This is a genomic window from Commensalibacter sp. ESL0382, assembly GCF_009725775.1.
GTDB lineage: Bacteria > Pseudomonadota > Alphaproteobacteria > Acetobacterales > Acetobacteraceae > Commensalibacter > Commensalibacter melissae.
Genome location: NZ_WNII01000004.1, coordinates 1 through 57,671, shown reverse-complemented (window position 1 = coordinate 57,671; position 57,671 = coordinate 1). Strand labels below are relative to the sequence as shown.

39 protein-coding genes and 3 tRNA genes are annotated in these 57,671 nt (G+C 38.0%); 9 read left to right on the top strand and 33 right to left on the bottom strand.

Features of this window, described 5'->3' with window-relative positions; translation table 11 throughout:
• Positions 1–1,206: 1,206 nt before the first annotated feature.
• Positions 1,207–2,274, bottom strand: coding sequence for an acyltransferase (locus GM552_RS00990; protein ID WP_155564891.1), 1,068 nt, complete (start codon positions 2,272–2,274; stop codon positions 1,207–1,209).
• Between the two features lie 93 nt (positions 2,275–2,367).
• Positions 2,368–3,954, bottom strand: a complete 1,587-nt coding sequence (locus GM552_RS00985; RefSeq protein WP_230882718.1) for an efflux transporter outer membrane subunit — start codon at positions 3,952–3,954, stop codon at positions 2,368–2,370.
• Positions 3,955–4,171: 217 nt separating this feature from the next.
• Between GM552_RS00985 and GM552_RS00980 the strand changes: the two genes are divergently transcribed.
• Positions 4,172–4,246 (top strand) — tRNA-Thr (locus GM552_RS00980).
• 291 nt (positions 4,247–4,537) lie between these two features.
• On the opposite strand, the gene GM552_RS00975 is transcribed toward GM552_RS00980, so the two are convergent.
• The 9 genes from GM552_RS00975 to GM552_RS00935 form a co-directional block, all read right to left on the bottom strand.
• Positions 4,538–4,612 (bottom strand) — tRNA-Met (locus GM552_RS00975).
• Between the two features lie 82 nt (positions 4,613–4,694).
• Positions 4,695–5,213 carry a DUF4167 domain-containing protein gene (locus GM552_RS00970; RefSeq protein WP_110439539.1) on the bottom strand — a complete coding sequence of 173 codons (519 nt, stop codon included), beginning with the start codon at positions 5,211–5,213 and terminating at the stop codon, positions 4,695–4,697.
• A 205-nt stretch (positions 5,214–5,418) separates the two neighbouring features.
• Positions 5,419–6,282, bottom strand: coding sequence for a peptide chain release factor N(5)-glutamine methyltransferase (gene prmC, locus GM552_RS00965; protein WP_155564890.1), 864 nt, complete (start codon positions 6,280–6,282; stop codon positions 5,419–5,421).
• Positions 6,283–6,392: 110 nt separating this feature from the next.
• Positions 6,393–7,475, bottom strand: coding sequence for a peptide chain release factor 1 (gene prfA, locus GM552_RS00960; RefSeq protein WP_155564889.1), 1,083 nt, complete (start codon positions 7,473–7,475; stop codon positions 6,393–6,395).
• Between the two features lie 3 nt (positions 7,476–7,478).
• Complete coding sequence (gene hisS, locus GM552_RS00955) at positions 7,479–8,729, bottom strand: histidine--tRNA ligase (protein ID WP_370533574.1); 1,251 nt, start codon at positions 8,727–8,729, stop codon at positions 7,479–7,481.
• 36 nt (positions 8,730–8,765) lie between these two features.
• Positions 8,766–9,890 carry a flavodoxin-dependent (E)-4-hydroxy-3-methylbut-2-enyl-diphosphate synthase gene (gene ispG, locus GM552_RS00950; RefSeq protein WP_110439535.1) on the bottom strand — a complete coding sequence of 375 codons (1,125 nt, stop codon included), beginning with the start codon at positions 9,888–9,890 and terminating at the stop codon, positions 8,766–8,768.
• Between the two features lie 144 nt (positions 9,891–10,034).
• Complete coding sequence (locus GM552_RS00945) at positions 10,035–11,234, bottom strand: helix-turn-helix domain-containing protein (protein ID WP_196424820.1); 1,200 nt, start codon at positions 11,232–11,234, stop codon at positions 10,035–10,037.
• A 27-nt stretch (positions 11,235–11,261) separates the two neighbouring features.
• The gene (locus GM552_RS00940) at positions 11,262–12,326 is read right to left on the bottom strand and encodes a nitronate monooxygenase family protein (RefSeq protein WP_110439533.1); all 1,065 of its coding nucleotides are present in this window, start codon (positions 12,324–12,326) and stop codon (positions 11,262–11,264) included.
• Complete coding sequence (locus GM552_RS00935; protein ID WP_155564887.1) at positions 12,319–13,578, bottom strand: aspartate kinase; 1,260 nt, start codon at positions 13,576–13,578, stop codon at positions 12,319–12,321. Before GM552_RS00935 ends, GM552_RS00940 begins: the two co-directional genes overlap by 8 nt.
• A 158-nt stretch (positions 13,579–13,736) precedes the next feature.
• Between GM552_RS00935 and ubiG the strand changes: the two genes are divergently transcribed.
• Positions 13,737–14,489, top strand: coding sequence for a bifunctional 2-polyprenyl-6-hydroxyphenol methylase/3-demethylubiquinol 3-O-methyltransferase UbiG (gene ubiG, locus GM552_RS00930; RefSeq protein WP_155564886.1), 753 nt, complete (start codon positions 13,737–13,739; stop codon positions 14,487–14,489).
• A 142-nt stretch (positions 14,490–14,631) separates the two neighbouring features.
• On the opposite strand, the gene GM552_RS00925 is transcribed toward ubiG, so the two are convergent.
• The 16 genes from GM552_RS00925 to galU form a co-directional block, all read right to left on the bottom strand.
• A complete protein-coding gene (locus GM552_RS00925; RefSeq protein ID WP_370533575.1) occupies positions 14,632–15,924 on the bottom strand; it encodes an autotransporter strand-loop-strand O-heptosyltransferase in 1,293 nt (430 codons plus the stop codon).
• A gap of 230 nt (positions 15,925–16,154) precedes the next feature.
• Entirely contained in the window at positions 16,155–18,200 is a 2,046-nt protein-coding gene (locus GM552_RS00920; protein ID WP_155564884.1) for an AMP-binding protein, read from the bottom strand.
• Between the two features lie 60 nt (positions 18,201–18,260).
• A complete protein-coding gene (locus tag GM552_RS00915) occupies positions 18,261–24,803 on the bottom strand; it encodes a type I polyketide synthase (RefSeq protein WP_155564883.1) in 6,543 nt (2,180 codons plus the stop codon).
• A gap of 75 nt (positions 24,804–24,878) precedes the next feature.
• Positions 24,879–26,351 (bottom strand): class I adenylate-forming enzyme family protein, encoded by a 1,473-nt coding sequence (locus GM552_RS08915; protein ID WP_155564882.1) that lies wholly within the window; start codon positions 26,349–26,351, stop codon positions 24,879–24,881.
• A gap of 93 nt (positions 26,352–26,444) precedes the next feature.
• Positions 26,445–31,778 (bottom strand): Hint domain-containing protein, encoded by a 5,334-nt coding sequence (locus GM552_RS00905; protein WP_196424819.1) that lies wholly within the window; start codon positions 31,776–31,778, stop codon positions 26,445–26,447.
• Between the two features lie 83 nt (positions 31,779–31,861).
• Positions 31,862–32,203, bottom strand: a complete 342-nt coding sequence (locus GM552_RS00900) for a DUF6616 family protein (RefSeq protein ID WP_155564880.1) — start codon at positions 32,201–32,203, stop codon at positions 31,862–31,864.
• 355 nt (positions 32,204–32,558) lie between these two features.
• Positions 32,559–33,053 (bottom strand): DUF2147 domain-containing protein, encoded by a 495-nt coding sequence (locus GM552_RS00895; RefSeq protein ID WP_196424817.1) that lies wholly within the window; start codon positions 33,051–33,053, stop codon positions 32,559–32,561.
• A gap of 36 nt (positions 33,054–33,089) precedes the next feature.
• On the bottom strand, positions 33,090–33,344 hold the full coding sequence (grxC, locus tag GM552_RS00890) for a glutaredoxin 3 (RefSeq protein WP_155564878.1): 255 nt from the start codon (positions 33,342–33,344) through the stop codon (positions 33,090–33,092).
• 90 nt (positions 33,345–33,434) lie between these two features.
• Entirely contained in the window at positions 33,435–34,166 is a 732-nt protein-coding gene (locus tag GM552_RS00885; RefSeq protein WP_155564877.1) for a ComF family protein, read from the bottom strand.
• A 20-nt stretch (positions 34,167–34,186) separates the two neighbouring features.
• On the bottom strand, positions 34,187–34,603 hold the full coding sequence (locus GM552_RS00880; protein ID WP_122122895.1) for a secondary thiamine-phosphate synthase enzyme YjbQ: 417 nt from the start codon (positions 34,601–34,603) through the stop codon (positions 34,187–34,189).
• 3 nt (positions 34,604–34,606) lie between these two features.
• Complete coding sequence (gene trpS / locus GM552_RS00875; protein ID WP_155564876.1) at positions 34,607–35,620, bottom strand: tryptophan--tRNA ligase; 1,014 nt, start codon at positions 35,618–35,620, stop codon at positions 34,607–34,609.
• A 23-nt stretch (positions 35,621–35,643) separates the two neighbouring features.
• Complete coding sequence (locus GM552_RS00870; RefSeq protein ID WP_155564875.1) at positions 35,644–36,126, bottom strand: FKBP-type peptidyl-prolyl cis-trans isomerase; 483 nt, start codon at positions 36,124–36,126, stop codon at positions 35,644–35,646.
• Positions 36,127–36,150: 24 nt separating this feature from the next.
• Complete coding sequence (locus tag GM552_RS00865; RefSeq protein WP_155564874.1) at positions 36,151–37,380, bottom strand: argininosuccinate synthase; 1,230 nt, start codon at positions 37,378–37,380, stop codon at positions 36,151–36,153.
• Between the two features lie 327 nt (positions 37,381–37,707).
• The gene (locus GM552_RS00860; RefSeq protein WP_155564873.1) at positions 37,708–38,556 is read right to left on the bottom strand and encodes a methyltransferase domain-containing protein; all 849 of its coding nucleotides are present in this window, start codon (positions 38,554–38,556) and stop codon (positions 37,708–37,710) included.
• A 96-nt stretch (positions 38,557–38,652) separates the two neighbouring features.
• The gene (gene pgmG, locus GM552_RS00855) at positions 38,653–40,041 is read right to left on the bottom strand and encodes a phosphoglucomutase/phosphomannomutase PgmG (protein WP_155564872.1); all 1,389 of its coding nucleotides are present in this window, start codon (positions 40,039–40,041) and stop codon (positions 38,653–38,655) included.
• Complete coding sequence (galU, locus tag GM552_RS00850) at positions 40,041–40,925, bottom strand: UTP--glucose-1-phosphate uridylyltransferase GalU (RefSeq protein WP_370533573.1); 885 nt, start codon at positions 40,923–40,925, stop codon at positions 40,041–40,043. Before galU ends, pgmG begins: the two co-directional genes overlap by 1 nt.
• 733 nt (positions 40,926–41,658) lie before the next feature.
• Between galU and GM552_RS00845 the strand changes: the two genes are divergently transcribed.
• Positions 41,659–42,477 (top strand): toll/interleukin-1 receptor domain-containing protein, encoded by an 819-nt coding sequence (locus GM552_RS00845; protein WP_155564871.1) that lies wholly within the window; start codon positions 41,659–41,661, stop codon positions 42,475–42,477.
• 169 nt (positions 42,478–42,646) lie between these two features.
• Here the strand turns inward: GM552_RS00845 and GM552_RS00840 are convergent, their stop codons facing one another.
• Together GM552_RS00840 and GM552_RS00835 are read right to left on the bottom strand one after the other, a co-directional pair.
• A complete protein-coding gene (locus GM552_RS00840) occupies positions 42,647–44,929 on the bottom strand; it encodes an NADP-dependent malic enzyme (RefSeq protein ID WP_155564870.1) in 2,283 nt (760 codons plus the stop codon).
• 121 nt (positions 44,930–45,050) lie between these two features.
• Positions 45,051–45,137, bottom strand: a tRNA-Leu gene (locus GM552_RS00835).
• A 66-nt stretch (positions 45,138–45,203) separates the two neighbouring features.
• On the opposite strand from GM552_RS00835, the gene lipB reads away from it, so the two are divergent.
• Positions 45,204–45,911, top strand: coding sequence for a lipoyl(octanoyl) transferase LipB (gene lipB / locus GM552_RS00830; RefSeq protein ID WP_110439513.1), 708 nt, complete (start codon positions 45,204–45,206; stop codon positions 45,909–45,911).
• Here the strand turns inward: lipB and GM552_RS00825 are convergent.
• Entirely contained in the window at positions 45,889–46,515 is a 627-nt protein-coding gene (locus GM552_RS00825) for an outer membrane lipoprotein carrier protein LolA (RefSeq protein WP_155564869.1), read from the bottom strand. The two genes, lipB and GM552_RS00825, sit on opposite strands and share 23 nt — an antisense overlap.
• Positions 46,516–46,698: 183 nt before the next feature.
• On the opposite strand from GM552_RS00825, the gene GM552_RS00820 reads away from it, so the two are divergent.
• Genes GM552_RS00820 through GM552_RS00810 form a run of 3 tightly spaced genes read left to right on the top strand, consistent with a single transcriptional unit; the run spans position 46,699 to position 50,284 of the window.
• Entirely contained in the window at positions 46,699–47,292 is a 594-nt protein-coding gene (locus tag GM552_RS00820) for a J domain-containing protein (RefSeq protein WP_155564868.1), read from the top strand.
• Positions 47,293–47,340: 48 nt separating this feature from the next.
• Positions 47,341–48,363 (top strand): AAA family ATPase, encoded by a 1,023-nt coding sequence (locus tag GM552_RS00815; protein WP_155564867.1) that lies wholly within the window; start codon positions 47,341–47,343, stop codon positions 48,361–48,363.
• A 37-nt stretch (positions 48,364–48,400) separates the two neighbouring features.
• Positions 48,401–50,284 (top strand): cobaltochelatase CobT-related protein, encoded by a 1,884-nt coding sequence (locus GM552_RS00810; protein ID WP_155564866.1) that lies wholly within the window; start codon positions 48,401–48,403, stop codon positions 50,282–50,284.
• 52 nt (positions 50,285–50,336) lie between these two features.
• Here the strand turns inward: GM552_RS00810 and GM552_RS00805 are convergent, their stop codons facing one another.
• Both GM552_RS00805 and GM552_RS00800 read right to left on the bottom strand, forming a co-directional pair.
• Positions 50,337–51,563: a pyridoxal phosphate-dependent aminotransferase gene (locus tag GM552_RS00805; RefSeq protein ID WP_155564865.1), complete on the bottom strand. Its 1,227-nt coding sequence runs from the start codon at positions 51,561–51,563 to the stop codon at positions 50,337–50,339.
• Positions 51,564–51,578: 15 nt separating this feature from the next.
• Positions 51,579–52,784, bottom strand: a complete 1,206-nt coding sequence (locus tag GM552_RS00800) for a pyridoxal phosphate-dependent aminotransferase (RefSeq protein ID WP_110439508.1) — start codon at positions 52,782–52,784, stop codon at positions 51,579–51,581.
• A 242-nt stretch (positions 52,785–53,026) separates the two neighbouring features.
• Here GM552_RS00800 and GM552_RS00795 point away from each other — a divergent pair, with 242 nt between their 5' ends.
• Both GM552_RS00795 and GM552_RS00790 read left to right on the top strand, forming a co-directional pair.
• Positions 53,027–54,652: a hypothetical protein gene (locus tag GM552_RS00795; protein ID WP_230882717.1), complete on the top strand. Its 1,626-nt coding sequence runs from the start codon at positions 53,027–53,029 to the stop codon at positions 54,650–54,652.
• 56 nt (positions 54,653–54,708) lie between these two features.
• A complete protein-coding gene (locus tag GM552_RS00790; protein ID WP_155564863.1) occupies positions 54,709–55,896 on the top strand; it encodes an aldose 1-epimerase family protein in 1,188 nt (395 codons plus the stop codon).
• A gap of 72 nt (positions 55,897–55,968) precedes the next feature.
• Here the strand turns inward: GM552_RS00790 and GM552_RS08985 are convergent, their stop codons facing one another.
• Positions 55,969–57,351 (bottom strand): glucosyltransferase domain-containing protein, encoded by a 1,383-nt coding sequence (locus GM552_RS08985; protein ID WP_255446309.1) that lies wholly within the window; start codon positions 57,349–57,351, stop codon positions 55,969–55,971.
• Between the last annotated feature and the right edge of the window lie 320 nt (positions 57,352–57,671).

Sequence of the window (57,671 nt, the reverse complement as noted above, 5' to 3'; positions counted from 1 at the left end):
CCGTGAATGTCCTTCTACAGAAATCTCTCATGCCAGTCAACCGATTTCTCTCAAAATTATCCAAAAAAATCTCGCCAATAACAAAAATAATAGGTTATCAATACCTTACACCTTAAATAACCATAACCCAGCCAACAAAACATCCAAATCTCCGATTCCGCAAAAAAACAGAATCCCAATCACAATAAATAAGGTATCCCGTCCATAATCAGCAGAACAGGATACCTTACCAAATATCGGATTCACCCCTGAAAAGAAGTGTCACAAAGCTAAGTTAAATAAAAAATATTAAAATTTAATAAGAAAGAAAAAATTAAGAAAGGTATCAATAGCGATTCACAACTTAAAGACAAGAAACATCCCACCTTCTCGATGCAAACCTTATATGGTGGCAACCAGCACAATTTCAATAACTTAACCAAAATTAATCATTCGCTATATCAACCTCATCAACAGTAAAATAAAAAATGTTTCCAATAGCATCTGGTTTTATCTAAATTAGACTTGATATTTTTTGTACTGATTTAAGATTGGAATTATTATTACATATTCTGATATTTTATTGATCTATATCACTCAATTACAAATTCAAACCACCACCCAAGTATATTCATCTGATCATAAAATGTTTGTTCAATTTCATTTTCAAAAAATTAAAAATAATATTCAAGGAATTACTGTCTAATAACCTAATTTCAAATTTATTTGAAAAATATAATAGGGTAATAAATAAATAGAAAAAATATCCTCTTGTTAAGAAATATAAAATATAGTTTATAAAAATATAGTTAATTTTATTAAAATTTTATTTTCAAAACGTAATTTTGACTATATAATAACAATATGTCTGACAAACTGGGACTTTATTAGGACAATTCTGAAATGACTAAGGTAAACCCGTATCCATAATATTAACTTTTACACTAATGATTACGAATAAAAACCCTATTCAGAAATCTAATTTTCTCCATTTTCTGTATGTCGAAAAAGTAAAAGTGTTAGTTTGTTAGATATTTTATTTTTACTTTATTGTTTTAAGGAGACCGTATAACAACATTAATCATTTTTTAAATTTACTTTATTTTGTTATATTAGTAAAATAATTGAATTTCAGTTTAAAAGGATTAATGCTTCTGCCATGTTAATCCTTTTTTTTTAACCTTATTAATTGCATAATGTTCAATGATAATACCCAAATATTCTATTTTATAACCATTTTCTAACAATTCGATTTGATAAATGAATAAACGGACGTTCAATCCAGTTATAACTGTAAAAGCTTACAATTAAGACAAGTATTAATTCTACAGCAATCTGCAAGAAAGGATGAGTAGCGTTAGAAAAAAATCGTAACTGATAAAATGTGATAAAAATATAAAGGATAGGACAATGCCACAAATAAATGGAATATGACACATCACCTAGTTTTTTTAATAAATTCGCAATTTGGATATGATTGCTCATTTCAAGTCCTATACATCCATATAAAATCAGAGCTGGTGATAATCCATTATAAAATAAATTGGCCCATTCATTAAAATGTAATCCATATAATTTCTTATAAGTGAATATAAAACCTGTACCACCGATCAATATACCTAAACACAAAGCAATATACTTATCCATTACAGTATGTTTTTTTATTTTAAAAAAAATATAAGCAACGCATAACCCGAAAAAAAAGTTGAAAATCTGGTTATCTCCGAGAAAAAATGGAACATGATGAATCCAATGTTCCACATAAGCATATAAAATGATCAAATGTAAAATTGCCCAGATTATAAAAAAAGGAAGCAATGATTTTCTGGGAAACAAACAAATAAAACAGAACATTACAAGATAAAAATACTGTTCGAAGGGTAATGTCCATGCAGCGTTCTGTAATGGCATATCAGTAGTTAAAAGGAAAAAATGTGAAATATTTTCTATTTTATGCAAACCAGCTGTTTTAATACCATTGCAGTGAAAAAGAATGATAATGAAAATCATGGTAATCCAAAATAACGGATAAATCCGAAAAATTCTTTTAATTAAAAATTCCAATCCTTCCTTAAATGATGCTTTTTCATGGTTTTCAAGAACGTTCAACGCAATGACAAAACCACTTATAACAAAAAATAGATCCACCCCATATCGCACGAAAGGTCCAGAAAACGTATATATCGTTGCGAATATGGGTTTAACTTCTATTTTAATCGATAAAAAATGCGCCCAACAAACTGATAAAGCGGCAAGCCCTCTTAACATTTGAAGGGTATAAAATTTCCTTGGCAATAATACGGCTCCAAAATATAAATTATTTATAAGGAAATAAATAATTTGACCGTAATGATCAACTATTCTGATTATGCGCTAGCAATTTTATAATCAACTTTTCTTTTGAAGCGATTCAGTATGTTCGGGAAAGGTTGTTTCCCATCCTCCACCAAGTGCTTTATACAGTTGTACTAAATTGGTTGAAATACGTGTTGTACTTTTTACCAAATCATCCTGAGATTGCAATAGTCGACGTTCTGCATCCAGAACATTGATAAAGGTTTGCAACCCCTCACGATATTGTTCCTGTGCCAAAAAAACAGATTGCTGGTTTGAATTGACAGTTTCCCTTAATTTATCATTTCTTAACTGTTCGGCTTGATAAGCAGACAGAGCGTTATCAACCTCCTGCCAAGCACGCAAAACAGTTTTACGATAAGCAAGAGCCGCTTCTTTCTGCTGCGCCTTTTTTAATTGTAATTGACCCTTTAATTTCCCCCCTTCAAAAATGGGAATTGATATTGTCGGTCCAATATTCCATGCCCGTGCTGACCAAAATCCCAAATCCTTGATCGATAAAGATTGAAAGCCCATTTTTGCATCCACGGTTACTTTTGGATAAAAATCCCCTTCTGCCACACCAACCTCTGCAGTTGCAACATGTAAGGCGGCTTCAGCCTCTCTTACATCTGGACGACGTTGCAGCAATTCAGAGGGCAAACCAACAGGAATCTGCGGGGGAACTGGAGGAATTGGTTTTTGTTGTGACAAAGTTTGATCCAAGGCGCGGGGTGGTTCCCCCATTAACAATGCAAGGGCATTCATATAATTAATGACCTGCTCTTCCAATTGTGGGATCTGTGCATTTGTCTGTTCCAGTTGAGCACGGGCATCGTGAACATCCAATTCTGTTACCAATCCCCCCGTATAACGTTTTTGAGCTAAATCAAGTGAATCCTGAGCAATTTTCGCATTTTTTCGAACAATATCCAGTTGTGTCTGCAATCCACGTAGAGTTATATAATCATTGGCAACTTCAGCCAACTGGAGGGTTAAAATATCTCGTCGCTCCTCTTCGGAAACTTGCCATAAAGCTTTACCAGCCTCGTACTGACGACGAACACGCCCCCAAATATCAGCTTCCCAACTTGAATCCAGAGCATCAGCCCATTCATTAAAAGTGGGAATATCAATATCCTTGGGGTCAACGATTTTACCTAACTCAGGTTTCTGATTCTCGACACGGTTAATAATTCGACGTGCCATTTTACTACTATGTTGTGCTCGGCTGTAACTGCCCATTGCATTCAAGGTGGGAAAACGTGCCGATCCTGTTATGATTAACTGGGCACGACTGGCAATCATTCGCTGTGTAGCCATTTGAATATCAAGGTTATTTACGATAGTGCGACGTTCCAGATCAGATAATATCGGATCATGAAAACATTCCCACCAATTCGGATCCAGTTTATTCTTACTGATTTGACTTGTAACATTACCGTGGATTGAATTATGGTTTGGATACCATTTTGAAGGGTACCAAGGTGTCTGTTTTTTAAAATCAGGTCCAACCGCACAACTGGTCAATGCAATACTCAAAAAGGAAAGTGATAAAAAACAAAAGCTATATTTCATAGTTACAACCTGATATCCTATTTTAATATACAGCATTAAACGGGCGTTTTCATTTCGAACCATGATGGTTCTTTAATACTATTTAAGATACGCTTTGATGAATTTACATAGAAGACAAAAATAATATTAATCGAACTGAATCTTGGATTTGATGTAAATATTTCATCTAACTTTTGAACAATTTATCCTTGATTTGCAAGCCATATAAAAAATATGCAAAAAGATAAATTTTTTTGTTGCATCATTTTGAATGAAAAGCTACTAAATAAAGCAAATCGAAGCTGCTGTAGCTCAGTGGTAGAGCACTCCCTTGGTAAGGGAGAGGTCGCGAGTTCAATCCTCGCCAGCAGCACCATTTCTGATTATGTATGACAATTTAATATATCACATCTAATCTCGTTAAATTATTAAAAAATTTTTACAAGATCGTTCTGTTTTTCCATTCCCAACAAAATATATTTTCATATTCAATGACTCTGATCATTTCAACAATAATCATACCATCAGTCTGATCATAATAAAATTACAATCAAATCACAAAATACCAACTTAAAGACAAAATTAAAAATAAGTTGTTAAGAATTATTCGATTTTAAGGATTTTGAATTTTAACAACCATCTGTAGATTTAAACCAAATTTTAAAGATGGTAGCGACGGGCGGATTTGAACCACCGACCAAGGGATTATGATTCCCCTGCTCTACCACTGAGCTACGCCGCCTTATCAATCATTGAAAGACGAGTTTAATTACCCTTATTTAAATGACAAAGTCAAGTATTTTTCACTCATCTTCTATAATATTTTAACTATTTTCTTCCGAAAGCTTTTTTTTTCCTGCTGACAGCGCTCTAGGAGGCCTTCCTCTACGGGGCACACGAACCGGTGCGGGCTGTTCAGCCTCTATCTCCTGAACAACAGGAGTTTCATTTGCAGTTTCATCAATCTTAATTTCGACAGCCTCGGTTGTTTCCGGTTCATCCTCTATCATTTTTACAGGCTCTGTATTATTTGCCGTTTCCTGAAAATTATTGGGACGATGTCTTTGTTGATTAGACTGGTTAATCATATTAACAATACGAGAATAATGTTCTGCATACTGAAAAAAACTTTCAGCATTGACCCGATCCCCTGAACTTATGGCATCCCGTCCCTGTTGAAGATATTTTTCATGTAATTGTTGAGCAGTTCCACGAATACGTCCATTAGGACCGTTACTTTCAAACACATGATTTCGATTAAAAGAAACCTGTCCGTTTTGATGCCGTGCCCCCCCGTTATTGCCTGACCGGTAATAACGACCTCGCATACGTTTTGTATTCATAAGTTATTGTTATACTTTCCTATTAGTAAATATGAAACTAAGGTTACATTTTGATTGGTTGATAGATAATGATTAATATGAAACAAGTAAACTAAATGAAATAAATAAATTGCAATTTAATACTATAATTTATACAGCTATTAATCATTATATTGAGTTAGTAGCTTCTCTTACTATAATTAAAATAAAATTATATGATAAGCTTTTACAATTTTATATTAGAAAAAACAAGGGCTCTTGTATAACCATTTAAATCCTGTTGTTTTTGCACAACATGCAGCCCTACATCCCTTCCAATCTCTGTAACATGCTCTTCCTGTTCAATTCCTAGTTCTAAAATCAAAACTCCCTGTTCCGTTAATAAATCCGCGGCTTGATAACAGATTAAACGATATGCATCAAGGCCGTCCCTTCCCCCATCCAAAGCTGACATGGGTTCATAGTTTTTGACCTCTGGCATTAAATTTAATAATTCATGTTCACGAATGTAAGGTGGATTGGATAAAATAATATCAAATTCCCCCTTTAAGGCATTACCCCAATAACCCGTATAAAATATAGATCGGTCCGCCAATTTGCATTTTTCCGCATTTTTCCTTGCCAATCTAACAGCCTGTTCTTTATAATCGACCCCAATTCCAAAACTTTTCGTATATTCAGACAAGGCGGCAAGCAACAGGCAACCTGTGCCGGTACCCAGATCCAGAAAATTATAACGAGTTTGGCGTTTCGGGAATAATTTCAACAAAACCTCGATCAAAGTCTCGCTATCAGCGCGAGGAATTAAAGTGGCTTCTGACACTTCCAAATTTAACGACCAAAATCCTTTTTCCCTCACAATATAAGCGAAAGGTTCATGCTGACTTCGTCTATAAAAATATGAACGAATTAGGACAGGATCGATCAATTCTGTTTTATCCATCAAGAATAATTCGGTTCTGCTTTTTTTTAACGCCGCAGCTATTAATAACATTGCCTCTCGTCGCGGTGCTTCAATTCCTGCCTTTTGAAAAAGCATCTCGCCTTCCTGAATTAATGAGGCCAACGGTATTTGTACACTATTATCCATGTAATCCAGTAAAAATCAATTTATCCAAATATAAAAACAACTAATGCTTTTAAACGATAATATAACTAAGGCATTAGACAGAAATAAAAGGCAAAAACAGAATTTTTTTCCTAGGTATTCTCTTCAGAAGCCAATAGTCGGGATTGTTCTTCCTGGATTAAATAATCGATAATCTCATCAAATTCCCCCAACATAACACGATCAATCTTATGCAACGTCAAATTTACCCGATGATCGGTAACACGTCCTTGTGGAAAGTTATATGTACGAATACGTTCAGAACGATCTCCTGTCCCCACCTGAGAACGACGGTCTGCCGCACGATTTTCATGAGCGGCCAACCGCTGTTGTTCATATAAACGTGCACGCAGGATCTTCATGGCTTTCGCCTTATTTTTGTGCTGACTTTTTTCCTCCTGCATCGCCACGACCACACCTGTCGGAATATGAGTGATCCGCACCGCACTTTCCGTTTTGTTAACATGCTGTCCACCAGCCCCAGAAGCACGATAGACATCAATCCGCAGATCACTTTCATCAATTGTGACATCCACTTCCTCTGCCTCAGGCAATACTGCAACGGTTACTGTTGAAGTATGAACACGCCCCTGACTTTCGGTAGCTGGAACACGTTGCACGCGATGAACACCCGATTCATATTTCAAACGTGCAAAAACTCCCGTGCCCGTGATTGAAGCAATCCCTTCTTTAAGACCGCCCAATCCAGTATCACCATATTCCAGAATTTCAAAGCGCCAGCCTCGAGATTCCGCGTAACGTTGATAAGCGGAAAAAAGTTCTGCCGCAAACAGACCCGCCTCATCACCCCCAGCCGCTGGACGTAGCTCTAAAATTGCACTTCGTTCATCAGCCTTGTCCTTTGGTAACATTGCCAAACGAATCTTATGTCTTATTTCCGGAAGTTTTTCATGCAACCCCTGTAACTCGGCCTGCGCCAAATCTTTCATTTCAGGATCATCAAGCATTTCCTGAACAGCCTGATAATCCTTTTCTGCCGTCCTTAAAGATTCAATCAAGGCTACAAGCGGATTCAATTCAGCATATTCACGTGAAGCCTCAATAAATTCATCCCCGGATATCTCAGTGGATAACAAGTGTTGTAATTCTTCTGACCGAGCTATGATTTTATCCAGACGATCATTAAAACTTGCAGAAAATTCTTCAGAAGACATAAATTATTTCGCCAATTTCAAAATAAGCTGAGAAACCAAATCATGCAAGGCAACCTCGACTTGTTCACCAGAATTCAAATCTTTCAACTGAACAACTTGTTTGGTCGCCTCATCCTCACCAATAAGCAATGCAATAGACGCTTTCCTTTTATTAGCCCACTCCATTTGTTTACGGAAATTCCCTTTATAGGTCATTTCAGCGGCAATTTTATGAGTTCGCAATAGCTGTAAAACCGTAAATGCCATTTCATGAACCGCATCAGAAAATACAATGATCGCTACAGATTTAGGTTGGACGGGTATCGAATTCAATAAAAGAGCCAATCTTTCAACCCCAGCCGCCCATCCAATAGCAGGAACAGAAGGTCCACCCATTTCTGCAACCAGCCCCTCATATCGTCCGCCCGCCAGAACGGTACCCTGTGATCCAAGCTTTGTCGTTACAAATTCAAAAACCGTATGACTATAATAATCCAATCCACGAACAATATAATGATTTTCTCTAAATGGAATTTTAAACTGATCCAGTGCTTTTCGTAACCTATCCCAGAATTCCAGTGCTGTCGGAGTCATATAATCTTTCATTAACGGAGCATGATCCAATAACGCTCTATCCTGTGCCGCCTTACTGTCCAAAATACGCAAGGGATTTTTCTCCAACCGATTTTGACTATCTTCTGATAATTCAGATTTAACAGTTTTGAAATAGGCAATTAAAGCTTCTCGCCATGCTTGACGGCTGATCAGATCCCCCAGCGTGTTCAATTCAAGAACAACATTATCTGAAATACCTAGGGCATTAAGAATATGCTGCCCCATTGCAATCATTTCCGCATCTGCAAAAGGGGTTGCCGTACCCAGCAATTCTGCACCAATCTGATAAAACTGCCGATAACGGCCTTTTTGAGGACGCTCATAACGAAACATTGGGCCGGCATAAAAAACCTTTTGAGGAAGGGTTTGGGTCAAAGCATTTGTAACCAAGGCACGGCAAATTCCAGCTGTTCCTTCGGGACGCAGGGTGAGAGAATCCCCACCACGATCCTGGAATGTATACATTTCCTTGGAAACAATATCCGACGTATCCCCTAAAGAGCGCGTAAAAACACCTGTTTCTTCAAAAACCGGTGTTATCCATTCTTCAAACCCATATAATGAAGTAATATTTTTTGCGGTTTGCATGACATATTGATGATTTTTTGCCTCGTCACCAATCAAATCATGGGTTCCACGAACGGGTTTAACCACACTCACTTTAAACTATCCTATATTTGAAATTATATTTTAAAATTAATTCTTTTCTTTTTTTTGAGCAGTTTTTTCCGCTTCAATCTGTGCGGCTTTTTGTTCAACCAATTGCACAATATGGTTAATCATTTCTTCAGCAGGAATCGTATGATCCTGCTTTCCACCAACATAGACCATATGACGTCCTGATCCACCCCCGGTAACACCCACATCCGTCATGGTGGCTTCACCTGGACCATTAACAACGCAACCAATGACAGAAAGCGTAATTGGCGTTTCAATATGAGCCAAACGTTCTTCCAATGTTGCAACCGTTGGAATGACCTTAAAACCTTGACGCGCACAGGAAGGACAGGAAACAACCCTTACCCCCCGATGACGCAAACCAAGCGTTTTCAGTATATCCCAGCCTACAACGACTTCCTCTTCAGGTTCAGCCGACAAGGAAACGCGCATTGTATCCCCAATACCTGCCCATAAAAGTGAACCTAATCCAATGGAGGATTTTACAGTCCCCGCTCTTTTCCCGCCCGCTTCAGTAATACCGATATGCAATGGATAGTCACAAGCTTCAGATAATAAACGATAAGCTTCAACCGCCAAAAAAACATCTGAAGCCTTAACACTAATTTTGAATTCGCGAAAATCATTATCTTCTAGGATTTTCGCGTGCTCCATCGCACTTTCCAATAAAGCCTCAGGATTAGGCTCTCCGTATTTTTCCAAAAGATGTTTTTCAAGAGAACCCGCATTAACCCCGATACGAATTGAACAGTTATAATCTTTTGCCGCCTTAATTACATCCCGAACACGATCCGCATTACCAATATTTCCTGGATTAATCCTTAAACAAGCAGCGCCTGCCTGTGCAGCTTCAATCGCCCTCTTATAATGAAAATGAATATCCGCAACAATTGGAACTTCCACATTACGGACAATCTCTTTCAGCGCCCTGGTACTATCCTCATCAGGACAGGAAACCCGAACAATATCAACCCCCACCTTTTCAGCTTTTTTAATTTGTGCAACCGTTGCCTGTGCATCACTGGTCAGCGTATTTGTCATTGTTTGAACACTAATCGGTGCATCCCCGCCAACAGGAACAGACCCCACATTAATTTGTCGACTTTTGCGACGAATAATTTGCTGATATGGGCGTAAACTCATTAATTTTTCTCCAAGTTAATTATGGTAATGCCTTTAACCTTAAAAGAAACAATCTTAAAAGATCAATTTTACACCATCTTCTTTTAACTAACCAACCCCATTAAAATATGCAATATATAACCGCTCAAACATAAAATATTTGTCCTAACGATTATCAGATCCTTCAGTCTTTTCCTGATCATTATTTAAATTCAAGCCATTCTCATTGACCATTTTCTTCTTATTTTTTTCAGGCATTGCATCCGAATTATTATCTACAGGTTCTGTAACAATCTTTTCCAATAACTCAGGCGTTATAACAAAATGCCGTAAAACCTTTCCCCTTTCACCCAGAGGCCTTGACTGCTTCCCATTATTTTCAATAATGACAGCCCCGGCATTGCCAATGGTCATAACAACCCTTGCATGATCTGATGGAACAGTCCAGCTTTCACCTTTTTGCAATGTTTTTTGCAATAAAATACGACCCTGTTGATCCTGAACTTTTAACCAACTGGCTCCGGATGTCCTGATAATGATATTGTTATCAACTTTTTCTGTTGTCTCATTATCTTTGCTTTCAATATTTTTTACCGAATCAGGATGTTGTTGATCAACCTTACCTGATGAGTCAGATGCTTTACTGGTTTGAATAGAAGAGGGTTCCTGTGGTTTCTGTTGATTGTCTATAGATGAATTTTGTGGAGACAACTTATTTTCTTGTAAAGAATTGTTTTTATCACCCTGCGAATAATTTGCCGGTTCCGAAGCCGGTTCATTTGTTTTTTGAGACTGGGCTACCTGTGATTCAAGTTTATGGATAGCATTGGAAACATTTTGATCCGGTTTTGCATTATTTACGTTTTGAGAGGGCATAACAGATGCAATCTGTGGTGAAATTTTTTCCTGCGCCTGATCTTTACCATTTTTATCCATAATGGATGGAATAGTTTCGGCAGGAACCTTTCGATGATCAGTCATTTTGTACCAGCCAACATATCCCCCGACAATAATCAGTAAACCTGCAAAAATAATTACAGCGGCAGGAACTCCAGATTGAGGGACAGGAGCAGGAAACAGTAATTTCTGTTTATATTCTGTTCCCTGATGCTCAAAACGAAAGCGCTTGATTACCTCGTCAACATTCAGTCCCAGAAACTCTGCATAAGAACGCAAAAAACCGGATGCATAGGCTATACCGGGCAACTGATCGATCTGCCCATCCTCCAGAGCCTTTAAAAAAACCAACCGGATTCTCAGCCTCTGAGAAATATCCTCCAAACTCAAGTGCAATTCTTCTCTTCTTGAACGAAGCATTTCGCCAATAGATTGTTTATTCGCATATTGTTCAGGTCCATTACTCATCTGCTTAAAACCCATTATATAGAATGTTCACATATCTGATATACGTTGTTGTCGTCTTACCAAAGCCTCAATTGCCTGTTGCATAAGTGTATGAAAGATATCGGCAACAGGTAAAATTTCCTTTACCATTCCCACGGATTGACCAGCCATAACCGAGCCATATTCCACATCACCTTCCTTTACCGCACGACGCAAAGCCCCCGCCCAAAAATGTTCAATGTCCAGTTGGGCATCCTCTTTACTTAATTCACCATTACGATATTTTTGAATTACGGCGGCTTGATGCTTCATGAACGCTTTTGTCCCTGGATTGGAAAGACCACGCACGGGAATAACTGGAAAACTATCATCCAATTGTACTGAAGCGACTGCATCCCGTGCCGAAGCGTGAATAAACGCTTTTTTAAACCTCTCGTGGGCTTGACTTTCTACCGCTGCAGCAAACATCGTGCCCAACTGTGCGCCAGAGGCACCCAATTCAAGAAATGAAACAATGGCATCGCCACGACCCAGTCCACCCGCAACAAAAACAGGTATTTCACGGATAACAGGTAAAATTTCTTGAGCAAGTACAGTCAAAGAAACAGGACCTATATGTCCCCCTGCTTCTGCCCCTTCTATCACCAGTGCATCAACACCCATTTTAAGCAACCGTTTTGCCAAAATCAAGGCTGGAGCAAACGCAATAACCCTAGCTCCCCCATCCTTAATTTGCCTGATTGCTGTACTCGAAGGAATACCCCCTGCCAACACAATATAATGAACCTTTAGACGCAGACAGACATCAATCAATTCAGACAATTTGGGATGCATCGTAATCAGATTTACCCCAAAAGGCTTTTTTGTCAGTGCCTGAGTGGCCTCAATTTCGACAGCTAGCATTTCGGGTTCCATTGCTCCACATGCAATCACGCCAAAACCCCCGGCATTGGAAATGGCTGAAACCAGATGATGCTCACTGACCCAGGACATAGCTCCGCCAAGAATGGCAACCTCACTTCCCAAAAAATCAGTGCCACGTTTCCACAGACGCTTCAATTCCCTTTTTGCTTGATCATATGAAACTAAATCCATATTCATTTTATCAGTCATTCATTTGATCCAATCCATAAGCTGTATGTAAAGCACGTACAGCCAATTCCACATACTCCGCAGCAACAATAACAGAAACCTTAATTTCACTTGTGGAAATCACTTGAACATTTATAGAACGTTCCGCCAATGTTTTAAACATAATATTTGCGACACCAGTATGAGAACGCATCCCAATTCCAACCACACTGATTTTTACAACATCCTCATCGGTCAGCAATTGTGAGAATTTAATTGTATCTTTTGCCTGTTCCAAAAGCTGTTGAACCTGTAACAAATCCGTTTTAGGCACTGTAAATGTCATATCTGTGGTTTGATTTGTCCCGCTACTCTGCACGATCATATCAACATTGATATTGGCCTCTGCCAAGGGCCTGAAAATAGAAGATGCCACTCCAGGAAAGTCGGGAATACCTTTTACAACCACCTTTGCTTCATTCAAGGAATAAGCGATTCCTGTTACTTGTTCTTTTTCCACAATTTCATCCTCACTAACAACTAAAGAACCTGGCAAAGACCCCTCCTTTGACGGGTCATGATCTTCAAAACTTGAAAGAACCTGAACACGCACCTGTTCCTTCATGGCCAATTCTACACTTCTGGTTTGCAAGACCTTTGCACCGACAGAGGCTAATTCCAACATCTCTTCATATGCGATTGCCTTTATTCGTTTTGCCTTTTTTACTATTCTGGGATCAGTTGTGTAAATTCCATCTACATCCGTGTAAATATCACATCTTGTAGCATTCAAGCTTGCAGCCAACGCAACCGCCGAAGTATCGGATCCACCCCGTCCCAAAGTTGATATACGCTTATTTTCATCTATTCCCTGAAATCCGGCAATAACAGGCACAACTCCAGCCTGCATGCATTCTATCAGGGCTGCTGATTCAATCTGTTTAATTCTGGCCCTACCATGCGCATCATCTGTAATTATGGGAATTTGCCAACCTGACCATGAACGTGCTTTAATCCCCATTGTTTGCAAAGCAATAGCCAAAAGCCCGCTGGTTACCTGTTCACCTGTCGCTACAATTGAATCATATTCGCAGGGATCATATAGGGGATTGAGGGTTTGACAATATTCAACCAGCTGGTTTGTGACCCCTGACATAGCTGACACAACCACGGCTACTTCACAACCTACGCCAACTTGTTTTTTGACTGTTTGAGCGACCTTACGAATCCTGTCCAAATCAGCAACCGACGTCCCACCAAACTTCATTACGATCCGGGGAATATCACAAGACATAAAAAATAAACTCCACAACTATTATTTTCAGCATTTAAATATGATATAATGAAGCATAAATCTCATTTTTCTAATATCATTCAATAATTAACTCAATTATCATTTATAAGCAAATAATTGACTTTTCTATTACTTTTCTTCCACCGAGGGTGAAATAAATGCCTATCGATACTACAGATAATGCCAACAAGCAAAATAATTCAATTATCACGAATGAAATTGATCATTTTAATCAGCTCGCAGATCAGTGGTGGGATCGAAAAGGGCCCATGAGCTCCCTTCATGACATGAATGATCTTCGTATTGAATGGATCAACCGCAACCTGAGACATAATAACCAATATTATAAATCCGGCAATATTCTGGATATCGGATGTGGAGCCGGTTTGGCCAGTGAAGCCCTGGCAAATATGGGATACAATGTATTGGGAATAGATGCCGGAAAAAAAGTTATCAAAGCCGCACAATATCATCTAGATACAACACCCTTGCTCCCTAATGGCGGCTCATTAACCTATAAGGTGGGAAGCATTGAGGAACTTGTTCACGAAAATCAACATTTTTCTGTCATTACGGCCCTAGAGCTACTTGAGCACGTTAATGATCCTCAGAACTTTATCCATAATATCTCCCGGTTGTTACAAACCAATGGTATGATTTTTGTATCAACAATCAACCGTACGTTACCGGCCTTTCTATTTGCCAAGGTAGCAGCTGAATATATTACACGCAAGTTGCCTGTCGGTACACATAACTGGAGACAATTCATCACACCTTCTGAATTGGGCAAAATGGCACATTCTGCCGGATTACGCATAAAATCTATTGCCGGAATGACTTTCTATCCAAATGGATGGAAACTGGCCCAGAATGTAAAAATCAATTATATTGCCTGCTTAACAAACTCATAATTTGTTAACTACAAAATAAATTAAAAAAAGCTTTTAGAAAAAACTAGAAGCTTTTTCTCTCACTCCACCATTATTGGATTGACTTAATAATATCCCTAAAAGAATTTTGCCCGTTGCCCTTACATCCAACTGTTATTAAACCTTACTTTTCTTTTTCATTTACTGGTTTCTGACGACAACCTGGAATGGACAAAATGGTTTTGATAACATGCTGATGAGAAATTGCCTTGGTGCATTCGAACTGTCGGGAAGTGTTGCTATGTTTCGGACAATATAGGAAATTATTATGATCAAATAAATATCGAATATCATTCCAACATCCATTACAAACATGCGTATTGAACACACGATAAGGCGTATTGAATTCAGTTAATGGATTGGTAAATCCTGAAATAACAACAACTGGAATGCCAGCACCCCATGCAAGCCAGGCAAGGCCAGAAGATAATCCGACAAAAAATTCAGCATGTTTCAACCAGCGTACTCTTTCCGTCAAAGGACGCGGACCTGTTTGATCTTCCGCACCGTTTGGAATATGATTCCAAACAAGATCCTTTCCGAAAACCCTGTCCCTATCAATACAAATTACACGATATCCAAGGCTTTTCAAAAAATCAATAACATAATGCCATCCAAAAGGATTGTTCCAGTATTTACATTGTGTCGAGGCCTGTGTAGCAATGACTACATAAGGTTCTGGAATAGGTCTTGTATCTTCACTTGCAACCAAACGAGGGGGGACCTCTTCAGGATCCACACCCAAAATATATCCTGCCGTTCGATGTAATCCTACCAACCTGAAATCACGAGGTTGCCAATTATTTTGTTCATCCTCAAAAAACAGGCCTATATAATATCCTGCATAAAATTTGTTTTCAATTTTCTGTTGAGCATAAACAGAAGCGTCAACAAATCTGATTTCCGGATAGGCTTTTTCAAACAAATCAATAAGGTTTTTTCCCAAAGCCAATGTCAGTTTACAGTCATGTTTCTTTCTAAATTTTTCTGCATAGGGCACCCAACCCAGTGAATCCCCCAAGGATCCGACCGGAAAGGCAATTAAAACTTCCTTGCCCCGAGCATTATATTCATGAACAAGAACCTCTTCTTGCTTTCCATCCTTATGAATCTTTGAAACAATGATTTTTCCATTCATATAATGATGTTTGGCAGTGGTTGCATATCCCTGATCCTGGCAGGTTTGATCCAGCAAGACAACCTCTGTATCAAGATCCATTAAACAAACGCGCCATCCCTCCCCTGCAGCTGGTTTTGGAACATATACGCGTATTCCAAAATTAAAATCGTATAAAATACCCATGGGTCCTTTTTGGGTAGGCTTAGGAGAGGCCTGTATAAATTGATTTACCAGATTTTTGGTGCTATTTGCCGGCTTTTGTTCTGTTTGATTGTTCACCTCTTCACCACCAATCATAGGTGAAAATCGTTTATCCAATGCTTGAATGGCGTCTTGGACCTGCCTGTTTTGTGATAAATTATTTATTTTGTTAATTAATTCACTTTCCTGAGTCTGCTTGTTTTCCAGAGAACTTGATAAATTGTCTTCACCTTTAACTTTTAATTTAACTCTTTCAAACCCTTCTACTCTCACCTTATCATTCTGGGTCAAGATAGTTCCCTTTCAATATAGAATTAAAATTATTTTTATAATTCAGAATTACAAATTTGCTTTGCTAATAAATGACATAAATCCGTATATGTTTGACATGCGGTCATAAAATCAGACGGGTCAATCTCAACGTGAAATTTTTCTTCAAATTTATAACGTAAGTCTAACAAAAGTTCATAATTAACCTCTTTGTTCAACAATTTGTTGCGTGTTAATTGCTTTACATTCCCCTTCCAATCTTTCGTTACATTTCCAATCCATTCTTCTACTTGATTATATGCCTCTTTAAAAGACAAAAATGCTGTAATGATCGGAACCTGATATCGAAATTCCTTAATGACAGGAAGTTTCTTCTCGCAAAAAGCCTCTCGCGTACGCGCAATCTGAATTTTGCCACTGGGTGTTTTTAAGACACCTCCCGGACGTGTCAATACAATTGTCCGAGGCCAAATCATATAAAGCTTGGTTACCTTTTCATAAATATATCCGGCAATTTCTTCATATGACTTGACGGGATTTCGTATGGTTTCCGCAAGAATGGTTATTGATGTTGGATCCTTTAAATTTTCAAGGAAGAAGGTTGTTCCATTAATTCGGATATCAGGACAGGAATTTTCCAATGTGCCACTAATATCGCCAGGATCATATTTCTTGTTGCCTAATGTTATGACGTTGCTGATCCTTCCAGCAAAGTACAATTCATTTTCATAAATGAACCCCAGATCACCGGTCCGCAAATAAAATTCCTTGGAACCAGATAATTTCGCATGAAATACATCCTTTGTTTCTTCTGGACGATTGAAATATCCTCTCGCAACACTGGGTCCAGAAACGCAAATTTCTCCGACCCGTCCATCTCGTAGAATTTGGTCGTTTTCCGGATTCACAATAACAATCTTTTGATCCTCCAAAGAATAACCACATGAAACCAAAATGCGTTGATCATTAACATCAGAAGCCTGCCTAACGAAACCTGTCATCAGGGCTTTTCGTGAAAAATTCCTGATTTTAGGGGAAACATTTGCCTTGCTGTTGGTAACGGTTAACGTTGCCTCGGCAAGACCATATCCAAAAATGAAATGCCTGGCCCTGAACCCTGCCGAGGAAAATCTCTTGCAAAATTTTTCTATTGTTTCAGCCTGAGAATTATCTGCCCCATTCACTGCTATTTGCCATGACGATAGATCTAATTTCCTGATCTCATTTTCCGTGGTTTCCCTTAAACAAAGATTATAGGCAAATGTTGGTCCGCCAGAAACCTGTATTTTATATCTGGTAATCGCCTGTAACCATCTTACCGGTTTTTCAATAAAATATTTTGGAGGCAACAGAAAAATTTTTCGTCCCAAACCTACTGGAACAATAATCCCCCCGATTAACCCCATATCATGGGCGAAAGGTAACCAACTCAATCCGTTGCATTCACTTTCAAGAATTTTTTCACTTGCTGGCTGATGCCGCACATTATACATCAAGTTACGATGCGTAATCAAAATCCCTTTCGTATTCCGTGTCGTCCCTGAACTGTACTGAATTAGAGCAACATCCTTATTATCACCCTTTTTAACTAATTTATCCCTGACATTTAATAAAACCTCCAGGGGAATCCAGACAGGATTACAATCCAGTTTCCGAAAATAATCCTTATATTCGATCAGTAAATGACGTGGACCAATAACAAAATCTGGTTGCGCATCATTTAAAACCGTTGCAAATCGTTCATCACTGCGAATAACATCAACATGAATTCCTGAAACAGGGATCATATTGGCATATATACAGCCAAAAAATGCCAAAACATAATTCAAATCATTTTCACATAAAATCAAAACCCTGTTTTTTTCCTTGCCAAAATGATGCAGTCCTGCCGCAATAACCGAAGCCTGATGATCAAGTTGAATGGCCGTCAGAGTGTCAACAGGATCACATTGGTCATTCAACAGCGTATAAATAACCATTGAGGGTGATGAGCATGCACGATGCTGCACCATATCAACAAGGGTATCGTTTCGCCAATCAACAACGTTATGTTGCTTACAAGTTCGGTCTTCCGTCTGGTCTTTCGGGATAATCAAAACCATCTTTTCTTTATCAATACCATCACTCGTATCTACACGTTCAAATTTTTACTTGAATTATTCTCAGACATTTTCCAGTGTTAAAATTTCATTACTTTCAAAAGGAACTTTTAACTTTCTAAGCAATACCCGTCCAACATCCTGAAGATTTTCCTCTTTCATAAGCTGTAGCAACGAAATTTCACATCCCAACTGATTACTGATCGCAATCTGCAGTTCCACTCCAATCAAAGAATCAATTCCCAGCTCGGTTAACCGAGTATTTCCATCAATTGTATCTGCTGGCAATTGCAACGTTTTTTCCAAAATATGAATTAGATTCTCGATGACAAAAGGTAAACGCCCCTCTAAGGGCAAGATATTTAACTGTTTCATAACTTCAGTCTGTTCACCTGTTGACACCCCTAATGCGGTCAAAGGCTGAAAACGACCATAAGTTCGCGTAATAGGAAACGCGCTGAACCATTTTGACCAATCAATATCAAGGACGGCCAAGAAGGGTTTGTGAAGTTTCCATAATAATGGCATTACATCGAGTGCCTTTTTGACAGGTAGAGGATTCACTCCAAAATTCTGAAATGTTTTGACAACATGACTATCCTTTTTCAGCATATTGCCACCATCAATAGCGCCCCACTCAATAGATAGAGCAGGCAAACCAATCCTTTGACGATATTGCGCCAAAGCATCCAGAAAGGCATTTGCGGAAATATAGGCTGCCTGACCGATATTGCCAAACAAATGAGTCGCAGATGAAAATAAAACAAAATGATCCAACGCAATATCCCTGGTCAGCTCATGCAGATACCAGGCACCCTGCGCCTTGGGTAACATAACTTTTGCAACCCGTTCCCTATCAAGATTTTCAACCACTCCATCATCAATAATTGCAGCACAATGAAATATTCCCTTTAGGGGATATGGCAACTGTTGCACTTTTCCAATTGTTTGTTGTAGGGCATGAAGATCAGTGAGGTCGCACTGCATTTGATACAAACTGATTTCATTCTCTTGTAAGATGCTTAGAATTTTCTGAATTGATGAATCATTTTTCTTAAGTGAGCGCCCTATCAAGACAAGATGTTTGGCTCCTTTTTCAGCCAGCCATTGCACCAATTCAAGCCCCATACCGCCATAAGCGCCTGTCACCAGATAAAGCGCATTGGCTTCAATCGAGGCAACTTCTTTTTGAAGAGGATTAACCATTACATCTTTTGTATCGGTAAAATTGATTACAATTTTACCGATATGCTGGGCAGAAGCTAATGTTCTGAACGCTTCAACCGCTTTGGCAGCAGGATAGACCTTACAGGGTGGCAGAATAATTTTGTCATTCATTATATCCCGCACAATTTTTGTCACAATATCCAGAACTTTTTCTGGACAAACAGCTCCCATCCGATCCAAATCCATAGAAAAGAAATTAATATTTTTATTGAATGCCTTCATTGGCATCCAACGTTCTTCGGCAATATCTTTCTTTCCCACCTCACAAAAACTGCCGAATGGGGCAAGCAGTTCCAAACTGTGATGTAATGCTTCTCCTGATAGGGAATTCAGGATAACGTCCACTCCCCTTCCACAAGTTACCTGTTTAACCCCATCGACAAATTCAAGATTACGCGAATTCCAAACCTGTTCACATCCCAAATCCCGCAAATACTGACGTTTTTTCTCATTTCCAGCCGTTGCAAAAATTCTGGCTCCCCGCATTTTTGCAATTTGAATTGCTGCCAGTCCCAAACCTCCTGCCGCAGCATGAATAAGAACTATTTGACCCTGTTGTAAATTCGCCAAATTGATCAGTGTATGATAAGCTGTAGAGAACACTATGGGCACAGTAGCCGCTTCTGCATCAGGGATTTTATGTTGATCATATTCCTTGATTTTATCAATTTCATCAGAGGTCAACTGATATCGTTTTGATTCCCTTAACAAGGAATGCGTGGAATAATGGACCGCGTAAATATCCTTCAATGCCAGGGTAACATGTGAAGTTAAACATCCCTTAAACGTAATGACAAGGCGATCTCCAACATAAAAGCCAGCCTCCTCCGCCCCTTTACCAACGGCGACAACCTTTGCAGAGGCTTCCATTCCCAGTCCATCACCGTGAAATGTATCCTTCATGACAGAACGCGGTAACAGGCCCATAACTTTCAATACATCTTTAAAATTCAAAGGAGCATCAATAATTTCAAGTTCTACATGACCTGGAGGCGGTGGTTGACGCACAAATGCATCATAACGGATTTTATCCAAAATACCCGGAAAACCAGAAACAAGCCGAAATCCAATTTTTTGAGAATCAAATTGTTCATAAGGAACACATCGCACTTCCTCACGTCTTGTCATTGGTGTTAGACGGGATAGGTAGCGATCCTGACCACGCAAGACAACATCATCCTCCATCTCCTCATCCAGGATTTCGGCTGCAAGGATAGCTGAATCTGTCTTAAGATCCGCATCAATATCAATCAATTTTAATTTCAGTTCAGGACGTTCAAAGGAAAAAGCCCTCGCAAATCCTCTTAATGATGATTGATCCAAATTAATTGATTTATTATTTTCATGAATTTGTTCTGATCCATTAGTAATTATCACGAAACGAAAATTCTCTGAAATTTTCTTTTCTTCAATTACCGGTAATCCATGTGACAGCACCAGAGCTTCTTGTACCAGAGACAATCCAATTCTATCTTCAAATTCGTTGTTTCTGGTATAAAAATAAACAACCGCACGACATTGATGAATATTAACAAAAGAAAAAAAATCCTGATAATCTTTTACCTGACCTTCCCGAATATGAAATAGGTCTTCAGTCTCTTTTCCAAACTGCTGACCAATCTTTCCAACAAGAACGGTTATCCCCTGCATCTCAAGTTCTTTTTTCAGGAGTTCCAAAAATTGATCACTATCTGTCAATATCGCAATCTTGGCAATTTCTCCTAGAAGAGATAAAGGTTTTGATTTTTGCCATTCACGATGATAAAGCAATCCCATCTGTCTGGCTTCTTTCTGCTTTTGACTGGCTATTTCTTTAACAGTCAACCCCTTGATAGAAGCAATCAATTCTCCCTTTTCAGTATAAAGATCAATATCACCAGTGAATAAGTCTTCATCTCTTACCGGATTATTGGCATAAGCATATAACTTGCCCTCATGTCGACCATAATACATAACCCGCTCAATAGCGACAGGAAGGAAAGTGGTATCTTTTACTTGTTGTTTTGCACACAAAATTCCAAACAGTTGAAAAGCCCCATCCAACAAGGTTGGATGAATACAATAATCCTTGATACTATTCTGTTCAGTATCAGCAATTTCAAGATAGGCCAATACGGCATCAGAATTATGATATAACCTCTTAATTGTTTGGAAAGTCCGGCCATATTCCAGTCCATGCTCACGTAATTTCTGGTAAAAGAACTCAATCTTAATATCTTCAGACATTTTCTCTTTTAATATCTGGAGATCAATTACCTTATCTTCCGACCATGGCATAGTACGTCGCAGAGCAACCGTTGCATATAATTCCCATTCATGCGAATCATTTTTGACTCGCCCAAAAGCAAGTAATCGCCCTGTTAAATCATCAAGGCACCAAGTCATATACGGATAAAAATGCTGGTCAATAATCATTGCCTTTTTTAATTGCAGATCCTCGATAATGGCAGGCTCCTGCATTTCTTTAGGTGCATCAATTGCCAGTTGAGCATGAGCTGCCAACGCGGCCTCAACATACGCTGCCCCAGGCAAGACAATCATCCCTTCAACCTTATGGTCGGGCAACCATGGCATAAAATTGATATTCATCTCGGACAACCAGCCCCGTGATGCGGCCCAATCAACATTGCCTAGAACTGGATTTACGCGTTCCGCCAACCGTGTCGCTTTAGAATGTTTACTCTCAAAAAGGTAACTTTCTCGTGCCCAACGATAAAAAGGTAAATCGACCCGTTTTCCACCCGTGATTTTTCCCCAGTCAAGATCAAGACCTATTGCGGAAAGATTGGCAAGCGTTTTTATAATGGCTTTTTCTTCAGGTTCAGAACGGTGCAAACTATAAGTAACAGCAATCGAACTGTTTAATGTTGCAGCGCATTCTTTGATAGAAGAAGATAAAACTGGATGAGGACCTATTTCCAAAAATAGATTGTGTCCATCATGAATAAGAGAGGATACCGCCTCGGCAAACAAAACTGTTTGACGTAAATTACGATACCAATAATTCTCATCATGAAAAAAGGTGTCATCACAAATACGCCCCGTAACCGTCGAATACAAGGGAATTACAGGCATTTGTGGACAAATATCTTGCACTGATGCCTCAAATTCTTCCCGGATCTGATCCATGATGGGATTATGATAGGCAAGTTCCACCCTAAGAAAACGATTGAATTCTGAATGCCTATCAAGTTCAAGCGCAATTTTTTCTAGATTTTCTTTTGATCCAGATAGAGTAAAAGAACGCGTACTGTTAATCGCGGCGACCGTAACGTCTCCAGCATATTTTTCAATTAAATTGACCGCCGATGAAGGTGGCAGACCGACGGCCAGCATTGCCCCCTGACCAGAAAATTTTTGTTGCAATCGACTACGATGGTAAATGACGGTAACGGCATCCTTCAAACTTAAAGCACCTGAAATATAGGCGGCAGCAATTTCACCAACACTGTGTCCTACAATCGCAGATGGTTCAATTCCATAAATTTTCAGGGCTGTCGCTATACAAACTTGAATTACAAAAATGGCGGGTTGAGCCACCGCCGTTTCATGAATACGAGATTCAGTTTCCATTTTCTGCATCTCTTCAAGAATTGACCAACCTGACAATTTCTTAAAATAAGAATCACATTTCCCAGCGATTGTTATACATTCAGCAGGCCCCTTCGATAAGAACCACTTTCCCATTCCCCACCATTGTGGACCCATGCCAGAAAAAACAAAAACAGGCCTGCTTTGTGTTTTAACCTGCTGATTACCAATTATTACATCCGAATTTACCTTATCCTGTATAAAATCCTGAAGGTTTTGAATAAATTCATCTTTGTTTTTTGCAACAACAACCAGATGTTTCTGAAAAAATGAACGATGCTTTCCCACTGAATAACAGATATCCGCAAGGGATATATCGGTTCCCTGCTCGAAATACTCATAATAACTTTGTGCCATCAATTTTAAAGACGGCAATTGTTTCGTTGATAACGATAAAATATACTGATTTGAAGGTAAACAAGCAGTTTTGCCACAGATATCTGATGATTGTTCATTTTGACGAGGAGCCCGTAAAATAACATTTGCGTTTGATCCACCATAACCAAAGGAATTAACCGCAACATATAAATCATCTGACAAGGATTTTAATGAAACAACTTTATCCTGAATCAGGCGTAAATTCATCTCAGCAAAAGGGATATTAGGATTTGGCTCTTTTAAATTTGCCTGTGGTGGCACGGCTCTATGCTTGACACACAAACAAGCCTTAATCAATCCGGCCACACCTGCCGCCGCTTCTAAATGCCCGATATTTGCCTTTACAGATCCTATGATAACAGGTTGTCCGTTCGGTCGGCTTTTGCCAATTGTATTTGAGATTGCCTGAGCTTCTAAAGGATCTCCCACAGGTGTCCCTGTTCCATGCGCCTCAACATAAACGATATCTCCCAATTGTACATTGGCCTGTTGAGCAACTTGATGAATTAGTTTTTCCTGTGCATGCGCATTTGGAACGGTTAATCCTTCATTATGTCCATCCTGGTTAATTCCAACCCCGCTAATGACTGCATGAATTTTATCTCCATCACGCACAGCATCTTTCAGCCGTTTAAGAACAACAATACCACAACCCTCTCCCCTGCCATATCCGTCAGCAGAAGCATCAAAGCTTTTACTTTTTCCATCTTCAGCCATGAAATTGGCCTTGGCGACAATAGCACCGGATTGATCCGTGATCATCAAATTAACGCCGCCGGCCAAGGCCATATCACTATCGCCATTTCTCAGACTTTGACACGCCAGATGAATTGCGGTTAAAGAAGATGAGCAGGCTGTATCAAGAACAAGCGAGGGACCACAAAAATCAAAAAAATAAGAAAGTCTGGCAGAAAGCATAGTAATCGGCAAAGTTGTAGGAAGAAAATTTCTTTCTATTTCCCCTTCTTTCGCTTCGCTAACAGAGTGTTTCGTTAACCAGTCCGTCGCAAAGACACCTATAAATACGCCCACTTTTTGTCCAGCATAGGATGATGGAACAAGACCTCCCTCTTCTAGCGCCTCCCACGCGACTTCAAGTAATATTCTTTGTTGTGGATCACATTGTACAGCCTCTTTAGGAGACATACCAAAGAACAAGGGATCAAATTCAACTATAGGCTGTGTCAGAAAACTGGCATTTAGAAAAAAGCTTTTGGCAATAACTGAATTATCCTGATCATAGGCCGTCCGCCAGTTCCAACGATCAGGCAAAATACGGCTAACCGTTTCTTTTTTCTGACAAATAGCCTCCCAAAAACTTGAAAGATTGAAAATATCTCCTGGGAATCTACAGCCTATACCAACGATTGCAATTTCTTCGTTACTATATTTGTTTATTAGTCTTCCCATAAAATAACACTTTCTTTTTTCTATAATTATTTATTATATTTTCTCATTAATAAAATATTCTATCTAGAATTTTTATTAAATGGTTTCAATATATTGCATTGCCAGCTTTTCTAGATGATTGCGCAACACATGTCCCTCTTCATCCCTCGGAATGGAATTAACCCATAAGACACTTACATCGGGCAGGTTATAAAATTCTTTTTCCAATATCCTGGCAATTTGATCAATATCAAAATTATCTCCGCGAACAATAGCTAACCAGGGTTGCTGAATTCCATCGTTATCAGGCATGGAAAACAGAGCCGCATCTTTTATACCTTCTATACTGCAAATGACTGCGTCAATTTTATTAGCGTAAAATTTATCACCTCCAAAATTGTAAAGTTCATCCACACGACCAATCAGCCTTAAAAGACCTTCCTCATTCAATATTCCTAAATCGCCGGGATAGAACCAACCATTTTTAAACTGTTTATGAGTATCCTGAACATTTTGGAAAAATTTCTGTACGATATTTGGACTTTTAATTCGGATATTACCTATCTCACCATATGTTAGTGGATGGTCTTGATCATCAACAACCTGCACATCAATCCATGGCATGATCAACCCCGCTGTGTCATCATGGTTGATTTGATCAATATTGATCGAAGCGATAACCCCTGCCTCACTTGTCGCATAGGTAACATTCAGATTTTTTGTCAGACGTTGCTGAACAAAATGACGTAAACCATTAGGAAAATTACCAGCAACGACAATTAATCTTAAATGATCCTGTCTGGGTATATCTTCTGGCAAATTTTCTGCAATCAATTGAAGCTGTGCAGGCGAAATAACCATCAAATCAGGTGACAACATGGCAATAGCGGCAAAATACTGCTCGCGATCAGCCATAATAATTGTCCCGCCGATTGACCAGATGCTTAGATAGCATAAAAATCCATGAAAACTGCCAAAAGCTAATGTGGGTAGCAATGTTGGATATCTCGGAATTTCCGACATAAGAGACCAGCTGATTTTTTCCTGGGTAATCATCCTTATGACAGATGATTCAATCATTGAGGCTGTATAATCAATTCTATGCCGCATGAAAGACGTTCCAGCCGCAATTGAAACACGTACAATACGATCCGGTTCATAGAGCGTATAAATGGGATCAGGTTTGAAACGCTTCATGGCCTGATCATACCAATTCAAATCAAGCACGTGTATTTTAGCTGCCGTATCAATATCAAAAAGCGTATCGCTAATAATTGCATCAGGCTGCAATATAGCAATCTCCTTTTCAGCAATCTCGCTATTACTGGACACTGACGCTGAAGCGACACCAATTCGGCTTAGCGCCATTAAAAGCATCCAGTGAATATGTACTTGCTTATAATTAACAGCCACAATTTCGGAACTATTATCAATAACGTCCAATAAAGCATGTGCAAGCCGATTTATGTCTCTATTCATTGCCGCAAAAGTAATTGAGCCTTCGAATGAACGGATAGCAATTTTATCCGGTGCAACTTTTGCAACATAATCTATGAAGCGATCAAACACGTCTGTTTTTCCCTTAAATAAAAGCTTCCCTTTTAGCTATAATAAAAGGAAAGCTCTATTAACCCTATTTAACTGGATAATCAACAAATTGCTTTATGCCAGTTTCATCATTTCATTGATATCATCTTCAACAAGATAAGAAGCTGTATCTGTCAGCTCAACCCGGATCAATTTTTTCCCAGTGCCAAATCTTGTTATCTCAATTGGCAATTGCGCCAATCCCATTGTCCAACGATCTGTTCTATCGGGCTCAATGCTATGCCAACCTGAAAGTTCCGAAATATCAGTCGGGAACATGATCAGGGTTCTATTAGAAATCACGCTAATTTTCGAAACCAAAACACCTAGTGTCCGTCTATCATCTATAAAGGGTCCAATAACATCTGAAGGTAAAGATGTTTTTGAATTCATGGCTACAACATAAGTACCATCAGGAATAAAGAAACTGTAAATATTATCCTTGAAATGAACAGGCTTGATCTTTTTCCCCTTATCAGTAATAAGGCATAAATCAGGATTACGGGTTATCGCTCTTTTTATGACAGGTTTATACCCCAGCTGAGTTGCCCTGCGATCCAAACGATTCCAAATCGGTTCAACCTTGCTTCTGGAAACAGTCAATGGTGCAGCTGCGTCATTTTCCCAGCTTTTATGACCTGCATGCTCATTAAACTCCAGACCGAAATTAACAATATCGTTATCAAATAGATACTTATCATCTGTATTTAAATAAGATTCAGTCATCAGATTTTCTGATAGCAAAATCGAGTGTTGTTCTGTTTCAACATGATAAATCTGGAATTTGTCCCGGAATTTATCAATAACAATCGAACGGCCATTAACCAACATACGAACAGGAATCAAACCACCATCAATATACACGGTATGTTCAGGGGTTAAATATAAATCACGGTGCGGTTTATTCAGACCAAATGCGTGTGCTTTGATACAAACTGGATACAAATCGTTTTTATTTTTACCTTGATCCACGGAAATATCCGTTTTACCAATCCAAACAATTTTACGGTTTATCCTTCCATTATTACAAATAGCCACAACCTCATCACCAACGGAAAGAGATTCTACCGGTTTTTCACCTTTAGATGTAAGAATGTTTGTTCCCAATAGGAAGCATTTTGTTATATCAAAATAGGAATTACCATCAGAACCCCGAACAATATTTACATTAGGCAATGCCTGATTGCTGTCCCCTGCATCATAACGAAAAGAGGCAATAGTTTTGGATGTTTTTCCATCATTGTGAATAATGGATAAAATACCGTCCTTATAACTTGTATAAAAAGTGTTAACATCCGATGACCCAGTATCATTTTCAAATAACAGATGATCATCGAGTTTAAAATTCTTGATCACCAAATGACCATCGACATCTTCAATGCTACCATGATATTCATAAACACCATTGGCTTCATTATTAAAATCAGCAATCAAATCATTTGAAGAACTTGACCTTGTTATTTGTTGACCATTAACGATAACACGGGCACCATTATGAATAATAACTGTCGGCATATCTGTACCAACATTGGTGGCATTGATTGAACGGATATTCAAAACTGCATCATTGTCCAATTCTATAACACCCGGATTTATACCGTCCATTGTTAGAGAACCAATATCAACTTCAGAATTTTGTGCGATTTTTATCCGACCATTACCGCTCAATATTACATTGGATAAAGAAACAACATTGGACTCTGCACTGTTATAATTCAGATTTGCGACACCACCATTACTCATGTCCAGGTTATGAACAGTGACATACGTCCCATCCAGATTAATGGATGCATTCTTGTTCAACATCACTGTATCTAAGGTAAGATTGTTTGCCAAACCAGTAGAAAAGTTAACCGTACCCGTTAAATTAACGTCACCAAAATTACCGGTAGCACCATCCGCGACAGCAAATGTTTTGGCTAGACTTGATGAATTCGATAGATTCCATCCTTTCACATCATAGATATCATTCGAACCCAGGGTGAAGTCGTTCGTATTCAAATCAGCAGTAACCGTCCCGGCCGTAAAAGCAACATTATTATTTAGTATAAAATTATTACCGGTACCTGATAACGTGACATTGCCAAAGGTCAGATTACTCATATTACCTGTATTGAACGTGATATTTCCCAATAAATTCACGTCACCAAAATTACCGGTAGCACCATCCTTAATGGAAAAGTTTTTTGCAAGACTTGACGAGTTCGATAGATTCCATCCTTTCACATCATAGATATCATTCGAACCCAGGGTGAAGTCGTTCGTATTCAAATCAGCAGTAACCATCCCGGCCGTAAAAGCAACATTATTATTTAGTATAAAATTATTACCGGTACCTGATAACGTGACATTACCACCACCTAAGTTAACCGATGCATTCGTTACAGCTGTAAATGATGTATTGCTACCCAGACTTATCCCAGTTCCTGTAATTGATCCTGAAACATTAAATTTGTTATTATCGCCAAGGGATATATTGCCAAACTCAAGATTATTCGCATTACCTGTATTGAAGGTGACATTTTCACCCAATAAATTTACATTACCAAAATTGCCGGTAGCTACATTCCCGACAGTGAAAGTTTTTGCAGGGCCTGACGTATTTGATAAATTCCAACCTCTTAGATCATAAAAATCATTCGATCCTAGGATAAAATTGTTCGTATTCAAATCAGCAGTGACTGTTCCAGCCGTAAAAGTAACATTATCATTTAATTTAAAACTATTATTTTTATCCGATAACGTGACATTACCACTACCAAAATTAACCGATGCATTTGTTGCAGCCGTAAACGATGTATTGCTACCCAGGTTTATACCAGCTCCCTTGATTGATCCTGAAACATTAAATTTGTTATTATCGCCAAGGGATATATTGCCAAACTCAAGATTATTCGCATTACCAGTATTGAAAACCGTTTTATCAACCGTGGTTGTATCACCTATATATCCTGTAGCTCCATCCCCTAATGTTACCGTTCGGGATACATTAACATCAAAATAGTGAACATCAAAATCAACATTTTTTCCTATCGTTAAAGAACCCCCGCGATAACCGATAATAATTCGGTCTGCAGAAATAGCAGCATTATCTCCGATAGTGAATGTTTCACCATTACCTATTAGCTGGACAGTACTCGCGACAATCCTACCTTCATTGCCAATAGAAATAATGCTTTTACTACCATTCTGAAGTAGCGTTTTTGCAGCGGATAAAATCCCCCCATTTCCTATAGTCAACAGCTGGTTTATTCCATCTATATTTAAATTGCCGTCAGTAGTTTCTAATAAAGATTGGCTCCCCAACATCACTGAATTTGCATTACCATTCAGATTGATGTCACCACTTATTGTCATTGAGGTTAGATTGCCGGCAGAAATCAATGATCTTGATGTAGGATGATTGGTCTCTGAACCAATCCCTCTAAAATCACCAAGATACATCCCGTTTCCTTGAATGCCGACATTATCACCAATATTTAATCGATCAAAGCTACCATCAATGGTAATATCTTGGGTCAAGCTGACTTGATAACCGTCCCCAATATGAATCGACGCACTTGAATTATTCCGGTATATATAACTGGATCCGTTTATGGGAACTTCCAGATTTTCAATGTAATATCGACCCATACGAATGTATCCAGCATTCAGAACACCTCCCTGCAAATCAACATATCCCTGGTTTTCATTAATAACAATACCTGAACCCAAACTGATATTTGCCCCTGAGCCAATGACAACGCTATTATTTGAACCAACCCTGAATTCAGCCAGGGCATTACCATCACTGTCTATAAAATTTGAATTGGAAGTATCTTTTAAATAATGTCCCAGGGAAATTATATTCGCTTCAAGCGCAAGTCCTGTTCCAAACTGTAAAAGTGAATTACTGGCATCTAATCTTATCACACCATCCTCCGCAAAGGATGGAGCATTGGCCATCGGATACAAATTCTCATAACCTAGAGAAATGTTGGCATCGTTACCGATAGACATATAGGCAGTACGGTACTTGGAATCCTCATCAATAATTCGGTCCATACTATTTTGACCATAACCGACTGATATTTCAGCCCCTGTTAGAGTCAAATTATCCCCCACTGTAACGGATGCCCCTGCCTCAGCTGCAAATATGCCGGCATTTCTGTTGGTAAGATGAATGACATTATCATCACCAATTATCAGCTGCGCCGCCTTCCCCGAAGCGGACAGATCCATATAACCGGCACCCATACCACCAGCAATGGTAAACCTGTTTCCCAAGCCAGTGGACATATACCCACCTGAACCGACAAACACACCACTTCCTGTATGGGCCCAACCATTGGATCCAACACTTATCTCTGTATCACTTCCAATTGTCATGGAGGCCAACATATAAACCCCCAACGTGCCTCCTACATTAATCTTGTTATTATTGCCTACACGTGTCCAATTGGCTGGTTTATCGGGTCGAATATCACCAACAAGCCCCCAATTTCCATCAACATCCATTTTTACATGATTTTGGGTTGAAACAGCACCTGTTCTCTGGTTTTCCATACCTGAACCAATGGATTGACCTGCATAGGATTTATCCGCCGCTCCACCCAAAAATCCATTAACACTTAGATATGATCCTTCATCCAGGATCAGCGATGCGGAACCCGTTGCACTTTTTTCATTATAACCTAACTGTAAATTTCCCGTTCCAAAGGCATCATATCCTGAACTGTTTGTGTCTCCCACATAAAGTTTGTTGCCAGCCCTCACTTCCATGGTTGCCTTGTTGTCACCCGCACTAACCATAACGCCGGTTTTATTCCAGATAATCATGTGTCCTGGACCATTCTGGGCACTGATCAAATTATCAATCTGGCTTAGAAATTTTTGCCCCCAATCCTGTTCTTTTATAAGTTTTCTGACGATGGGATTAGTGATATCAACCCCATTCTTTTTTAATAGATCCCTAAGCGTGGCTCCAACAACAAGTTGCAATCCATCGCCTATCAACAGGTCATTACCTTGACCCGGATCATTAATAACAATCCTGGAGGAATCAGGATCAAGTGCGTTTGCAAACAAATCCCAGCCTTGTCCAGCTGCCGCTGCAATCGTGCTCATCATGTCGGTAGGATCTGTCATGGAAAATGTCAAAGATGTAAAATTAAAGGCAAATGTATTATCATTAAACCCATTAGGATCAGGTTCATAACCCGATCCCCATTCGGGATGCGCCTGAGATGGATCATATTCAATAGAGTTGCTTGTAGCACCGGGAATTGGCTGAAGCATGGCAAACGTTGACGTATGATCAAAACTTGAGGAAGAAATTAAGGAAGAAGTTACTGAAGAATCGTCAGACTCGGAAACTGAATCTTCACCACTTCTCAATGTGGCTGCATCTTGTACACGTGTAGGCTGCATTAATTTCATCCTTAATTAAAGTCAATGGTATTTTTAAATATTGTTCAATTGATTAAATATGATTTAGTTAAATATATCTGGCATTATTCTCTTAAAATAACTTCCGCAAATTGAGGGATAGTCAAAGCTTTCCCCCCAATATTGACCAATTCAAAATATTCATTCCATTCACTTTCTTGAAAATGCCTAACTATATATGAAGTCAACTCATTAATTGGTACAGACCAGGTTACATAATATTCCGCATCCACTGCACGAGGAACTTTTCCTTCTATTTGACCAATAGCGATTAACTGGACCCGATTTTCACCTGCCAAGGTTGATAGACTTGAAATCATGCGTTGCAAAACTTGTTCTTTGATTGCCTTTGTAAGCTTTATCCATTTTTCCCTACCGGTAAAAACCTGGGTAAATACATAGGCCATAATATTTCCTTTTAATTCGCCATTTTTATATAAAATCAGTTTCCTAATCTTTATATAAAAAATTTTTTAAATAAGATAAAAAATATGTAATTGATTCAACAAATAAAATTTATCTTTAATAATATCAATAAAAATACAAAGAATAAATCATTAATTTAATACGATTTATTTATTATTGATATAATTTAACGAATATTTATAAAATCTATTCTTTGAATTAATAATAATTTATTCGAAATATAAAATATAATAATAATTAAGAGCGTAATTATTATAAATCATTACGATTTATTAATTACGCTCTTGATAACAATTGAAATAATAAAAAATAATTATTTGTAGAAATAAAATAATATTATTTAATTCTACAACCTCTATCAATCACATGATTATACCGATGCCAAACATGTGTTTCACCAAATAAACTGATCCCCATAAAACCGCGGATTTTTAATTGATCATGATCATCTATCCAGATTTTGGCATCATAAATTTTTTCATTTCGGGGATCTATAATTTTTCCTACCCAATATTTACTTTTTTCCTTATGCATAAAATTACGCAACATTAAAAAATTACACTGGGAAGTTCCTTTAGAACTCACGGGAGCAACAGGTCCTTTATATTGCATCCCTACAAATTTGCCACAAAGACCCTCACCACATTTATATATCTGAAACACACCATCTTCTGCCTTGGTTGTCCATAATCCAATTTCTGGCATGGATCTAGTTTCATTCAGATTTTGCGCGTAATTTTCATAAAAGGGACAACATAAGAACATTCCGCCTATCACAGCACCTAAGCTCTTGGTTATAACTTTATTTTTATTTAACACTTGCTTAATCATCTCCATTTATTAATAAATAAATCAGTATTTATTGATTTATTTCAATAATGCATCAAGCTTCCCGGTCTCTTCCATCCTTAACAAATCATCACATCCACCCACTGACTGGCCATTTATAAAAATTTGCGGAACAGTAGTCTTACCCCCCGAACGTTTTATTGCCTCTTCTCGTTCTGCCGTACCTTTAGGAGCATTAATCTGATTGAATTTCACGCCTTTTGAATTCAAGAGCGTCAGAGCTTTTTGACAAAAAGGGCATCCTGGTTGTGTATATATTTCAACTTTTGCCATAGTTTTTCTCCCAAAAACATTTAATTACAAGTAATATATCTTATTTATGATAATCTATAATTTATAAACTATAAATGAATAATTTTATTTTCAGAAATAACTTACTTTTGCAATAACAACCACAAATATGCGTTTTACACCCGCTTCCAGTAATATTCTGCTACAGGCCATCAGGGTACTGCCCGTGGTCATAACATCATCCACCAATATAATTGTCTTACCCTGAAGGATTTTTGAATAGGCTGGATTAACCTGAAATGCATTTTCCAGTAAATCTTGTCGTTCCTGTTTATTCAAATGTCCCAAGGACTGTGTATCCCTAATTCTTTTCAAGGCCAATAATAAAAGGGGAATATTTGATCTTTTGGCCAATTTTTTTCCCAGCAGGGCCGATTGATTGTATTTTCTATATCGCAAACGTTTCTTGTATAACGGAACAGGAATTATATATGCAGCATTATCAAAAAAGGGATTGGCAATATTCCAAATAGCACCTGCTAAAAAGTTCAAGCCATTCAACCGATCTGCATATTTTAAGGGTAAAATCAACTTTTTAATCCCTTCGTTATATACAAAAGCTGCCCGCCCCTTCTCCCATAAACATGGCTCTTCCCGACAACTCAAACAAAAATGATCCTCTCCCGCCTCTGAATCAGAAAGAAAAGGCGTTCCACATTGTTCACAACAGGGCTCCACAATAAATTCAAGCTGTTTGAAACAGTCAGAGCATAAATATCCAGATCGTTGAATATGAACACCGCATAAAATACAGCGTGGCGGAAATAAAAAATCAATTATATCAAGATAAGCTTTCGATAGCATTTTCTTAATATCATTATTCTCTAGTTCCCCATTACATGTAAAACCAGTTCTCGAATATGTGGCCTTTTTCTATGTTCAAACAAATAAACGGCCTGCCATGACCCTAAACTTAATTTCCGATCAATGACAGGAATAGACAAGGAGGTTTCGGTCAACATCGTTTTTAAATGGGCGGGCATATCGTCACTCCCCTCATCAGCATGCTGATAGGAGCGATTTTCTGGAACAAGATCATTAAAATAATTTAGAATATCACTTCTTACCGAAATATCAGTATTTTCCTGAACGATTAAAGAAGCTGATGTATGTTTACACCATATCGTTAACAGGCCAGTATTGATGGCTGATCGCAAAATCCAACTGGACAGGTCAGCCGTAATCATGGTTAATCCCTGACCTTGCGTTTTAACACTCAATTTACCAACCTGCTGTTTCATTCCTTATTTTAAAAACCCCACGATATATTCCGCTTCAGACACAATAGGATCAGCAATTGCTGATGCCTTCTCGGCACCCTCTTTCAAAATTGTCTGTAGATATTGTTTATCTGCCAACAATTTCTTTGTTTCCTCTCTGATTGGTGCAATTTTTTGAATTAAAAGATCCGACAATGCGGATTTAAAAGGACTAAATCCTTTTCCGCCAAAATCCTGGAGCACCTGTTCAATCGATTGCTTGGCTAAAACCGAATAAATTGACACTAAATTTAACACCTCTAAACGATGTGACAACCCTTCCTGTTCAGACGGTAAGGGTTCAGAATCACTTTTTGCCCGTTTAATTTTATTCGTAATTGCATCATCCTCATCCAGTAATTCAATCCTCCCCTGTTCGGAAGGATCCGATTTGGACATTTTTTTACTACCATCCCTTAAATTCATTACACGGGCGCTTGTTTTTGGAATAAATCCCTCGACAACAGGAAAGAAACCAGTTTTGTAGTCATGATTGAATTTCTGGGCAATATCATTTGTTAATTCCAGATGTTGACGCTGATCCTCACCAACAGGTACACACGTTGCCCTATATGCCAAAATATCAGCGGCCATTAAATTAGGATAAACATACAATCCTACAGAATTGGCCTCCCTGTTTTTGCCCGCCTTATCTTTAAACTGTGTCATCCGGTTCATCCAGCCAATTCGCGCAACACAATTGAAAATCCACGCCAAACGCGCATGAGCGGATACAGCTGATTGATTAAATAAGATATGCTTGTTGGGATCAATACCAGCAGCCAATAAAACAGCCGTCTGTTCCAAAGTCTGTTTTCGTAGGGATACGGGTTCCTGCCAAACCGTCAAGGCATGCATATCAACCAGGCAATAGATACATTCATTATCCTGTTGAATATCAACCCAGTACTGAATGGCCCCCAGATAATTTCCCAAATGCGGGATACCAGTTGGTTGAATTCCTGAAAATACGCGCTTACCTGACGGCTTGACACTCATAAATCACCTTGATCCTTTATTTATTAGTTATCCGGTTGGTTTTTGGTTACCCCAACAAGATGAATCTTAAAAATTAATGGGCTATTTGAAGGAATAATCCCCATAGATTTTTCTCCATACCCTAATTTAGGCGGAACATAAAGCTGCCAAACATCGCCAGGATGCATTTTAGGCAGGGCTTCCATCCAGCCAGGTATTAATCCCTCGACAGGCATTTGCATTAAACCACCACCATGCCGATCTGATGAATCAAATATGACACCGTCTGGCAAACGCCCTTCATATTCCGCCAAAATTAGATCCCCTGGAGCAGGAGAGACTTCCTTAGGGTTTCCAGACTGGATAATACGGTAAGCCAATCCACTGGGTAATGTTTTCACTCCCGGTTCAGCCTCAACCTTTTGCATAAACTGTTCGGGGGTTAATTGCTCCTTTTTACTACCGGCGCAAGCAACCAAGGGAATTGCCAAAACCGCAGGAACTATCCAAGAAAGCATCTTTTTCATTTTCAACTCCTGATAATTCAAATTTTACAAGGCACCGCCACGTCGACCTGCCTGTGCTCCCAAACGTAGTCGTAACGCATTTAATTTAATGAAGCCCTGTGCATCCATTTGATTATATGCACCTTCATCATCTTCAAATGTTACAACACGCATGTCATAGAGACTATTCGGACTTTCACGTCCCATCAAGATAATATTACCTTTATACAGCTTCAATTTTACACGACCGGTAACAGAATGCTGACTTTCATCAATCAGGGCCTGCAGCATTCGGCGCTCTGGTGAGAACCAGAAACCATTATAAATTAATTCCGCATAACGAGGCATGATACTATCCTTTAAATGCCCGGCCTCACGATCAAGAGTGATCGATTCCATGTTTCTATGGGCAAATAATAAGATCGTTCCACCCGGTGTTTCATAAATTCCACGGGATTTCATACCAACAAAACGATTTTCAACCAGATCAAGACGCCCGATACCATTGGCCTTACCCAACTCGTTCAAACGGGCCAGTATAGTTGCCGGGGACATTACAATTCCATTAATCGCTACAGGATCACCAGCTTTGAAATCAATACTGATTTCAGTCGCCTTATCTGGAGCATCTTCCGGTGAAATTGTTCGCTGAAAAACAGCTTCATCAGGAGGAAGGGAAGGATCTTCCAAAATTTTCCCTTCCGAAGATGAATGTAAAAGATTGGCATCAACCGAAAAGGGAGCTTCCCCACGTTTGTCATGAGTAACCGGAATCTGATTTTCTTCAGCAAACTGCAATAAACGGGTACGAGATGTGAGATCCCATTCACGCCAAGGGGAAATAACAGTGACATCAGGTTTTAATGCATAATAGGCCAGCTCAAATCGAACCTGGTCATTCCCTTTACCCGTTGCCCCATGCGCAACGGCATCAGCCCCCACCTGTTCGGCAATTTCAATTTGTCTTTTAGAAATAAGTGGACGCGCGATTGAGGTTCCCAATAAATATTGTCCTTCGTAAAGCGTGTTGGCACGAAACATTGGAAAAACATAATCCCTTACGAATTCTTCACGCAAATCCTCGACAAAAATTTCTTTTACACCAAACATTTCCGCTTTTTTACGGGCTGGACCCAATTCTTCCCCTTGTCCCAAATCAGCCGTAAAGGTTACAACCTCACATTCATATGTTTTTTGTAACCACCGTAAAATAACAGAAGTATCCAACCCTCCCGAATAGGCCAGAACAACTTTTTTTACATTCTTATGTGCCATACCGCTTACTTTTCATATCAAAATTCTACAATTATGATCGGTTATATCATCAATATAAAGCTTTTTAAATCATCATTCTTTGCAAGAACCCTAAAATTAAAATTTTAAAAAAAATATATTATGAATAAAAATGTATATTTAATAACTATTTGATTTATATAACTTAAATTATTACAACTATTGTTCAATAATAAATAGATCAATAAATTTAAAATTATGTAAAACTTTTTCTTATTCTAAAAAATTAACGATTAGATTCATTTCATATAATCTAAAAAATAAATTCCTAAATAAAAATTTTATATTATTCGTAAATTAAAACTGATTCTATTTATTCCGCAACGCTTCTTCCAAAGACATTTTGAATTGACCAGGTTTTAAAGGTTGAGGTTGTGACGCGTCGGGAGACCAACCTGTTAAAATGGCAAAATTTATATCAACTTTAATAGGTTTAAAAGTTTCCAAACGTGCAGAAAATTCGGCAAATAAAGATTTTTTTGCAAAATAAGTCTGATGCATTTGCAAGGAATTTGTTTCCCCTGCCCAACGCAGATCACGAAATAAAGCCAATGAAGAGCGATAAACAATTTCAATCGCCTCCTTATCAATGGTGGGTAAGGCAAAACCAGCCCGTTGCATCAAACTTGCACATGATCTTAAATCAGGTAATGGAGAAATATGCGGCAAAACAGCACCACAATATTCCATTTCAACTTCAGCCATTACGGTTCGTAATAAAGAAAGAGTCGGAAGTATAGGAATTGCCGCCAGGAAAAGACCATCAGGTTTCAAAATTCTTCGAATTTGTAATAAAGTACCAGGCAAATCATTAACCCAATGCAAGTTAAAATTCGCAATAACCAGATCAAAGCATCCGGATTTAAAAGGCAAGAATTCTTCATCCATACAGATTTTTGAATTTACATTCATTGAGACCAAACCTGCCGATAAATCAGCCGATATCACCTTTATTTTTCTATTTTTTAAATAGGAAGAAACATACCCTCGCCCTCCGATTTCTAAGGCAAATTCAAAGGAACGATTTATATCGTCAAGTCGTTCCAGTAACCGATCCGTACATTGTTGAAAGATATCCTGTATTTCAAAATGATATAAAACAGATCTATCTCGATGCAATTTCAGAAGAGAACGGTTAAATAATAATGGAACATTCATGGCATATATCATTTGATAGATAACAAAAAGGATACAATCGCTAGACTGTATCCTTTTTATAAAAAAATAGAAACCAGTTAAAATTCTAATCTCAATTTATTCTTCTGGAAATTCCACACCAGAAGCCTTTAACTGGACTTTTAAAGCATTTTTCAATCGCTCTAATCCCTCATCAGACGTACTCTCCGCTCGTGCTACTAAAGCAGCTTGAGTATTGGAAGCCCTTAAAAGCCACCATCCATCTTCTGTATTCACCCTTACACCATCAATCGTCACGACATTGGCCTTCTCTTCCTTTAACCGTTCAGCCACTTCACGGACAACGGTGAATTTACGCTTATCGGAACAATCAAAACGAATTTCAGGAGTAGAAATTGCTTTGGGTAAAGACTCTGTTACTTCTGATAAAGGACCCTTTAACCGGGCGACAATATCAAGCGTTCTGACAGCAACGTATAATGCGTCGTCAAACCCGTACCATTTATCTGCAAAGAAAATATGACCAGACATTTCCCCACCGAGAACAGCCTTTGATTCAGCCATTTTGGCCTTGATCAAGGAATGTCCAGTACACCACATCAAAGGATTTCCACCCGCTTTTTGAATTTCATCAAAAAGAATTTTGCTTGCTTTAACATCAGCAACAATTGTTGCCCCTTGATTGCTCGCAAGAATATCACGACTAAAAATAACCATAAGCTGATCACCCCAAAGGATATTACCTTTGTCATCAATCACGCCAATACGATCGGCATCACCATCAAACGCAATACCAATATCAGCCTTGCGATTGATCACCTCTTTCTGAAGCTGAACAAGGTTTTTGGGAACAGTAGGGTCTGGACTATGAGCGGGAAAATCGCCGTCTATCGTTCCATTCAGAACAATATGTTCACCGGGCAACTTCTGAACCAAACGGGTTAGAATATCACCAGCAGCCCCATTACTGTTATCCCAGACAGCACGTAATTTCCGTTCAGTTCCCCCAAAATCTTCCAAAAGCCGATTAATATAATCTTCTGAAACATCAACCTTGCGAACCGTACCATTACCCTCTGGAACCACATCACCAGCCGCAACCTGTGCCCCTAAATCCTGAATCTGCTTACCAAAAAACGGTTTGCCACCCAGCATGAATTTCATCCCATTATATTCTTTGGGATTATGACTGGCCGTAACCATAACAGCACCATCAGCCTGCATAACTGTTGAAGCAAAATAGAGCATTGGGGTCGGACCACGACCGATACGGACAACTTCCAAACCGCTTTTCTTTAATCCATTTACCAGAGCGGCCTCTAAATCAGGCGAACTAACCCGACCATCATAACCAACAACAACTTTTTTTCCATTTTTCCTTGCGACCAAACTGCCAAAGGACCGTCCGATCGCATAGGCATCCTCGACAAAAAAAGTCTGTTCATAAATGCCGCGAATATCATATTCTCGCAGGATTGTCGAATTAATTACACGTTGATGTTCCATTATTTAACCTCTTCATGGGCATATTTCTGTATTATCTTACGCATGGCCGGAGCTAGATCGGGACGTTTCAAAGCAAAGGCAACCTGAGCTTCTAGAAATCCAGATTTGCTTCCACAATCATACCGAATCCCATTATATCTCAACCCATGAAAAGGCATTTGTCCAATCAATTTTTCCATAGAATCTGTCAATTGAACTTCATTTCCTGCACCTTTTTCCATTTTAGAAAGATATTTCATAATTTCAGGTGACAAAATATAACGTCCAATAATTGAAAGATTAGAGGGAGCCTGTTCGGGCTCCGGCTTTTCTACAACCCCGGAAATCGTGACCAGTTTTCCATCATCCTTTTCAATATCCACAATACCGTAACTGGATGTCTTTTCACGAGGAACCTCGGTAACAGCGACAACATTTCCGCCATATTCATTATAAACTTCAACCATTTGTGCCAAACATCCTGGCGCTGCCATAATCAAATCATCCGGTAATAAAATGGCAAATGGATCATCGCCAACAAATGTACGAGCACACCATATTGCATGCCCCAAGCCTAATGGGGACTGCTGACGCAAAGCGGTTAAAGAACCTGCCTCGATACTAGATGGATAGAGAGCCTCTAGAGACTCTTTTTTACCTCTTTGTCGCAGTGTATCTTCAAGTTCATAAGCAACATCAAAATAATCAATTAGAGAATCTTTTCCTCGACCTGTAATCAGACAAAACTGTTCAATTCCTGCCGCACGCGCCTCATCCAGTGCATATTGAATCAATGGACGATCAACAACAGGCAACATTTCTTTTGGCATTGATTTAGTTGCGGGCAAAAAACGGGTTCCTAAGCCAGCGACAGGTAATACAGCTTTTTTTAAAGGTTTAATCACAGAACTCTACCTTGAAATTTAATAATAAAAACAAATATGTTAATGTCTAATTTAGAACAAAACAAATATTATTTCACAATTTGATAAGAATATGTAGAAATTATGACAAGAAGGCCACATTCAATAATTAAGCGCGGAATTCCCTTTTAATTAAATACCTATATGTGAATCTTGATCAAATTATGTCTATAATTTATGTGCAGTAATGGTACCATAATAAAACTAAATTTTAACAGAAAAATTTGTTTTTTCAAACTTCCCAGAAATGATTGTTATTTCAAATACATCGAATTAAATTTATCTAATTGATAATTTCTAAATATAATATCAATCAAAAAAACCAAAGATGAATAAAATACACATCTTTGGAAGATTATACTTAATTAAAAAACCATTACAATTTAAATAACTTAAATTATTTTTAAATAATATTTATTTAAAAAAGCTTAAATAATTTAAATATACTTTCTTTTTTACAGCTAATCTATCGTGAAAACAATATGTGGAATAAAATCCTGGATATACCTTGCCAATTTTTTGGTCATATGAAGAAAATCATATTTTATAAAAATTTATATTAGTTTATGTCTATAATTTTATTACACAATTTATCAGCTTCCACTTGATCAATTTATTTTATTTCATTTTATTAATATTAATGTATACTTTCCTAAATTTGTCATTATTATTCATAATGTTAAAAAAGGGTTTATAACAAGGTTACTTTATATAAATGCCAGAATTAATCAAAAAAACGATTTTCCTAAGTCATATTACAGAAGAAAAAGAACTTACAAGTATATTTCAACAATTAATCGAAGACAGTTTTTTTGGACAAGTCCATGTTTTCACGTCCAGTTTCTCCATAAAACCGGGTCAAAGATGGTTTGATGAAATTGAAGAAAATTTAAAAAATAGCGCCATCATGATTGTATTTTGCAGTCCCAAAAGTATTCAACGTCCCTGGATCAGTTTTGAATGTGGGGCAGGATGGCAAAAAAATATCAATGTTATTCCACTTTGTCACTCTGGATTAACCGTTGACACCTTACCGAGCCCATTAAATTTGCTTGAGGGCGGCAACATTTCAGATAAGAATAAGATAACAGATATATTTGAGATCATTAAAAATGAAATCGGCTTTAACCGTTTACCTATCATAGACTTCGATTCATTATTAAAAAAAATAAATGAATTTGAAAATAAATGTCTTCCAGCAAATAATAAAAATACGATAGATCTACCTCAACGAAGCCCGTTGTCTTCTATAATTTCAAAAATATTATTGGAAATCAAAAAAATAAATCCCGGTTTTTTTGAAAGACTCAAAACAATGTATAAAGATCCAAAAATGGGATTAACGCTTCCCCCGGTTCCTTTAATTTATTATAGCTACAAATCTTTAAAATGCCACTTGTACGAATTACGCAAACACGACAATAACTTTCATTTCAATTATAATGTACCATCTCATTCAAGCACATTTAACCCTTACGGAAATCTAATTTTAACTGTTTCCCCTGAAGTTAAACAATTAATTGTAGAATTATAATTTTTATATTTTATCCAAAATTTTAATGCGTGTTTTACAAGCAATCGCGAATATGCAATTTTTAATGAAAAAATAAAGAGTGAAAAAATGGATTTCTCACTCTTTTATACACAGTAAATTCAGTAATCTTGAACAAGATTACAATATTTTCCTAATATTGCAATCAAATTTATTGTTTTTTTCTTAATGATTGACGAATGGCAATAGCTGTCAGATTCACGATACCTCGTGCCGTTGTATTTTCCGTAAGAACATGAAGCGGCTTTGTTGTGCCAAGCGTTATAGGACCAATCTGCAGTCCATTTCCAACCACACGACTCAAGGAAAATCCAATATTTGCCGCATCAAGACTGGGCATAATTAACAAATTGGCATTTCCTCTCAAGGGTGAATCATCAATTAATCTCGAACGCAAGGTTTCACTTAACGCAGCATCACCCTGCATTTCCCCGTCAATTTCCAATGAAGGATTCTTTTCACGTATTATGGCCAGGGCTTTTTTCATTTTTAATGCTGATTCAGATTTTCCCGTTCCAAAAGAAGAATAAGATAATAAAGCGGCTCTTGGTACCATACCAAACATAGATACCATTTCAGAAGCCAATAAGGTTAATTCAGCAATTTCCTCAGCCGTAGGGTCCAGATGTAAATAAGTATCCCCCATAAAAAGCGCTACATTTGACTGAATCATAGCAGAAATAGTATGGAATTCCTTTACTCCATCCTGTTTGGGGATAATATTTTTCAATGTCTTAAAATGACGATACCATTCACCAAATCCACCAACAAGTGCTGCATCAACATGACCCTCCCTTAAAAGCATCGCTGCTAGAATTGATTTTCTTCTATAGAGCTGTTCATACGCCAAAGACGGAGGAACACCCGTTCTTTCAACCAATCTCTGATAAGGTTTTTCCAGTGTTTGTAAAAATGCGTTATCCTTTTGGGGGTCATAAACTGTTAAATCCTTACCAATTTTTAAGCTTAACCCCAATTGAGTAATTTTTTCATGAATCCTTTTCTGGTCTCCGATAACATAAGGTAAAACCATCTGTTCATTAACCATAGTTTGAATAGCACGTAAAACCCTATCATTTTCGCCTTCAGAAAAGACAACCTTTTGGATTCCTTTATGTTGATGAACAGCTGCAAATACAGGTTGCATAACCTGACTGGTTCTGAACACAAATTGCATCAGATGCTCCAGATATCCATTAAAATCATCAATCGGACGTAAGGCAACCCCTGTTTGCATGGCCGCTTTTGCAACCGCTGGCGCAATTTCCAAAATTAATCGCGGATCAAAAGGTTTTGGCAAAATATATTCAGGACCAAAGGCAGGTGCCTGACCGCCATAAGCGGCCACGACAACCTCATTGGCTTCTTGTGTCGCCAGATTTGCTAATGCATAAGCGGCGGCTTTTTTCATCTCCTCGTTTATTTCGGTTGCCCCAACATCTAGGGCTCCGCGAAATATAAAAGGAAAACATAAAACATTATTAACCTGATTTGGATGATCAGAACGACCTGTTGCCATAATCGCATCTGATCGAATACTGCCAACCTCTTCTGGAGTGATTTCAGGTTCCGGATTTGCCAATGCCAGAATCAAAGGATTGGATGCCATTTTTGCCACCCATTCTTTTTTCAGAACTCCAGCCACAGAAACACCAAGAAAAATATCCGCACCCGCTATAACATCCTCCAAACGGCGAGCCTGCGTGTCTTTGGCATAACGTGCCATATTTTCTGGCATATTTGGATCGCGGCCTTGCCACACCACTCCATCAATATCCGTTAAAATGACATTTTCAGGTTTTAATCCCAGAGTTACCAATAAATTTACACATGCAATAGCTGCCGCCCCAGCCCCAGAAGTGACCAATTTAACGTCTTCAATTTTCTTATTCTGAATTCGCAAGGCATTAATGGTAGCCGCACTTACGACAATCGCCGTTCCATGTTGATCATCATGAAAAACCGGAATATTCATTCTGGATTTTAGATTCTGTTCAATAATAAAACATTCAGGCGCCTTGATATCCTCCAAATTAATTCCGCCAAAAGTTGGCTCAAGCGCCGCGACAACATTACAGAAATGTTCCGGATCATTGGCATCAACTTCGATATCAAAAACATCAATACCAGCAAATTTCTTGAATAAAACCGCCTTGCCCTCCATAACGGGTTTTCCTGCCAAGGGCCCGATGTTTCCCAACCCCAAAACAGCCGTACCATTGGAAATAACCCCAACCAGGTTACTTTTGGCCGTGTATTTGCTAGCCAAACTAGGATCCCTTTTAATTTCCAAACATGGTGCCGCCACCCCTGGGGAATAGGCTAAGGACAAATCAGTTTGAGTCGCCATTCTTTTTGTTGGTGTTATTGTTAATTTCCCTGGTGTTGGATATTCATGATAATCCAACGCATCTTGCTTAAATTTATGATCCATAATTTCCTCTTCATTGCAATCATGACATTTTTACAAATAAATCTTTGTAAAATTGGTAAAATTATATATCAAAGGCAAATGAAAAGAAAATAGGTTCTATATTCAAGTCGCAACAAGAATGTGGTGCGACCGAGAAGACTCGAACTTCCACGGGGTATTTCCCCACAAGCACCTCAAGCTTGCGCGTCTACCATTCCGCCACGGTCGCACGGGATTGATTTTCATAATTCAATCCAATATGCTTTCTCTATAACCGATGAAAGAGTTTCTAGCAATGGCTATCACACCAATATTTTTGCAAAAAAGCAAAAAAGTTGTTCCCTATCCCACAGCAATTCAATGGATGAAAAATTACGTTCAAAAAATATTTGATGGGAAAGCGGCAGAATGCCTATGGTTTTTGGAACATCCTCCGCTTTACACTGCGGGAACATCGGCAAAAGAGAGCGATTTGTTCAATCCACAGAATTTTCCTGTTTTTCATACTAATCGGGGTGGACAATGGACTTACCATGGTCCAGGAATGCGAATCATCTATGTAATGATGGATTTACGTAAACCCCATCCCACTTTTCCCGATCATGATATTCGCGCATTCATTCACAAACTTGAAGACTGGATCATTCTCACCCTTCAACAATTCAATATCGCAGCAGAAAAAAAAGAAGGGCGTGTCGGATTATGGGTTACCGATCCTGTTACAAAAAAAGAGAAAAAAATTGCCGCAATTGGAATTAAGCTATCCCATTGGATCAGCTGGCATGGAATTGCGTTGAATATTAATCCCAAACTGGAAAATTATTCTGGAATAGTCCCCTGTGGATTGAAGGAATATGGAATTACGAGCATGCATGAACTAGGAATTAATACTTCATTTGATACGATAGACCAAGTCCTCTGTCAAGCCTGGCAGCAAGTGTTTGTCTATTCTCTAAAATTGCGGTCACCACCTTCTGACCTTATGGTTGATCAGGATAGTTAAAATAATTATTTTTAACACTTAAACCCATATGAACATTTGAAATATTCATGATCGTTTGCCGTTTACGCACATCTATAGCTTGCATCTGATCAAGGGTTAACTGACCATTTACATCTTGAAACCGTAGAGTTAACAAACCTTGGGATGGATTATCCCCGCTTGCCAATGAAATTTGCAAAGCCTGTGTTCCCTTTTGTATTGCCGTTACAAGAATGGGTGATGATAAATGAACAGGGCTATTTAGCATTAATCCCAAAGGGTTTCTTGCCAATCCAATATGTGTAACAGAATGATCGTCAAAATTTTTTGCCACCATTTTTTTACCCTTTGCAACAACAATCATTGTGGAAGGGGTTTCATAATTTAAACGTAATTTTCCAGGTATATATACGATACGTCCTTCAGATTGATTACCATTTGACCAAATTTGCGTGAATTGTCCCTCAAATCCCCTTGGATCGTTCAGGGCACTTTCAACCCTTGAAATTGAAACGAGCTCGCAAGTAGGTCTTGCTTTCTGATTAGCCTGACATGCCATTAATATAAACGGAAAAAGCAATATTATTTTTTTGCATATCCCATTCATGATTTTATCTATTCTCATCGCCTTACCTCTTTATATCAAGATGATTAATTCTATATCAGAATTATAAAATATCTTTAATATGCCCTTTGAATTATAACCGTTTTTTGGAATATAATTCATTTTTCCCCAATTCTTGTGATATTCTTCCAAGAACAATGTTCCTTACTTTTCTATTCTATTTCTTATGAAATCAAAATACTTATGATGTTTAAAAAGAAATGGGCAACCATGTTTGATCCCAACAATGCAAAAACAACACCGCACCGTTATTGTGACATGCCAGGATGCAGAGAACCAGCAGAATATCGGGCACCAAAATCCCGTCACCAGTTACATGACTATTATTGGTTCTGTTTTAGCCATATTCGGGAATATAACAAAAACTGGGATTATTTCAGGGGAATGAATACTGCGCAAATAGAGGAACACATGCGTTCCGCCGCCGTATGGGATAAACCTTCGTGGAAGCTTGGTAGATTAGGAAAAAAAAATCTTTTAAATGAGCAATCATTCCATGATCCACTACGGCTTTTTCAAAAAACCAGAACAAAAACACATCATGATACCGGACAGAAACCCAATATCCCACAAGAATTACAAAAAGCTTTGCAATTACTGGAAATTAGCTGGCCACTTTCGTTGGCCAATTTAAAAAAAAGATATACCAAGCTTGCCCGTAAATATCATCCTGATACAAATGGTGGTGACGCAGATTTGGAAGAAAAATTTAAAAAGATTAATGCAGCTTATTCCCTACTCCGTACATATTTGACAAATATGATTGAAGCAAAATAAAAAATCATTTAGATCATTAAAATAACTCTTCTACACAGGATAATTTCTATGTCCAGATCAACTTCAAACCTAACTAATCCCGATAAAACCAATTTACCTGACATTTCTATGTTATCAAAACCAGATAAATTGTTTAACGTAAGAAAAACCTTTGATATTGATCTTGATATGGAGGTCAAGGGATTTTCAAAAAAAACCTCACTGGTTCCCGATCTGGATCCAAACTATTTTTTTGATCTAGATACCACTCATGCCATTCTTGCAGGATTTCGATATAATCGACGGGTCATGATACAGGGATTTCATGGAACAGGAAAATCCTCCCATATCGAACAAATCGCTGCCCGCCTGAACTGGCCATGTATTCGCATCAATCTCGATAGCCACATTTCCCGTATTGACTTGATTGGAAAGGATGCCATCATCCTAAAGGACGGAAAACAAGTTACACAATTTCAAGAGGGTTTACTTCCATGGACTTTAGAGCATCCATGCGCACTTATTTTTGATGAATATGATGCTGGCCGTCCTGATGTTATGTTTGTCATTCAACGTGTGCTTGAAACAGAAGGCAAACTGACCTTGCTGGATCAAAATCGAGTTATCCGCCCTGATCCATCCTTTCGTCTTTTTGCAACCGCAAACACCATTGGATTGGGAGATACGACCGGGCTGTATCATGGCACTCAACAAATCAATCAGGGTCAAATGGATCGCTGGAATATTGTTGCCGCACTGAATTATTTACCCCCTCCACAAGAAATTAAAATAATCATGGCAAAAATGAATGTACAGCCTCAGGACGCAGAAACAAAAAAACAGATTGAATCAATGGTAGCATTGGCCAATTTAACCCGAATTGGATTTGCCGAAGGGGAACTGTCTACTGTAATGTCTCCTCGCACTGTCATCAGCTGGGCTGAAAACTATACAATCTTTCATGATCTTGCATTGTCTTTCCGCCTAACCTTCCTAAATAAATGCGACCTGTCAGAACACGGAATTGTAGCAGAATATTACCAACGCTGTTTTAATGTTGACCTTTTAACAACCGATCCTAAAACGGTTTAAACAATATTAAATTATCCGATTTAACAAGAGGATTATAATGCCTAAAAATCAGAAGAACAGACAGACTGATTTACTCAATTTTCAAACCGCTTATAATCCTGAACGTTTCAAACAAGCCCTGATTGGTACCATACATACTTTAAGTGGTTATACGGCAACCAATATCAATTTCTGTTCAAGCACGGTCAACAATCGTCAATATCAATCCAAAAACAACAAGGAAAACGTGTATCTTCCACAACCACCAGAAATACAAGATGCAAAAACCCTGCAATTCATTAGGGGACAAGCTGATGCACTGGCCCTATATCTAAAATATCATGATAATGATCTTCCTTCACCACCAGACTTAACATCAGGGGATGCTCAAAATAGTTTCAATGCCCTGGAACAAGTCCGTGTGGAGGCATTAGGAAGCAAGAAGATGGCAGGGGTTGCCGCCAATCTGCAGGCAGTTATGGAACATAACAGTCATATAGAAGGGCATGCAAGGATGGACAAGGCGGAACAATTATCTCCTGCAAAAGCCCTTTCTTTACTTGTTTATGAAACATTGACTGGAAAAACAGTACCAACAGCATCTCGTAAAATTCTGCAATTATGGCGCAATCAATTAACACCCCAGGGTGAAAAAGCTCTCAAGGCCATGAAAGAGGCTTTGACTGACCAGGATCATTATGCACAAGCTACCAAACAATTGCTTCAAGCCTATCGTTTACTAGAAGGAGAAGAGGAAAAATCCGATAATGGCAAGGAAGAATCCTCTCAAGATACCGCGGATCAAAACAAAGATACCAATCCAGAATACCCTGAAGAAAAACAAGAACAGCAAGAAAGCGAACTTGAACAGCAATTTTCACAAATTCCACTGAATATGGAGGATCAAGAAAAACCGGATTCAACCATGGGAAGTGATAAATCTGAAAAAGCTGGTGGCCCCTCACAACAACCTCCGGATACCCTAGCTGATGTTGAAGATGCATCCTATCACATTTACACAAAATTATTTGATGAGGTAGTTACCGCTGAACAGATTTGCGATGTAAACGAGCTAGACTTCCTAAGAAACCAGCTTGATCAACAATTACAGGAAATACAAAATATCATATCCAAGCTGGCCAATCGTTTACAACGCAAATTGATGTCGCAACAAATCAGAAGCTGGAATTTTGATCAGGAGGAAGGACTTCTCGATGCCAGCAAATTAACAAGAATAATCACCAACCCAACCAATTCTCTGAGTTTTAAACAAGAAAAATCAACCGGTTTTAAGGACACGATTGTAACACTGTTAATCGATAATTCTGGATCCATGCGAGGACGCCCTATTTCGATTGCGGCAATGTGTGGAGATATTCTGGCCAGAACTCTTGAACGTTGTTCCGTTAAGGTAGAAATTCTCGGTTTTACAACCCAGACCTGGAAAGGTGGACGCAGTCGTGAAAAATGGTTGGCTGACAAACGTCCCCAGAATCCAGGACGGTTAAATGATTTACGCCATATTATTTATAAAGCTGCCGACCAGCCATGGCGACGAGCCAAACGTAATTTAGGCCTTATGCTCAAGGATGGCTTGTTAAAAGAGAATATTGATGGAGAGGCTCTTTTTTGGGCGTGGCAAAGACTTAAAACCCGTGTAGAAAAACGTAAAATTTTAATGGTTATTTCTGATGGAGCACCTGTTGATGATAGCACTTTATCGACGAATGGATCAGAATATCTTGAAAATCATCTTAAACGCATGATTCGCAAAATCGAAAATCGTGCTGAAATCGAGCTTGTAGCCATTGGAATTGGGCATGATGTAACACGTTACTACAAACATGCCGTGACAATCACCAAGGCAGAAGAATTAGGGGGAACAATGATTCACGAACTCACCAAACTATTTGATGAAAAAGACAAAATTCAATCTAAATAATTTTCAACCCCTTCATTAATACTCAAGAAAACCGGAGCATTAATGAATACGATCAGGATAACCCTTGCACAAACTGGGAAATTCTTTGACAGGCCTCTTCAAGAACGACATCATCAGCGGCATAAGCTATACGCAAGTAGGGACTTAAACCAAACGCTGATCCGGGAACAACCGCAACATAAGTCTCTTCCAATAATGCTTCAGCAAAATCCTGATCATTGGCAATCAACCTTCCCTGAGCTGTTTTTTTTCCAATACAGCCGGCAATACCTGGATATATATAAAAGGCCCCCTGTGGAATATTACAGCTTATACCATTCATTGCTGAAAAGGCGGCCGTCATTTTTTTACGACGTCGATCATAAGCCAGTTTCATTGATTCAACTTCTTTTTGCGCATATTGCAAAGCCGCAGTAGCAGCTGCCTGACTGACACTGCAGGCACCAGAGGTTGAATTGCTTTGAATTTTAAGCATCGCTCTAATCAAACGCTTTACCCCACCGGCATAACCTATACGCCAACCTGGCATTGCAAAAGTTTTAGAAACCCCATTCGCCGTTAAAATACGATCTTTTAATTCTGGTGCCAAAGCCGCCAATGAATAATGGCGTTGCCCGTCAAAAATCAAATGTTCGTAAATTTCATCAGCAAAAATCCATATCTGAGGATTAATCCTCAATACCTCAACCAATGCCAGCAAGTCTTCTTTTGTCCAGACAGCACCAGTTGGATTGCTGGGGGAATTCAAAATCAGCCATTTAGTCCTAGGCGTAATAGCGGCTTTTAATTGCCTTGCCTTTAAGACAAAATTATCTTTTTCAGGACAAACAACATGAACCGGATTCCCTCCTAGAAATCGTACCATAATCGGATAACTGGTCCAATAGGGTGCCGGAATAATGACTTCATCTTCCAGATCTAAAGTCGCCATCAAGGCATTGAACAAAATCTGTTTAACCCCATTTGCAACCATAATCTCGTCCAATGCATAATCGACACCATTTTCTTCCTTGAATTTTTTTTGTATGGCCTTTTTCAACGATAAAAAACCGTCTATAGGAGGATACTTCGTTTTTCCTTCCAAAGCCGCCTGATAACCTCCCTCAATAGCTATTTTGGGTGTTAAAAAATCAGGCTGTCCCAGGGCTAAGGAAATAACATTTTTTCCTTCTGCTTTCAGAACCCTTGCCCGCATTGACATAGCGATGGTTGCAGGAGCTTCAAACCCGCTCATTCTTGAGGCAAGAGCGGGCTCAATTGCAATTTCCTCATTATTCATAACCAATATCTAGCCCTAACTCAAATTCATGCAGAAATGTTTAATCCGTAAACAGGCTTCCTTAAGCAACTCTGTATTTGTCGCATAGGAAATACGGAAATATCCATCCATCATAAAAGCTGCTCCATGAACTGTGGCTACACCCTCTTCTTCCAGTAAAGCCGTTACGAAATCCTGATCACTATTAATTTTTGTCCCCTTACTGGTTGTTTTACCCAAACAATTTTTCATTGAAACAAACAGGTAAAAGGCCCCCATGGGTTTTAAACAGGATAGACCCGGTGCACCATTTAGGTTATCCAAAACCAGATTTCGCCTTTTTTGATAAGTAGCCACCATATCGGCAACTGAATCCTGTGAACCAGTCAAAGCCTCAACGGTTGCCGCCTGACTAATGGAACAGGGATTGGTTGTGGACTGTCCCTGCAACTTTATCATTGCCTTGATAAATTCTACAGGGGCGGCAGCATATCCAATACGCCATCCCGTCATCGAATAGGCTTTTGAAACACCGTTCATTGTAATTGTGCGTTCTTTAAGGCGTGGTTCAACCTGGACTACTGTTGGGGCAACCACCCCATCGTAAACCAGCTTGGAATAAATATCATCCGTCAAAACCCATACATTTGGATATTGCATCAAGACATCACATAAAGCCTGCAATTCTTCTTTACTGTATACAGCACCTGTGGGATTACAAGGGGAATTCAAAATCAGCCATTTCGTTTTAGACGTAATTGCTGCACTCAGTTGTTCGGGCTGCAACTTGAAACCTGCGTGCTCCTCCTTACAAGGAATGATAACTGGTGTTCCACCAGCCAATGTTACAATATCGGGATAAGAAACCCAACAAGGTGAAGGGATAATGACCTCATCTCCTGGATTAAGACTGGCCATCATCGCATTGAATATAACCTGTTTTCCACCACTGGAAACCATGATTTCTTCAGGTTGGTAGTCAATATTATAATCGGCTTTCAAACGTTGGGCAACTGCCTGGCGGACAGCTGGGGTCCCTCCAACATCTGTATATTTTGTCTGTCCGGACTGAATGGCTGCTATGCCTGCGTTCTTAATATTGATCGGCGTATCAAAGTCAGGTTCACCAGCCGAAAGGCTGATCACATCCTGACCCTTACTTTTCATGGCACGCGCCTTTGCACTAATCACCAGTGTCTGACTAGGCTGTATTTTTTTCAATCGAGCAGATAGAATATCCATTATTACCATTCCAGTTACGTAAACAATTCATTCATATAAAGCTTATCATTATATAAAATATTTATAAAAAACTTTATATAATATAGATCATGTTTTAATTAATTATAATAATTTATTTTTTATAAGACCATTTAACTTTTAAACGATCATTGAATTTAATTTTTCTCTTTTGAAAAATCTATATCGAACGAACTCATTTAAATAAATTTATTAAAACAAGAAAGATTATAAAACCAATGGAAATGGCTATTCTTAAATATCATGTTCTAGATTTCATAAAAAAAAATCAAGCAAAACCGATTCCAGCAAAAATATATCCCGGATTGAAAAATATAACGCAAATTACTGAAAATTTTAAAAATAACCTGGCTAACCAAACAATATTAAAAGAGCTCTGCCAATATTGCCTTACTTTTAAAAATTATATGTTGGCTGAAGCGTTAATAAATTTTCTTATAGAGATAGATTCAAACAATAAGGACTACTATTTTTTTAAGGCAACTATCCTTTTCTTGAAAAAAGATATAAACGCTTCTTTAGAAAAACTGGAAAAGTATCTCAATTTCATTTGTTCTTCTGACCTCTTAACAAGGGATATCATGTCCGAATTGGAAAAAGGTGAAATTACCAATTATTATATGTTTTTTTTACCCAATATCTTACAAAGATATAAATTGCCAATTCCAACCTCCGAATTTAACCTTTATCTTTTTCCCTATTCAATGCACGACGCAAATCAAACAATTCAACAGCGTTATGCAATTTACCTGGGCTATTATTGTGACAGACTTCAAGAACATTTTAGAGATCTGTTAAAAGGGTTACTGGACGAGGAATATGAATTAAATGGAGATACAACCTGGTATCATCTAAATGCAGGAAAATTGCAGTGGCTTCTCCATAATAGACCCTTGGCAGATTATCACTTTCAAAAATCCAAAGAACTGGCTCCTGAAACTTCCGTTTATTTCGACAATGAAGATAGTGGTGTATATAGTTGGTTAACAGAAAAGAGATACCAAAATTTTGAACAGGCTGATAAACATGATGATCCATTTCATCTGGAAAAATGGCAATGGTCATATGCTGATCTAAAAGGTCAACAGGCCGATTTACTATTCATTCTGGGTTGTGATTCCCGGTATTTAAAATATTTACCCAAATTTCTCTTTACTCTTGTAAAAGCACATAAAAGGGTAGATTTTCAAAGTAAAATCGTTCTTGCTCTTGCATTGGAAAATCCATCATCTCAACAAAAAGAATTTCTAAAGGAGATCTCTGAATTTATTCATAACACCATTTCTAATATGCATATTACCTATGGTTATGGTTCCTCACTTTATCGGGATGCAGCCTATTTTACCTGTTTACGTTTTCTTTTTGCGGAAAAACTTTATCAACGTTATCCTACAAAAACCTTTATTCTTGATATTGATCTCACCGTTACAGAGGATTTTTTCAGTAAAAAATTCCCTTTATTTGGCAATTATGATTTTGGTTTGAGACTTTTTGCTTTTGATAAAAATGGTGATCAGCTCGTGGGGGCACCTTGGTGTTTGGGAGCCGGAATTACATATCTAAACCATTCAGAAATCACCCCTAAAATTCTTCATTTTATCGGACATTATATAAAATGGGCTTATGATCCCCATAATTTTACCAATTGGTGTATTGATCAATGTGCTTTGTCACAAGCTGTCGAGCAATTTATACGCCCTTCCTGGAAAAATTTGGTAATAAGAGATATCGATCAAGAGAATTTATTTGATCTATCCAATTATTTTAAATCAAAAAACGATTTTTATTATCAAGCCCCCTACATCAGTGAAAATAATTTTAAGGAACAAATTCAATTATTATTGCATTAATTATATAAATCTTCAAAATAATGCATGAGTGCTGTTTGTAAATCCGGGAGAATAAAATGACACTAGAATTTTCATTATCTCAAAATCAGACCAAATCTTTTACACTAACCAGCGCAGCCCATAACATTGAATTAGGCAATTGGGAGATTAACAATCACCAGCTTGGCATTGAGGATGTTTTATTTTCTATTCAGCAAATCTGTCTGCATGGAGGAAAACAGGAAGGTTCCAGACTGATCATAATTAAATGTCCTGATGGATTGACCATCACCCTGAGCCCAACACGAGGAATGAATGTGATTGAAGCAACAGCTCCTGGCATTCGCCTGGGTTGGGATTCACCTGTAAAGGAGATAGTCAACCCCACTTTCATAAATCTTCAAAGTCGCAATGGCACCGGATGGTTGGAGGGTTTTAACGAAATGATGGTGCGTTGCGGTTATGAATGGTCTGGGCATCCTTTTACCGACACCAATGGTGAGCTTTATAGCCTTCATGGAAAAGCAGCAAATACACCAGCGTCTGAAGTTATTGTTGAGATCGATACTCTATTCCCATACGAAATCAAGATAAAAGGCTTAATTAAAGAAAGCACTTTCAAAAAAACCGATTTACGTGTTCTAACAGAGCTATCCTATATTCCTGGCTCCCACAGTTTTACCCTTCATGATCGCTTGACCAATCATGCCGATTACTCGCATCCCTATCAAATTATTTACCATAGCAATTTCGGTAAACCTCTATTAGAAAAAGATGCAAAATTTATTGCCCCTGTCAAAGAAATAAGTCCTTTTAACAACTATGCTCAAAATGGGCTAGATAATTGGCAAACTTATCGTGAACCTACCAAAGATTTTGATGAAATGGTATTTAATATCATTCCCTATACCAAAAAAGATGGAAGCACCATGGCCGCGTTGCATAATAAAAGCGAAAATAAAGGAGTTTCCATTGAATTCAATACTAAGCAACTTCCCTTTCTAACTTTATGGAAGAACACAGATACCGAAAAACAGGGATATGTCACAGGCATAGAACCAGGAACCAATTTTGCCTATCCTATGACAATTGAACGTGAACAAGGTAGACTTAAAAAACTTCATGCCGGAAAAACAGTTGAATTTAAATTGAGATATAACGCCTTACTTGATCGGCAAGCTGTTGAATTCATGAAAAAGGAAATTACCAATATTCAGGGCAATCAAGAAACCCAAATCAATCAAAAACCAGTCGCACAAGAATAACAGAATTGAAATAAAGGATTAATTGACATATCCCTTGTTCAATCAATCCTTATCCAATATTTGATATATGGATTAAAAAGTTCCTGGATTATAGTTTTTGGTAATACTATCGCAATAAGAGCCTGTTTTAACATACAAAATAACACCATATAAAGTCGATTGAATATAACAGCCAGAAAAAATATCTTTAGCATCTTTTGGAAAATCTGGAGAGGCCCTGCCAATAACATTTTTATGCATGTAATACTCCCCATTTAATAAGCCGTTTACATACCAAGGGTTTGACAATCCAACAAAATCAAAAATTTTCCTTGTTAATGGATGTGTTTTCATAATGGTTTGTTGAGAAGAAAACCTCAAATCATCGCGGATAAATGTAATCCCCTCCACTTTCTTATTACCAAAATGATAAATAGATTGTAAAATTTCCTGTACTATTAATGCATTCTTCTGATGATCTATTCTTTTCAGGTTACATAATGCTGATGACAAAAGCAAAGATGTCCATAAATAACAAATTGGAACCAAAAGCATTATCTTTGAATGACAACCAGCCTTTTGAACATACAGAAATATAAAAATGAAAAAGGCTGATATACCCATCATTTCACGTGTATTACCACTGGGTATATTTAATATAATATTTGAACTCGTTATGGCAATCAGCAATAAAGGAAAACACAGGCATAAAACACAAATTCTTTTATAATTTTTCTTTAAAAAATCTGTTATCACTGTATATAAAAAAAATACAGATGAAATAATCAAAGATACTATTATATAGTTTTCCTGAATATACAATAAAAACAGTAATAGATATATTTTGATATTCTCAATAAGATGAATGAATATATGTTCATTTAAAACAATAATCTTTCCTAATGGACCATAATCGTTGGTAATCAAAAAATTTACAACGCATATTTTATAAATGAAAAATGTAGTTAATATATTGCATAATCTTAGAAATAGTTCCCTGAACAATCCGGAAAATGCTACCTGATCACTATCATTCAATAGTTTTACAGCCAATAGCCCAATAACTAATGTCAAAGCACATTGATAAAAACAATATAAAGAAAATATTAGGCATGAACGAATTATATAATCAATACACACATTTTGATTATTTTCTTTAAATACAAATAGGCATGCCAATGCAACACTGCATGTCATGATTATACAATCATATTTATATGATAAATTTTGTAAAAAAAATGGATTGCATAAAAGAAAAATAAATATAGTTAATTTTAATAAATAATTCTCTGATCGAATTATTTTATCTGTTATATAAAGAAAAATTAAATACAAAGCTAAGAAAGCAATAATAAATGAAAAAGGATAAGGGTCGGGAACTATTGCACTTCCGTTTAATAAACGGATCAACCAAACAGAAAACGGTCTTACATTAAGGAACCATATAAAAAGGTCACCATTAGATGCCCGATACATATCATCAACAAAATCATAAGGAGACAATAAAAAAGGAATAGAATAAATAAAAGTAATAATAGATGTTAATAAAACATAATGTTTTTTATGAATGGTTATAGACATCAGTTTAATATTATTTTTTAAATTACATATGTTGAAACTATTTTAATGTTAAAATATAAATCCTGATCTGAAAACAAGCCAATCTAATTTAATTATTCTATAAAAAATTTTTATATTTATTAAGTTATGATATTTATTTGTTTTTTTACGGTATATGAGAGGTGGACATGCGATATTCACAAGTGGTTTATTCATTTTTTGCATGAGGGAATGGA

Coding starts and splice junctions, on each gene's coding strand:
- GM552_RS00985 (WP_230882718.1), bottom strand. CDS start 3,954: ATGGTTCGAAATGAAAACGCCCGTTTAATGCTGTATATTAAAATAGGA.
- GM552_RS00970 (WP_110439539.1), bottom strand. CDS start 5,213: ATGAATACAAAACGTATGCGAGGTCGTTATTACCGGTCAGGCAATAAC.
- prmC (WP_155564890.1), bottom strand. CDS start 6,282: ATGGATAATAGTGTACAAATACCGTTGGCCTCATTAATTCAGGAAGGC.
- prfA (WP_155564889.1), bottom strand. CDS start 7,475: ATGTCTTCTGAAGAATTTTCTGCAAGTTTTAATGATCGTCTGGATAAA.
- ispG (WP_110439535.1), bottom strand. CDS start 9,890: ATGAGTTTACGCCCATATCAGCAAATTATTCGTCGCAAAAGTCGACAA.
- GM552_RS00945 (WP_196424820.1), bottom strand. CDS start 11,234: ATGAGTAATGGACCTGAACAATATGCGAATAAACAATCTATTGGCGAA.
- GM552_RS00940 (WP_110439533.1), bottom strand. CDS start 12,326: ATGACTGATAAAATGAATATGGATTTAGTTTCATATGATCAAGCAAAA.
- GM552_RS00935 (WP_155564887.1), bottom strand. CDS start 13,578: ATGTCTTGTGATATTCCCCGGATCGTAATGAAGTTTGGTGGGACGTCG.
- ubiG (WP_155564886.1), top strand. CDS start 13,737: ATGCCTATCGATACTACAGATAATGCCAACAAGCAAAATAATTCAATT.
- GM552_RS00925 (WP_370533575.1), bottom strand. CDS start 15,924: ATGATTGGTGGTGAAGAGGTGAACAATCAAACAGAACAAAAGCCGGCA.
- GM552_RS00920 (WP_155564884.1), bottom strand. CDS start 18,200: ATGGTTTTGATTATCCCGAAAGACCAGACGGAAGACCGAACTTGTAAG.
- GM552_RS00915 (WP_155564883.1), bottom strand. CDS start 24,803: ATGGGAAGACTAATAAACAAATATAGTAACGAAGAAATTGCAATCGTT.
- GM552_RS00905 (WP_196424819.1), bottom strand. CDS start 31,778: ATGCAGCCTACACGTGTACAAGATGCAGCCACATTGAGAAGTGGTGAA.
- GM552_RS00900 (WP_155564880.1), bottom strand. CDS start 32,203: ATGGCCTATGTATTTACCCAGGTTTTTACCGGTAGGGAAAAATGGATA.
- GM552_RS00895 (WP_196424817.1), bottom strand. CDS start 33,053: ATGATTAAGCAAGTGTTAAATAAAAATAAAGTTATAACCAAGAGCTTA.
- grxC (WP_155564878.1), bottom strand. CDS start 33,344: ATGGCAAAAGTTGAAATATATACACAACCAGGATGCCCTTTTTGTCAA.
- GM552_RS00885 (WP_155564877.1), bottom strand. CDS start 34,166: ATGCTATCGAAAGCTTATCTTGATATAATTGATTTTTTATTTCCGCCA.
- GM552_RS00880 (WP_122122895.1), bottom strand. CDS start 34,603: ATGAAACAGCAGGTTGGTAAATTGAGTGTTAAAACGCAAGGTCAGGGA.
- trpS (WP_155564876.1), bottom strand. CDS start 35,620: ATGAGTGTCAAGCCGTCAGGTAAGCGCGTATTTTCAGGAATTCAACCA.
- GM552_RS00870 (WP_155564875.1), bottom strand. CDS start 36,126: ATGAAAAAGATGCTTTCTTGGATAGTTCCTGCGGTTTTGGCAATTCCC.
- GM552_RS00865 (WP_155564874.1), bottom strand. CDS start 37,380: ATGGCACATAAGAATGTAAAAAAAGTTGTTCTGGCCTATTCGGGAGGG.
- GM552_RS00860 (WP_155564873.1), bottom strand. CDS start 38,556: ATGAATGTTCCATTATTATTTAACCGTTCTCTTCTGAAATTGCATCGA.
- pgmG (WP_155564872.1), bottom strand. CDS start 40,041: ATGGAACATCAACGTGTAATTAATTCGACAATCCTGCGAGAATATGAT.
- GM552_RS00845 (WP_155564871.1), top strand. CDS start 41,659: ATGCCAGAATTAATCAAAAAAACGATTTTCCTAAGTCATATTACAGAA.
- GM552_RS00840 (WP_155564870.1), bottom strand. CDS start 44,929: ATGGATCATAAATTTAAGCAAGATGCGTTGGATTATCATGAATATCCA.
- lipB (WP_110439513.1), top strand. CDS start 45,204: ATGGCTATCACACCAATATTTTTGCAAAAAAGCAAAAAAGTTGTTCCC.
- GM552_RS00825 (WP_155564869.1), bottom strand. CDS start 46,515: ATGAGAATAGATAAAATCATGAATGGGATATGCAAAAAAATAATATTG.
- GM552_RS00820 (WP_155564868.1), top strand. CDS start 46,699: ATGATGTTTAAAAAGAAATGGGCAACCATGTTTGATCCCAACAATGCA.
- GM552_RS00815 (WP_155564867.1), top strand. CDS start 47,341: ATGTCCAGATCAACTTCAAACCTAACTAATCCCGATAAAACCAATTTA.
- GM552_RS00810 (WP_155564866.1), top strand. CDS start 48,401: ATGCCTAAAAATCAGAAGAACAGACAGACTGATTTACTCAATTTTCAA.
- GM552_RS00805 (WP_155564865.1), bottom strand. CDS start 51,563: ATGAATAATGAGGAAATTGCAATTGAGCCCGCTCTTGCCTCAAGAATG.
- GM552_RS00800 (WP_110439508.1), bottom strand. CDS start 52,784: ATGGATATTCTATCTGCTCGATTGAAAAAAATACAGCCTAGTCAGACA.
- GM552_RS00795 (WP_230882717.1), top strand. CDS start 53,027: ATGGCTATTCTTAAATATCATGTTCTAGATTTCATAAAAAAAAATCAA.
- GM552_RS00790 (WP_155564863.1), top strand. CDS start 54,709: ATGACACTAGAATTTTCATTATCTCAAAATCAGACCAAATCTTTTACA.
- GM552_RS08985 (WP_255446309.1), bottom strand. CDS start 57,351: ATGTATCGGGCATCTAATGGTGACCTTTTTATATGGTTCCTTAATGTA.